Here is a 57,341-nt window from a genome sequence, read left to right as displayed (position 1 = left end):
CAATACAGATAAGTATCCTCAAAATCTTCACCCCCGCCCTGTTGGTCAAACGTTACCTTTACTTTGTAATATTCTTTGTTTTTGATAGTCTCCTTGCCCAAAAGTTCTTTGTTGACGGCTGCATCGTTCAATCCATAGGGCAACCGCACAAAATAATGCACCGAGTTGATGGAATTGGCATATTTCACCGCCATGGTATCGTGGACCATCACCAAAGAATCGTTCATATAACGTTCAAAATCGTCTCCTCGTTTCACATCAATAATGGTAGTGGAGTCCAAATCTGAGATACGTTTATATACACGTTGCCCATCCATATTTTCAGAAACATAACCTTTGTCCCTAAAATCAAAAGTCACTCTGTACTCGTCAAAACGTTTTCCTCCGCTATCGGCAATGGAATTATCCACGATTTGCTGCACTGTCAATTCTTTTTTGGATTCTTGCTTGCATGCGATGACAAAAACAAGTATCAGAGGAATTAAAATTCTTTTCATGAGTTGGTTTTGGTAGTTATTCGTAAAATCTAGTGTAACATTACAATTTTCTTGGCAAAGAGTTTATATTTTTGTCCACGATGCAGAAAAATATCAACATAAAAAATAGAAGGGCCCGATTCGATTACGAAATTCTGGACACCTACATGGCAGGTATTGTTTTAGGTGGTACCGAAATAAAATCACTTCGAGAGGGCAAGGCTTCCATTTCACAAAGTTTTTGTGAGTTTAATGACAAAGGGGAACTGTTCGTAGTCAACATGCAGATTGATGAATACAGCCACGCAAGTCATTTCAACCACGCTCCAAAGGCTGTACGTAAATTGTTGCTGAACAAGCGGGAACTAAAAAAGCTCCATAAAGAAGTGGCCACCACAGGGCTCACCATTGTCCCGCTGAAGGTTTTTATAAATGATAGAGGTCTCGCCAAGATGAACATTGGCCTGGCCAAGGGTAAAAAGTTGTATGATAAACGGGAAACCATCAAAAGCCGTGATAGCAAACGGAACTTGGACCGAATCAAAAAAAGTTTCAACAACTAGTTCTTGTCTTCCAGCAAGGGCACAAAACGGAACGAACCGAATTCCTTCTTTTCAAATTCCTTTTCAGATTTTCGTACGAACAAAGTCATGATTTGTTCATCTGTCCCCACGGGAATCACCAACCTGCCCCCTACTTTCAATTGAGCCATTAGAGGCCTTGGTACTTCAGGAGCCCCAGCGGTTACGATAATACCATCAAAAGGAGCTTCTTCAGGCAATCCTTTGTAACCATCACCAAAAATCATTTTCTTGGGACGGTAATGCATTTTATTAAAAAATAAGCTGGTGGTCTTGAACAGTTCCAACTGACGTTCAATAGTATAAACCTTAGCGCGTAAATGCATTAAAACAGCCGTTTGATACCCGCTCCCCGTACCAATTTCCAAAATTTTGGCATTGGGCTTCACTTCCAATAATTCTGTTTGAAAAGCCACAGTATAAGGTTGTGAAATGGTCTGGTCAGCCCCAATGGGAAACGCCTTATCCTGATACGCATGGTCCTCAAAGCTACTATCCAAAAACAAGTGTCTCGGTATCGTTTTTATAGCATCAAGTACCTTATTGTCGGTAACTCCTTTGGCAGCAACTATATCGGCCAAGTTCTTGCGCATTCCCCTATGTTTGAGTGTATCCTTCATGGTCTGTGGTCTGGTGGCACGAATTTATAAAGTTCCTAAAAATATCCCCTTAGTTCCGTTCAAAAATTTATGGAAACTGACATCATATCCGTATTTTTGACCAAAACAGGTATTATGCTAAAAGTTGGTGTCCTGGGAGCGGGACATTTAGGAAAAATACACCTAAGGCTCTTAAACCAATCAGATAAATACGAACTCGTCGGGTTTTATGATCCAGATGAAATCAATGCAAAAAAAGTAGCGGCAGAATTTGGGTATACCCACTACGATAACATCAATAATTTGATGGATGCCGTGGATGTTGTTGATATTGTAACACCTACCTTGTCGCATTTTGATTGTGCCAAAAAAGCCACCCAAAAAGGCAAGCATATCTTCATAGAAAAACCAATTACCAATACGCTTGAGGAAGCTGAAGAATTATTGGAGCTTTCCAAAAAACACAATGTAAAAGGGCAAGTTGGACATGTGGAGCGCTTTAACCCCGCATTTTTGGCGGTAAAGAACAAAATTGAGAACCCCATGTTCATCGAAACGCATCGTCTGGCGGAATTTAATCCCCGCGGAACCGATGTGCCTGTAGTGTTGGACTTGATGATACACGACATCGATGCCATTTTGAGCGTTGTTCCTTCCGAAGTGGAAAAAATTAACGCAAGCGGGGTCTCCGTGATAAGTCAGTCTCCCGATATCGCCAATGCACGCATACAGTTCAAAAATGGCTGCGTGGCCAACCTTACTGCCAGCAGAATCTCTTTGAAAAATATGCGAAAATCCCGCTTCTTTCAACGTGATGCCTACATCTCGGTGGATTTCTTGGAGAAAAAAGTTGAAGTGGTAAAAATGAAGGACGCTCCAGAAAAGCCTGGGGATTTTGATATGATCCTTCAAAATGCGGAAGGCGAGAAAAAGCAGATCTATTTTGAAAATCCTGAAATAGACGTAAACAACGCCATTTTGGATGAGCTGGAAACCTTTGCAGATGCCATCAACAACGATACCACGCCAATCGTAAGTTTGGAACAAGGCACCAACGCCCTACGCGTAGCCCTTCAGATAATAGAATCTTTTGATCAATAATCGTTGTCATTCTCTGTTTTTTTTTGAACTGACAACAGTTTTAAATACTATACTATGGAACAAATAGCAGTTATCGGTGCTGGAACCATGGGTAACGGAATCGCCCATGTTTTTGCCCAAAACGGATATAAAGTCAACCTTGTGGATATTTCTCAGGCATCCTTGGACAAAGGAATGGCGACCATTACAAAGAATTTAGACCGAATGATTTCCAAAGAAGTCATTGATGGGACTAAAAAGGAAGCTACGTTGTCCAATATTACCACCTATACCAACTTTAAAGAAGGGGTTTCTGATTCAGATTTAGTAGTTGAAGCCGCAACGGAGAACTTGGACATCAAACTGAAGATTTTCAGGGACTTGGATGAAGTCTGCAAAGCAGAAGCCATTTTGGCCACCAATACCTCCTCTATTTCCATCACGCAGATTGGAGCTGCCACCAATCGTCCCGAAAAAGTGATCGGAATGCACTTTATGAATCCTGTACCCATTATGAAGTTGGTGGAAATCATTCGTGGGTACAGTACTTCGGACGAAGTCACGGAGACCATCATGGAGCTGTCCAAAAAATTGGGCAAAACCCCGACCGAGGTAAACGATTACCCAGGATTTGTGGCCAATCGTATTTTGATGCCCATGATCAACGAATCCATAGAAACCTTGTACAATGGCGTGGCTGGCGTTGAAGAAATCGATACCGTAATGAAATTGGGTATGGCACACCCCATGGGGCCGCTCCAATTGGCCGATTTTATTGGGTTGGATGTATGCCTTTCCATTTTAAATGTGATGTACGATGGATTCAAAAACCCTAAATACGCTCCGTGCCCCCTACTCGTCAATATGGTTATGGCAGGTAAATTGGGCGTGAAATCGGGCGAAGGCTTTTACGATTATTCCGAATCCAGAAAAGCGGAAAACGTTTCCGCACAATTCAAATAGGATTCAAGGAAGGTGGTCGTCATTCCGACAAAGCAATGCGACGAGGAATCTCTTAACTTTAAACCTATAAAGAGATTTCTCATCCCGATAGCTATCGGGACTTTCGAAATGACAAAAAACACTAAGTGTTCTAAATTTAAGTAGCAATAATTAATTACAAGGGCAAGCATGCCTTCTAACTAGATAACGAATTTCATGGCCATTATAAAACCTTTTAAGGCCATTCGCCCCACAAAGGACAAAGCTTTTTTTGTAGCATCGCGTTCCTACGAAGAATATTCCAAAGAGGAGCTGAAAGCGATATTACAGTATAACCCGTTCTCGTTTTTGCACATCATCAACCCAGGTTTCAAGTTTGAAAAGACTATCAAAGGAAAAGAACGGTTTGGTTTGGTTCACAATCGATATTTGGAGTTTTTGGAGGAAAACATCTTTCAGAAAGATGAGGAGCCCAGCTTTTATTTATATCAAATTGAAAAGGATGATTTTAAGAGCCTGGGATTCTTTTGCGCCTGCAGTGTCGATGATTACCGAAATAATGTCATCAAAAAACACGAGGACACCATTCAGGACCGTGAAGAACTTTTTGCGGACTATCTGCATACGGTAGGCTTTAATGCGGAGCCTGTTTTAATGACCTATGAGGATAATAAAACGGTGGATGAAATCTTTCAGCGTAAAATCGAACGTAAGCCCGAATACGATTTCACCACTACGGACAGGGTGAACCATAAACTTTGGAAAATCTCGTATCCCGAAGGGATTGAAAAACTGGAAAGGGCCTTTGGCGAACTCAACGCGCTTTATATTGCGGATGGACACCACCGTAGTGCATCTTCCAGCTTGTTGGCAGACCTAAAAATGTCCGAAAATGAGAATCACACAGGAGAAGAGGCATACAACTATTTTATGGCCTACCTGATTCCTGAATCTCAAATGCGAATCTCTGAGTTCAACCGAATGGTCAAAGATTTGAACGGCTATTCAAAAAAGGAGTTTCTGATCCAGTTGGACGAGCATTTCAGAATAGAAAAAAGGGAGGACGGACTGTGCAAACCATCCAAAAAGCACGAATTCAGTATGTATTTGGCTGGCGAGTTCTATACGCTACATCTCAGGCAAACGAACCACGAATTTACCGATGCGTTGAGCAAATTGGACACCCAGATTCTGTACAAAACCATTTTAGAGCCTATTTTGGGCATCACAGACCTAAGGAACGATAAACGGATTTGCTACGGTTATGGCAAAAACAACCTGATTCAAATGAAGGATTTAGTGGATTCGGGCAGCTATGCGGTGGGTTTCAGTCTGGTTCCTACAACAGTTGAAGAAATCAAGGCAATTGCCGACGCAGGTTTGGTAATGCCCCCAAAAAGCACGTATATTGAACCTAAGCTCCGTAGCGGGCTGACTATTTATGAATTATAGAAAACTATGTCCATAAAAGATAATCTCAATCAAATAAAATCAGAACTCCCCGAGAGAGTTACTCTGGTCGCCGTTTCCAAAACCAAGCCCAACGAGGATATTTTGGAGGCCTACGAAGCGGGGCAACGCGTGTTTGGAGAGAACAAAGTGCAGGAGATGGTCCAGAAATGGGAAGATTTGCCCAAGGACATCGATTGGCATATGATCGGCCACGTACAACGGAACAAGGTCAAATACATGGCCGAATTTGTTTCTTTGATTCATGGGGTCGACAGCCCTCGATTATTAAAAGAAATCAACAAGCAAGCGAAAAAGCACAATCGTGTGATTCCATGTTTGCTACAAATCCATATTGCCGAGGAGGATACCAAATTTGGTCTGGATAAAGCAGAACTGGAGGAGCTTATCGAGTCTGATGCATTTAAGGCGATGGAAAACATCAAAATTGTCGGGTTGATGGGCATGGCCACTTTTACGGATGACGAAAACCAGGTAAGCAAGGAGTTCGCCCAACTTAAATCCATGTTCAATGACCTCAAAACAAAATTGGACGATATCACCATACTTTCCATGGGAATGAGCGGAGATTACCAGATTGCCATTGAGGAAGGCAGCAACATGGTGCGGATTGGAAGCAGTATATTTGGAGCTAGAAACTATTCATAACCAGTAATTTTCCATGTACGCGATACTTGACATTGAAAGCACGGGAGGAAAATACAATGAGGAAGGCATCACCGAAATCGCCATCCACAGGTTTGATGGGCACCAGGTGGTAGACAAATTCATCTGTTTGATCAATCCCGAACGGGAAATACAGCCTTTTGTGGCCAAACTCACGGGTATCAACAATAAAATGTTGCGTTCGGCACCCAAGTTTCACGAAGTGGCCAAACGTATTGTGGAAATCACCGAAGATGCCGTTTTAGTGGCGCACAATGCCCAGTTCGATTATAGAATCCTGAGAACCGAGTTTCGGCGTTTGGGGTACGATTTTCAGCGCAAGACACTTTGTACGGTAGACCTTTCCAAGCAGCTTATCCCTGACGCGGAGTCGCACAGCTTGGGAAAATTGGCCCGTTCGCTCGGCATACCCATGAGCGATAGGCACCGTGCCAATGGTGATGCACTTGCCACCTTGAAGCTTTTCAAATTATTATTGGACAAGGATTCTGACAAAAAAATCATTACCGAAGTCATCCGCGAGGAGACCCACGGGGAACTTTCCCCCACCCAATTGGATATGGTCTTCGACCTGCCATCGGAAACTGGGGTTTACTACATGCACGACAAAGATGGACAGATTATCTTTATCGGGAAGACCAAGGATATTAAAAAGCGGGTGAATCAGCATTTTACCAATGTGGGGAAGGTCGCGCGCAAACTTCAAAAGGAAACCAAGAAAGTTACCTACGAAAAAACAGGAAGCGAACTCATTGCCATTTTAAAGGCGTATTTGGAACAGAAAAAGAACAGACCCAGATATAATCACGTTTCCAAAGGAAAACTCTTTACGCACACCATAGATTTTAGTCAAAACGGAACGGAGCATATCATGTTGGTGCCGGAAAAGAATCGGTCGCTCGAACATAAAAAGTTGGCCTTTAATGGTATCGAATCGGCACGAAGCTTTGTGAAAAAGGTTTCCGAAGAGTTTGATTTCTGCCCGGCCTCATTGGAAACGGACAATAAATGCCTGAGGGCAATTAATGCTCCAGATGCTTTGGAATGTAACAAAAAAGTACAGTCCGCGTTTGAAAAGTACAGCATCCAGGATAAAAACGTGGCCCTGACCGATCAGGGCAGACATGTTGGGGAGCGAAGTTTTATTTTAATTAAAAATGGTAGACTCCAAGGGTTTGGATTTGTGGAACTCAACCATCAAATCAATAATATTCATATCTTAGAATCCATAATGACCCCGATGCGGAGCGATGAAAATACGACCTTCATCATTGAAACTTTTTTAAGAAAAAACAACCGACTCAAAACCATACCACTAACTTCTTGATCATTGAAAGAATTCAAACCACAAGCCAAATGGAAAAAAAAGCTTCATGAAGTTATTTATGAGGCCGATACACCAGCAGGCAAGTCTTTTGATATTCTTCTGTTCATACTGATCATCATCAGTGTTATTTTGGTGATGTTGGAGAGCATTGATGAGTTTGATGAGCATTACCACAAAACATTACTTACCCTAGAGTGGATTGTGACCATCTTTTTCACCCTGGAGTACATTGCTCGCTTGATCAGCATTAAAAAACCTTTGAAATACGTTTTTAGTTTCTATGGCATTATAGACTTCCTGTCCACAATACCTCTCTACCTTTCCTATATTCTGGCAGGCTCACAAGTTTTGTTGGCCGTAAGGGCTTTCCGGTTACTTCGGATTTTCAGGATTTTGAAGTTGGTCAAGTTCATGGGCGAAGCTTCGCAGCTACAATCGGCGTTAAGGGCAAGTCGCGCCAAAATAGCCGTGTTCATTTATGTGGTTTTGATTCTGTCCGTTATCATGGGTACATTGATGTATATCGTGGAAGGGGATGATTCTGGGTTTACAAGTATTCCCAAAAGTATCTATTGGACCATTGTTACACTTACCACAGTGGGCTACGGCGATATTGCTCCGCAGACCAATTTGGGACAATTTTTAGCAACGGTGATCATGGTTTTGGGTTATGGAATAATTGCAGTGCCCACAGGCATTGTTACGGCTGAATTCACCAAAAACACGAAAGACAATACAAGTGATGATGATGGTTTTCTGGTGCATGTAAATACGCAAGCCTGTCCCAGCTGTTCGGTAGAAGGCCACAGGGATGACGCCACCCATTGTTATAATTGTGGACACCCGTTATGAGCGAAAAAGTATTACTTGCAGTGGTTGGCCCCACGGGCATTGGAAAAACCGCTCTGGGAATCCAACTGGCGAAACACTTCAACACCGAGATTGTTTCCGCAGATTCCAGACAGTTTTTCAAGGAGATGGAAATTGGGACCGCTGTTCCATCAAAAGAGGAGCTGGAACAGGCATCCCATCATTTTATTCAGCACAAAAGTATTTTTGAACCTTATTCTGTGGGTGACTTTGAGAAGGAAGCACTTTTCCTGCTGGAGGATTTGTTCCAAAAAAAAGATGTGGTGGTTATGGTCGGCGGTAGCGGTCTTTACGTGGATGCTGTTATATCTGGCCTTGATGAATTCCCAGAGGTTGATCCCGAGATACGGTCCAAGTTAAACCAGCGTTTGGAAGATGAAGGTTTACAAAGTCTTCAAAAAGAATTAAAACAAAAAGACCCTGAATATTACAAAAGCGTGGATTTAGAAAACCCACACAGGCTCATAAGGGCGTTGGAGGTATGCCAGGCATCGGGCAAACCTTTTTCCTCCTTTCTGGACAAACCAAGGGCAGCAAGGCCATTCAAGTCTTTCTATATAGGCATTGATGCCCCTAGGGAAACCATCTACGAGCGAATAAACACCCGTGTTGACCTCATGATGGAAGCAGGCCTGTTGAGGGAAGCTGAAAACCTTTATGCAAATAAGGATCTGAATGCATTGCAAACAGTTGGTTACAAGGAACTTTTTGAATATATTGAGGGGAATTGTACTTTGGAATTTGCCATTTCGGAAATCAAAAAGAATACAAGACGATTTGCAAAACGGCAACTGACTTGGCTGCGAAAGAATGAAACCATTTTGTGGGTACCTTATAATGCTGAACCAGAAGAGGTACTTAGAATGGTCACAGACCGACTTAAAACCAACCTTTATGCCTAACGGTAAAACTGTACTAATAGTTATGGGAGTGAGTGGTTCCGGTAAGACCGAAATTGGAAAACGACTTTCCAAAGAACTCTCAAGACCTTTTTTTGATGGTGATGACTTTCATCCTGAAGCGAACGTTAAAAAAATGAGCGCAGGCTCTCCATTGAATGATGAAGACCGAAAAGGATGGTTGGTTGCTCTAAATAAATTGGCCGTAGAACATAAAGACAAAGGTGCAATAATTGCTTGTTCGGCTTTAAAAAAGAACTATAGAAGCCTTTTGAGGGCCGGAATGGGAAATTGTATGGAATTTGTATATTTAGATGGTTCCTTTGAATTGATAAAGTCTCGATTGGAACAAAGGAAAGGACATTTTATGCCCTTGAACTTGTTGAAATCCCAATTTGACACGCTGGAACCACCTTCCAAGGCGATAACGGTTTCCATAGATGAAACTCCTGCCAAGGTTGTGAAAAGCATTATTAAAAGACTAAACGATTAAAAATCCCCCGAATTTTCGGCAGAAAAAAAGCCACCTTTAAAGGTGGCTTTTTTATACGATATGGGACATTGGTTTATTGCTCGTTTTCAGCTTTTACAACAAGCCTAAATCCTTCCCCGTGTATATTCAATATTTCAACTAGGTCATCTTTTTTCAGATATTTCCTCAGTTTGGCGATATAAACATCCATACTTCTGGAAGTAAAGTAATTGTCATCCCTCCAGATTTTGGTCAATGCCAGTTCTCTTGGCATTAAATCGTTTTCATGAAGCGCCAACAAACGTAATAGTTCATTTTCTTTTGGAGACAGTTTTATAGGTTCTTCTTCCTTATATTTCAAGAAGCGTAGTTTTGAGTTTAAATGGAAGTTTCCTATTTCAAATTCAAATTGTTTGCTATCCGCCAATGAGCCTGATGCTTTTCTTTGAAGAATCGCTTTTAGTTTCATTAGAAGCACTTCGGAATCAAAAGGTTTGTTCAAATAATCATCTGCACCTGCTTTGTACCCCTTTAAGACATCTTCCTTCATGGTCTTGGCCGTCAAAAAGATAATAGGCACGTTCTCATTTTTTTCTCGAATTTCCTTTGCCAAGGTAAATCCATCTTTATAAGGCATCATTACGTCCAAAATACAAACATCATAATTGTCCTTTTTGAACTTTTCAAAACCTTCCATTCCGTTTTTGGCCAAAACAACATCAAAGTCGTTCATGGTTAAATAGTCCTTAAGGACAATTCCAAAATTGGGATCGTCCTCTACCAATAGTATCTTTTTTTTCTCTGTTTCCATAGTTCGTTTTTAAATTAAAGGGAGTTTTATAAAAAAGGTACTTCCTTTTCCCTTTTCGCTTTCTGCATAAACCTCGCCCTGATGATCATCTATAATTCGTTTTACGTAGGCCAATCCTAATCCATGGCCTTTAACGTTATGTATGTCGCCGGTATGTTCCCGGTAAAATTTTTCAAATACTTTTTTCAGGACCGCTTTGCTCATTCCAGCACCATGGTCCTGTACTTTAATAATGATGCTATTTTTTACCACTTCGGTATACACATCTATTTTAGGTGTTTCCGGGGAATACTTTACGGCATTGTCCAAAATATTTACCACCACATTGGTCATGTGCATATCATTGGCCAATACTTCAGAACGTTCGGCATCAAGATGGGCATTTACATAGCCGCCCCTATCCTGGACAATAAGCTCTATATGTGCAATGGCATCTGTAATAATATCGTGCATATTTACACGGTCTTTACTAATGTCCAATTGATTTTTCTCCAATTTGGATATCCTCAGTACGTTTTCCACCTGCGCGTGCATACGTTTATTCTCATCACGAATCATGCCTAGATAACGCAACACCTTTTCCTTATCCTCTATGGATTTCGGATTTCGGATAGCTTCCACTGCCAAATTAATGGTCGCTATGGGCGTTTTGAACTCGTGTGTCATATTATTGATGAAATCTGACTTGATTTCTGAAATACGTTTTTGCTTTATTAGCTGGTAAATTGCACTGGAATAGGCCAACATTATTACTAAAGTGAACACCAAGGATAACAGGGCCATTCCCATCACTGAGCTGAAAATGTATTTTTTCATGCTTGGAAACGTGAGCAACAGGGAGAAATTTGACCTCCCTTCACTATCCTTAAAAATAGGTGCCTTGTACATTTTGGTGCCAGAAAACTTGAACTTTCTGGAGCGCACCTTGGTAGGGTAACCTTGACTGTACACCCCATATTCATAATCGGTGTCAATATTCCGGTTACTCAACTCTTGACTGAGCAACAATTCCAGTTCTTGTTTGGACACCCTTTTATGAATCGGCTTTGCTTTGGCCGCCTCCATAAAAACATCTTCCCAAGCCGCTTTGTCAATACTGCTCAATCCACCAATTTTCTCCGCGCGTTGTATGGGAGTCAAGCTATAACTCTTTCCATCCAGTCCATATTCTTCTTTGAACACGGCCTTAGTACGCTTGCTGGTGAAATTTTTAATTGTGGTCGTATCCTCATTACCACCTGTATTAATATCAAAGAACGCAGAGGTTATATTGTAATCTTCTTCAAGAATTCCGTGTGAATAAAATAGAATTTCATCGGAATTCAAATCCCGATCCACGAACAAAAAATTCTTGTACTGCGTGCTCTTGGGCTCGCCAATACTGTCTGCAAGAGATGCTAAACGATCGGAGTATTCCTTCATCTCGCGCTTCTCCACCCTACTCGCCACTTTATCCAGAATGTCCGTAACTGTCCTCGAGAATTGTTCTTCTTTGTCGTTTACGGATGTTCTGATCCAGTAAACCTGCACAAAAATTATCCCCAAAAGAGATAAGCTCATAAGAACAACCAGAAGAACGAATAGCTTCTTGTTCATTAGTGTAAAATTAAAAATTTAACATTTAGTAATTTTAGCGTTTAACCAAAACTTAACATAAATGTTAAAATTTGGGTGCTGTCGCTAATAGTTTGAGGTGTAGTTCCTTAACCTTTTCTTTGGTTTTGTCCAAGTTCAGGTTTTCTATAACGTAATGGGCCAATTTCTTTTTTTGCCCGTCTTCCAATTGGTTATGTATGCGGTCTTTTATTGCTTGTTCGTTCGTGCCATCCCTGCGAACAACCCTGTTTATCCTGATGTCCTCTGGCGCAGTTACAAGTATGGTGCAATCATATTTATCTTGTACTTGGTTCTCAAAAATCAATGCGGTTTCTTGGATAATGTAAGGTGATTCTTGGCTTTTGGCCCACTCTAAAAAGTGCTCCCTGACCGCTGGATGAACAATTCCGTTAAGTTTTTCGAGCAAATCGGAATCCTTAAAGACTTTATCCGCTATGTATACCCTGTTAAGACCTTTGCTATTATAAGCCCCATCTCCCAACAATTTTATAATTGCCTTTTTAATTTCCTTGGAAGTTATCATCAAGTCCTTGGCCTCCTTGTCAGAATCATACACCGGAATCCCTAAGTCCAAGAACATTTTTGCTACGGTACTCTTTCCACTTCCAATTCCCCCTGTAAGCCCTACTATCATCATTGCTGTTCCAAAACAAAATTTACGGTCCTTTTTTCCAACTTTACGTCGTATACTTTTTGAGGGCTCTCTGTAATTTCCAAAAACAATTTGCTGCTCTCAGAGCCATCCAACTGACCATAATCCGCCACAACCTCAAAGTCCGACGCAGATATCTCTTTCAAACGTTCTATCGTGGCCTTGCAAAGAATGGTAACCGTGTTGGGAAATGTTTTTACTTGGTAACCTTCAGGAATATTGCGCACCTGAACCGAAACTTCAAAAACTTTTTCCGAGAATTTGGACACCTTGCCAAAAACCGTTGCACGCCCCACAGAGAATATACTATTGTCCAGCCCTTTCGGGAAAAGCAATGAGACATCGCTAGAAAAATCTTCACTGACATGGCTGAGTTGTACAGGTGAGGTTTTAATAACCTTTATGGTATCTATTTCACTTTTTGGTCCTTTCACCACAACTGAATCAGGAGATATGTTAACCTTTCCGTCCAATATATAATTTTGTTGGAGTTGAAGGTTCAGGTTCGCCTGAATAGGTATCTTCCTGGAGTCTACTTTGTATAGATCCACACCCAACACGTTCGGGTCCAAATCCAACAAGGATATGTTTTGAGACAGCTGTTGGTCCATCTGTCGAATCAAGACCTGCTCGTCAAGAACATATTTCCCATCTTGGTACGTTACTTGGGATACATCAATATCTACTCGACTTCTAAAAATCTTATAGTACAAAAATTGAAACCCACTTGTTCTGAGTTTTGCTTCAATCTGATTGTTTGAGTTCTCCCCCAACAGCAAAGAATCGGGAAGATTACGGTAATTTAAGGTAAAATAAGCCCTGGATTCATAAGTTTCAGACAAATTACTGATAAACCATGCGAAAAAAGAGCATATCAGAAATAGCAAAAATACTTTCGCTTTCTTCTGATTAAGACCGTGCAATACCTTTTTAAACACTTTACTTCTTCTTGAAAAATAGTTTTGGAAACAACTCCTCTGGCTTCTTATTACTAAAGTTAAGCAACATTGTGGACTTGAAAAAACCTATTCCATATCCCGTAAACTGAATCATAAGGGCAAAAATGGACAACAAGGCGACAATGAGGCTTTTACTCTTTATTAAGGCGTCCAAAAATAGTACCAAAAAATAGAACGCATAGAGCATCAAGGGCAGTCCTAGCCCTACAAAAAACAAGGCAAGGGCTACTATGAGACCCAACATGAATAAAGTCGGAAACCAGTATGTCGGCTTCGCCGTTCCAGGGTGCCACTTGTTGAGTATGGGGCGGACCATCCCAAATTTATTGACTTGAATATAAAACTTGTTCCAATCGATACGTCTTTTATGGTACACAAATGCCTCGGGGAACAATCTAGTTTCAAAACCCGCTTTCCATATGCGAAAAGTCAGGTCCGGATCTTCCCCAGGATGTATTCGGCCGAAACCTCCCGCCTTTTCAAATGCTTCTTTGGATATCCCCATATTAAAACTACGGGGCTGAAATTTACCTACGCCCTTTTTTCCTCCGCGGATACCTCCGGTGGTCAAAAAAGATGTCATTACATAATTGATGGCTTTCTGAATGGTGGTGAAAGAATCGTCCGCAGCATCCGGCCCTCCAAAACAGTGTACAAACTCCCTTGTTAGCTCCTTGTCCACTTCGGACAAATATTGCTTAGGGAGGATGCAGTCCGAATCCAGAATGATGAAATAATTTCCTTTGGCGTGTTGCATTCCAAAATTTCTGGAATCCCCCGGGCCTGAGTTTTCCTTGAAGTAGTAGGAAATGTTCAACTTGCCCTGAAACCTGTTTACCACTTCTTCCGAACTTTGTGAAGACCCGTCCTCAACAATAACCACCTCAAAATCTTTCTGGAAGTCTTGTTCTTGAAGACTTTCCAGAAGTTCCCTAATTTCTTCGGGCCGGTTGTACACCGGTACCACTATGGAAAAAAATGTATTCATCTCAAACAGAAAAGCCACCCTAAAAAGAGTGGCTTCCCATATATTTTTTTAAGGTTTATTTCGAAAACTCATCGATTACTTCTTGACTTACCCCGGTATTGGAGAAACCACCATCGTGGAACAAGTTCTGCATGGTCACTTTTTTGGTCAAATCGGAGAAAAGTGATACCGTATAGTTGGCGCAATCATCTGCGGTGGCGTTGCCCAATGGCGACATTTTTTCCGCGTAGTTGATGAATCCATCAAACCCTTTAACACCTTGCCCGGCAGTGGTCGGGGTCGGAGATTGGGAAATTGTGTTCACTCTTACCTTGTGTTCTTTTCCAAAGAAATAACCAAAGCTTCTTGCCACGGACTCCAAATAGGCCTTGTTGTCCGCCATATCATTATAATCCGGAAATGTTCTTTGTGCTGCCATATAGGTCAAGGCGACTATACTTCCCCATTGGTTCATCGCTTCTGCTTTGTATAGGGACTGCATAACTTTATGGAAAGATAATGCCGATACGTCCCAGCCTTTTTCCGTAAAGCTATAGTTTTCATCCGTGTAATGTCTTCCTTTTCTAACGTTTACGGACATTCCGATGGAATGGAGCACAAAATCCAGTTTTCCTCCCAAAATCTCCATGGATTTCTCCACCAAGTTTTTCAAGTCCTCCTCGTTAGTGGCATCTGCGGGAATAATTTCTGAATTGGTCTTTTCCGCCAGTTCATTGATTTGACCCATTCGCATGGCGATGGGTGCGTTCGTCAGAACAAACTCGCCACCTTCTTGGTGAACGCGTTCAGCAGTTTTCCAAGCAATGGAGTTTGGGTCCAATGCACCAAAAATGATTCCTTTTTTACCTTTTAAAAGATTGTATGCCATAGTTTATTGCTATTGTTGATTGTGTCACAAAGATATTTAAACTATTTGAAGTTTGGGAAGCAGCTTTGTGGTTTTATTGTAACAGCTCCCTGGCATGCGCCAAAGCGGATTCTGACAATGACTTGCCGCCCAACATTTCCGCTAACTCCCTCACACGTTCGTCAGTAGTCAATTGTTTAATGTGCGTACTCGTGCCTTCCGCTCCCTCTTCCTTATAAACTTTGAACTGATACTTTCCTTTTGAGGCCACCTGCGGCAAATGCGTAATGGAAAACACCTGCATGGTACTGCTCATCTGTTGCATGATTTCGCCCATGCGGTTGGATATTTCACCGGAAACCCCGGTGTCTATTTCATCGAACATCATGGTCGGCAGGTTTTCATATTCCGCCAAAATGGATTTAATTGTGAGCATAATTCGGGAAAGTTCACCTCCAGATGCCACTTTTTTAAGTTCTCCGTAATTGGAGCCCTTGTTTGCCGAAAACAAGAACACCAAATCATCTTTACCGTTGGTCTTGAATGATTTAGATGGACTTACCTCTATATTAAATGTCGCTGCCGACATTCCCAAAGATGATAGGTTGGCTTGAAGTCTTTCATTCAATTTGGGGATGACAGCCTTTCTGCCCTCACTTATTTTTTTGGCCCAAGAGTCTACCTTTTTGGTGATAGTGTCAACCTCCTGTTGTTTTTCTTTGATTTTGGATTCAATATTGGCAACCGCATCTACCTTTTGCGCCAATTCCTCTCGAATGGCGATTAAATCCGTAACGGAATCCGTATGGTGTTTTTTTTGAAGGTCGTAGAGTTGCTGTAATTTCCCATTGACCACTTCCAAACGTTCAGGATCAGCCTCCACACCTTCCTGCATTTGCTCCAGTTCGGATGCAATATCATCGGTTTCAATCAAAACTGATTGGATTCTATCGTACAAAGATTTATAGTCAGCCCCGAAATCAGTCAAGCCCTGGAATGCGCGTTTTAAATCAGTAAGTCGGCCTACAATACCCAATTGCTCGTCATTCAACAACTGATGCCCGGCGGACAACTGTTCCATAATCTGCTCGACGTTGCTCAATTGCTCATACTCTTCTTCGAGTTCTTCCTGCATGCCTTCCTTGAGCTTGGCATCTTCCAGTTCCTTCAACAAAAAACTATTGTAATCGTGTTCTTTATCTGCATCAGCCTGGAAATCTTCCAACTTTTGAAGCTCTTTGGACGCTGTCCGCAGCTTTTCAAGCTCCTCCGTATATTCCGTAAGATTCTCCGAGTTATCGGCCAATGCATCCAACACTTTCATCTGAAAATCGTTGTCGGTGAGCTGCATGGTCTGATGTTGCGAGTGCACATCCACCAATTGGTCGCCCAAGGCACGCATTACATCCAAAGTAACAGGGGAATCGTTTACAAATGCCCTCGATTTACCACTTGGCAAAATTTCCCTCCGCAAAATAGTAGTGTCCTCGTAATCCAGTTCGTTTTCTTCAAAAAAGGGCTGGAGCTGATATTTGGAAACATCGAACTCGGCCTCTATCACACATTTTTGTGCTGTGTTTTTTAACGACGATAAATCGGCTCGTTTTCCCAAAACCATGGAAAGTCCGCCCAATAGTATGGATTTTCCAGCGCCGGTTTCACCCGTTATGGTAGTGAATCCGTTGGAAAAAGACACACTTACGTCATCAATGAGTGCATAATTTTGGATGGATAGATTTGCTAGCAATATTGAAGAATTTACCCGTAAAGATAAATTTCTTTGGAGAACTGCACTAGTAATTTATTTCATTCCATGTGCTGGAATAAAATGGAGCCACTTTGTTTAAGGTTTCCTTGAGTTTTACAATGTCCACCTTGGGGCCGTCAGAGAAGATATTCTGGATTTCTTCAGACTTGGCATCGAAAAAGGTCTGAATCAGGAAAGCATTGGGCCTGCGACTAATGAGTGTTTCGAACAAACGAAGGCTTCCCGCAATAATTTGCTTGCCCGTGCTATTGTTGTCTGCCAATATATCGAGCCCTTTTCTATGGTAGTTGTACATGGCAATCCTGTATTCCCTGAACGAGTTGCTCAATAAGTTATCAACCAATTCAAAACGGCTTCGGTCTCCCGTTTCTTGGCTCCAGCCGGCGTAACCGGAACTTTGGGCCTGGGTGACAATATTCTGGGCCTGACGGTAAAAATCGTTGCCTCCTTCCAATGAAAATGTATCGGCATCCAATCCCAACATAATGTAGACGTAGTAGGAAATCACCCCTACCAAATTGGAATCAAAATTGTTTGGGTTGTAGACCAAAGGCTGGAACTCCTGATATTGAAAGTTAAACGAATTGTCCTTATAGTTGAATACCGGACTTTCGTACGTAGTATTAAAAACCGGTCGCGTGGATTGTATCTGAATATTGGCTTCAAAACGGTCCGATTCGTACTGGGTTACCGTAATGAACATCCGTGCATTGACTCGCTCATTTTCACGATAAGTCCTGTTGGTCCATTTCGTCTTGTTCACGAAATCGTTCAGCGAACGCTCCAAAGTCCTAAAAATCTGTTGATTGGTCTGCCCCACTTGGTCCGAGTTAACGGTTACGGAGCAACTCAGCTCTTGTGCAGAAGTTCCGATGGTCACCAACAATAAGAAAACAGAAAAAACTATGTTACGCATGGATTCTGGAGATGATTTCTTTCCAAATATCGGAAGCCACCTCGGGCTTCGTCTTCAAGTCAAACGTTTTTATCTCCGAATTCTTATCTATGAAAGTAATTTTATTTGTGCTTCCGCCAAACCCAGCGCCGTCATCTTTAAGAGAATTAAGAACAATGCCGTCCAAGTGTTTTCGTTTGAGCTTGCCTTTGGCGTTCTCCAGTTCATTTTGGGTCTCCAAGGCAAATCCCACCAAGAACTGACTCTTTTTGGCCTCGCCAAGTGACATTAAAATATCAGGGGTTCGTTCCAATTCGATTTCCATATCCCCCTCTTGCTTCTTCACTTTTTCAGAAGCTATTATTTTAGGACGATAATCTGCTACCGCAGCAGCACATATTGCGATATCGGTATCCGGGTAATGTTCATGGCAGGCTTCGTACATTTCCTGTGCGGACGTCACTCGAATGAGTTGAATATTATAATGTTCGATGTTCAAATGTGTAGGGCCTGAGACCAAAATTACATTTGCACCAAGGTTTGCAGCCTTTTTGGCCAGCTCAAACCCCATGGTACCCGTGGAACGGTTTCCCAAAAAACGAACGGGGTCGATGGCCTCTTGTGTGGGCCCTGCGGTAATGAGCACTTTTTTTTCTGATAATGGCAGTCCTTTGGCCAAATCTTCTTGCATGAAGGCTACGATGTTCTCAGGCTCTGCCATACGTCCCTCGCCATGCAATCCGCTTGCCAGCTCTCCCGATTCAGCAGGAATTAGGGTATTGCCAAAAGACTCCAACTTATCCAAAGAATTTTTGGTGGATGGGTGCTTGTACATATCCAAATCCATGGCGGGTGCAAAATAAACTGGGCACTTTGCCGATAAATAGGTGGCCAAAAGCAGATTGTCGCAGGTTCCATTGGCCATCTTTGACAAGGTATTCGCAGTGGCTGGCGCAATCAGCATTACATCGGCCCAAAGTCCGAGCTCAACATGGTTGTTCCAAGACAGGCTTCCATCTTCCTCGTTGATAAAATCCATCAACACTGGATTTTTGGAAAGTGTGGAAAGTGTAAGTGGAGAAACAAAAGAGCTGGCGCTCTGGGTCATCACAACTTTGACCTGGGCGCCAGCTTTAATCAGTAAACGAACAAGAAATGTAGTCTTGTAGGCGGCAATTCCCCCGGAAACTCCCAAAAGAATATTTTTACCGCTGAGCATTTCTTATGCGTCTTTCTCTGTATTCCTGTAGTAGATTTTATCTTCCAACCACTCTTGTACCGCCAAAGCATGTGGTTTTGGCAATTTTTCGTAGAATTTGGAAACCTCTATCTGTTCTTTGTTTTCAAAAACTTCCTCCAAACTATCGCTATAGGTAGCAAATTCTTCTAGCTTTTCCAACAATTCCTTTTTGATCTCAGAATTGATTTGGATAGCTCTTTTGGAAGCTATGGAGATAGCTTCGTAAATATTTTCGGTTTTTTCGTCAAACTCGTTTCTATTAAGAGTTTTTGTGGAAACCGGGGCCTTGGTGTTTTTCAAATCTTGCATGTGCAATGGTTTAAAAGCTAATTTTTTATTTTGATAAAGAAGCAGTGTCGTATGCACTCAACTCCTCACGGATTGTTTCGGCATAGTCGTCAGCCTTTTTCTTGAATTCCGTTTCGGGGAAATAACGCATCAACGTATTGTACGATTCAAGGGCATCTTCCAATCGCTCTTGTTTTTTGTCCAATGTACTGTTCAGGGCTAATCTCGTGGCCGATTCTATTCTATAAAACATGGCTTCTTCACGATAGATCGAACCTGGATTGTCTGTAATGAAATTATCAAAAGCAGTGATTGCAGAAATCAAAACCGGCAAATTGAATTCTCCCAACTTGTTGAATTGCTTTGCTATCTCTATTTCCTTCTTCTCCTTTTTGGCGGTCAACTCCCTGGCCATTGTATTGGCTTCCTCAAAAAACTCAGACTCAGAATAATTATTGATAAAGGTCTGTAATTTCAAAAGCGCCTTGTCTGTTTCTGTTTGATCTAAAGAGTACCTCGGGGAAAGCATATAATAACTTTTTGCTCCCAAAAAACTGGCTTCTTGAATCTTGTCGCTACGTGGGTAGGACTTGATAAATCGCTCAAACTGATAACCGGCCAAGTAATATTCCTCATTTTTGAAGTAGCTATCGGCAAAGAAGAACATCACGCGTTCCCCCTGTGGCTTTCCAACATATTGGGGCGCAATCTGCTCGAACAAACGAACCGCTCTTTTATAATCGCCTTCCTCATACAGCTTTTCGGCCATATCATATTTGGCCTTCACATCGGTTTCCTTAAGTACCTTTTGATACTCACTACAGGATACGAGAAGTACTGCTGCACAACAAAAAAGGAGTATTGACCTCATTTTCAAAAACATTTTGCAAAATTAGTGATATTGAATGGATATAAAAAAGATTTTTTACCACTCAAATGTAAAAGGTAGCATGGGCAATCCCCAATCATTTGGGCAACATTTAACGAATTTTAAACATGGGCCTTGTCCAACTGACCCAAAGAGGCTACGATTTTATCCTTTAAAACCGATGTCGCTTCCACTAATGGCAATCGCACGGTAGCACGTGTAATCCCTTTTTTTTCAAAAATACTTTTTATACCAGCCGGGTTCCCTTCTTCAAAAATTTGGGACATTAAGGGGGATAATTTGTGGTGGATAGCGTATGCTTCCTTTACGTTGCCTTCCAAACCAAGTTTTATCATATCGGAAAAAAGAGATGGTAATCCTTGGCCCAAAACCGAGATAACCCCTGCCCCACCTGACAACACCGTGGCCAAAGCCGTTGAATCGTCACCAGAGATGACCAAAAAACCTTCCGGTTTATCTTTAATGATTTTATCAATTTGAACGGCATCGCCGCAAGCTTCTTTGATTGCAACAATATTGGTAAAGTCGTGCGCCAACCTCAACGTGGTCGCCGCCAACATATTGCTGCCCGTTCTTGAAGGCACATTGTAAAGTACGATTGGAATGGGCGACGCTTCTGAAATAAGTTTAAAATGTTGGTATATGCCCTCCTGTGTTGGCTTATTATAATAAGGAGATACGGAAAGTATCGCATCGAAATCCGATAAATCCAATGTTTTTAGCTCATGTACCACCGCCATGGTATTGTTGCCCCCCACACCAAGGACCAACGGGAGTCTCCCTGCATTGGCACGCACCACTACATCTACCACCAACTGTTTCTCAGCTTGCGAAAGGGTTGCGGATTCGGCCGTTGTTCCCAACACCACCAAATAATCCACACCTCCTTGAATGTTATGCTCCACCACTCTTTCCAAGGCTTCTACATCCACCGATAAATCTTCTCTGAACGGGGTTATCAAAGCCACTCCTGTTCCGATTAATTGTTCCATCACTTCAAATTTCTTTTAAGACCTTTAAATATTTTTTCAGTTCGCTTTTGAACAACTTAAAGTCGCTCAAGGGTGTATTTAAGATCAAATCGTTGATATTGGGGTCTTGGGCGGCCAAGCCAACTTTGAGACGGGCAGGAGTTTTTACCGATAACAACTTCATCATTAAGTTATCATCTTCATAATAATTGATCAACATATCGTACTCCCTGCTCAAAAATTCCAGAACGTAACTGTTTTCTATCTGTCCCTTCCATCCAAGGTCCTTATCCGAGAACATTTGGATGGCGTAAGGGGAATTTTTATCGAACTCTCGCTTATATCCGATGATTTTTATGGCATTCGGTCTCAGCGAAAATTCTTCAATAAGTTCGTAAAAGGCCTCTGCTTTCTGAAAATTATCAACATCGACAATACAGCCCACACTGGTAATCCCCTTATCCCTGGCAACAGTCTTGGGAGACCTTTCCAGTTCTTCCCTTAAATATTTCTGCCCCGATTTAACCTTAAATTTGTCCTGGAGTCCTTTCAAAAACATATTTTTGATGATTTTTACAAAGGTAAATAATCTACCAAGACGACTTAACAAAGATACGCCTGTGAACAATCTAAAATTTAAACAATTTGTTGTATTTACAACTTTTTGTTTTTTGATGTCCTGTAAAAATGATACCGAAAAACTAACGGAAATACAGGGCAAGCAAATTCCCATCGACTCTACCTACGCACAGACCGATTCCATTGAAACCTTTGTGGAGCCGTACCGAAAGAGAATCAACGAGGTGCTGGACAGTACCTTGGCCTATGCCCCAAAACCATTGTTGTTGAACGATGGGGAACGTACCTCATCCATGGGGAACTTAATGGCGGACATTGTTTTTGAACAGGCCTCCCCTATCTTCAATTCCAGGTCCGGGAACACATTGGATTTTGTGGTATTGAACGCCGGTGGTGTACGCTCCATTATCTCCGAGGGCAATGTGAGCGCTAGAAATGCCTACGAGGTAATGCCTTTTGAAAATTATATTGAAGTGGTGGAACTCAGTGGCTCCGCTACCCGGGAACTCATCAATTTTGTGGCAAAGTCCTCTCGAAGACACCCTGTTGCAGGAATCGAGATTGTTACGGACAAAAACGGCGCCCTGGAATCTGTGAACATTCAAGGTCGACCTTTTGATGAAAGCCGCAATTACTACGTGGCCTCTTCCGATTATTTGATCAACGGAGGTCCCAGCGTTGGCTTTTTTGACCAAATAGTATCGAGAACACCAACGGATTACCTATTGCGCAATGCCATGATAGATTACTTTAAAAAAGTGGACACCTTACAGGTGGTTGCAGACGACCGTATAAAACAAATGGATTAATGAAACGAAGGGACTTTATCACCAATACAACCGCTGCATCCACTTTAATTGGATTGGGCGGGCTCAGTTTAAGCTCATGTTCCAATTTGGGCAAAAAACAGATTACCATTTTGCACACCAACGATGTGCACAGCCATATCGACGCCTTTCCCCCTACCCACTCCAGACACCCAAATTTGGGCGGGGTGGCGAGGCGCGCCACTTTAGTGGAACAAATCCGTAACGAAAATCCGAACACCTTACTTTTTGATGCCGGCGATATTTTCCAAGGAACCCCCTACTTTAATTTTTATGGCGGTGAACTGGAATTTAAGCTGATGAGCAAACTCAAATATGATGCGGCAACCATAGGCAACCACGATTTTGATAATGGTATCGAGGGGCTGCTCGCACAGATGCCCAATGCCACTTTTGAAATGATCAACGCCAACTACGATTTTACCAACACGGTGATGGACGGCTACGTGAAACCTTATAAAATCTATACGGTTGATGGCATTAAAATCGGTGTATATGGCCTTGGTATTGAACTGGACGGATTGGTGACCAAAAAACTATACAAAGAAACCCAGTATTTGAACCCCTACGAGATTGCCCTGGACATAGAAAAGCAACTCAAAGAGAAAGAGCAATGCGATTTGATTGTTTGCCTATCGCATTTGGGCTATGATTACGAATATCCAGAAAAACCCAGCGATACTCAGCTAGCACAAAAGACCTTCCATACGGATTTGATCATTGGCGGACATACCCATACGTTTTTGGATAAGCCAGATGTACGCACCAACCAAAACTGGAACTCGGTATTAGTGAACCAAGTAGGCTGCTACGGGATTAATGTAGGCAGGATTGATTTTTACTTTGATACCGATAAAAATGCCCAAGCAAAAGGGGTTAGCATTACGGTTTAGTTGATTTATTGGTTATTGGTTATTGGTTAATGGTTATTGGTTAAAACGTTCTCGACCTGACAATTGGTGATTGAGTAATTTTTTATTGTTGACTGCTTACTGCATACTGATTATTGTCTTGCTGAGCAGAGCGAAGAACCTCTGGTCTTAAACTTCAACTGTGTTAACTGCCCACTGCCCACTGCCGACTGTAATCTGACCTCTGACCTCTGACCTCTGAAATAGAAAAACCGAGAAAGCACTTGGCTCTCCCGGTCTTTTCTAAAAACAAATAGTATGAAAAATTGCTATTTCAATGATCAATTACATTCCTCAAGAAACTCTGCAGTTCCAGTGAACTCCCAATCGTGATTCAACATCAAGTTATTACCGGCAGCCAATGCCTCATCACCACAAATGGTTAAGTTATGTATTCCAATCGTAATATTTTCCGGACCATTATTGGTATCCACATAACTGTTCCAGCCAACTAAAGTGGCACTCATGTTCTCTTTGGACATGCCACTATCATCGAACATATTGGACATGTTTTCTACATTGCCGATATCCCAACCACCTAGATCTTGGTCAAAGTTGGGAGCCTCCAAAAACATTAAGCTCATATCGGTTACGTTACTCACATCCCAACCACTAATGTCTCCATTAAAATTAGAACCTCTAAACATAAATGCCATATCCGTAACATTGGTAAGATCGGGCTTGTCCGAAGCGTTGAACTCTAATTTTGTACAACCGTCAAATGCAGATCTAAAAGTTTCCCACTCAATATTTCCCCACTGTTCCACACTTAACAACTTGTCCTCTCCCGAAGCATTTATTTTAAATGAAGGAAACTCCCCCTGGACAGCAACGGTGTAGGTACCGGCTGTTGGATAGAAGTGTTCTGAAGAAATATCAATACCATTACCCGCATACTCTTCTACTGTGCCATCTCCCCAGTCTATAGTAAAATCATAACTGTAATTATTGTTTATAGGCATCAGCAAATACTTGTCTACCCCTATCTCCCAAGTGGTTATAAAAGAGGCAGGATCATCGAACATACTTTCAACTACATTTTCCACGGTTACGGTAACTGTAGCTTCTACCGTTTCTTCTCCATCGGTTACGGTTACCGTTATGCTATGTGAGGTCGCGGTCTCGTAATCCAACGTTTTGCCTTCGGCAAGGGTCAATATGCCGCTTTCAGAGAGCATAAACAGGTCATTGTCGTTCTCTTTTAGTTCAAAGGTAAGGATATCATCGTCCGCATCGGTGGCCTCAAGTATGCCGATCTCATAAGCATTGTCAATATCCTCGTTCGCTTTAAATTCTTGGTCGGCCATCTCAGGTGCCTCGTTGGTCGGGGTCACATCTTCGGAAGTTACCTTAATGGTAATGTTTGCACTTGCGGTGTCCTCGCCATCGTCCACTTTTACTTTTATAATGTGCTGTTCCTTGGTTGCCGCGTCCAGCGTTTTGCCGCTTGCCAAACTAAGGTCGCCCGTTGTGGTAATCTCGAACAGGGCGTCACTGTTTGTTTCAATGGTAAAGGTGAGCGTGTCGTCTTCATCGGCATCGTTCGCCTCTACCGTACCGATCACCTCGGTATCGGAAATGGTCTCCGCTACGGTAAAACTCTGTGCGGCTATAACCGGAACTTTGTTCTCGCCCTCCGAAGGGGTCACCGGGCCGTCATCTTTGCCACAGGACCAAAACAAGGCCACGGCCAATACTGAAAAAAGAATCTTTTTCATAAACTTAAAGTTTTTAATTATTAAAAATCAAGGCAAATTCGGGAGTTCTGCTGAAGTTTTAAGCCACCAATTGATGTATGCCCTATTTGAGTTGACGGATGAGGGGTTTGGGTTGATGGGGGTTTGGGTGAAGGGTGAAAGGATTATTGGATGGTTAGAAGCAGGGACCCTGAACGAAGTCGAAGGGACGATGAAGAATCTTTGGAATATAGTTAAAGAACATAGCGTTCTCGACTGCGCTCGAACTGACAATCGCGGTCTGTTCATTGTTCACTATAAACTGACCACTGCTTACCGCCTCCTGAATCCGATCTACTGAATTCCTACTTCCTACTTCTATGTCTTATGTCTTGGCTCTTGAGTCTCGTCTCTACTTTTGGATTGTTGCGTTATTCGGTTATTTGGTTAATGGTTTTTCGTTAATTGTTGATTGCTAATTGTCAACTGTATACTGCTTCCTGCAAACTGACTATTGTATACTGCTCACTGCTCACCGCCTACTACCTCCTAACATCTCACTACTCAAATCCCACATCTCATTATTACAAAATACAAAAACCGGAAAAGCACTTGGCTCTCCCGGTCTTAAAAAACAACTAAAGAGTATGAAAAAATTACTTTTCCAATAATTAATTACATTGTTCCTGTATTGACGCTTCTCCTGTAAATACCCAAGTGTAAATTGTACTCAGTTCCACAACGGCACTATATGCTTCTACCCCACAAATGGTCAATCCTTCGAGTCCTAATTCGATTCCTATTGGACCGGTGTTTTGCTGAACGAAACCATTCCACCCAATGAGTGTGGCATTGATATTATTTTTGGACAAACCACTGTTATTCAACATATTTTCCATAGTTATAACATTACCGATGTCCCAGTTGCCCAAGTCTTGATCAAAAGAGGTTGCGCCGGAGAACATTCCCGACATATCAACTACATTTGACGTATCCCATCCTCCTATATCAGCATTGAACAAAACCGTTCCAAAGAACATACCGCTTGTGTTTACTGCATTGGATATATCCCAATTACTAAGGTCGCCGTTAAAAGACGTCGCACCATCGAACATACTTAACATTGTTGTGACCTTAGATGTATTCCATGTGCTGATATCCCCATTAAATGCGATCGCCCCCAAAAACATACCTTCCATGCTGGTTACCTTTGATGTATTCCATTTGTTCAAGTCTTGGTTAAATTTGGAATTATTGTAAAACATCAGGCGCATATCTGTTATATTACTCGTGTCCCAATCATTGATATCGGCATTAAAACTTGTCTGTAAAAACATTCCCGCCAAACTATTGGCCAACTCAAGGTTCGGAACATCGGTTGCATTGTATTTCATCTTATAACAATTGGCGAATGCTCCCTCGAGATTTTTCCATTGTGTCTTTCCCCATTGCTCAAGAGCAACCATTCTGGAAAGTGGTTCGTCACCATACATTTGATAAACTTTATTCATATTGATACTTGGAAAATCTCCTATTATAGCAACGGTGTAATTCCCTGCCGTTGAAAAAGTATGTTCAAACAGTTGTGGGGAGTTCTTCGAAATATTTTCTACGGTTCCATCACCCCAATCTATGGTGAAATCGTAGTCATAAACTTCGTTGGCCCCAATGTAAATTGTTTGGTTGGCCGCATCGGTTTTCCAAGTGGTTACAAAAGCTGCGGGGTCGTCCGCGATTATCTCATCCACATCCTCTACTTTGACACTTACTCCCCTGAATCTATCAATAATACCATCGGAGACCATTACAACCAATGAATGTTCCTTCACAGTCTCATAATCCAGATATTTCCCTTCTGCTAAAGAAATTTCGCCATCCGAATTAATCTCAAAAAGAGCGTTTCCACCGCTTCTAATATCAAATGTAAGTACATCTCCATTCGGGTCAGTGGCCTCTATTGTTCCGATTATGGTCTGATCATCCACATCTTCCTTTACAGAAAAAGTATCCCCGTGGGCGACAGGAGCTCCATTTACATCGCCGAGCGAGTCCTTATCACAGGATTGCAGGAAACATAACAACAAAATCATGCCCCACAATCTTTCAAATTTGATAGTCATAACACTATATTTTTCGGAAAGATGGTTCTTTTACACAAGATTTTCTCCGCCCGATTTACCAATGCCCTGTTTGAGTTGACGGATGAGGGGTTTGGGTTGATGGGGGTTGGGTAAAAGGATAAAAGGTGAAGGGTTGAGGGTTGAGGGTTGAGGGTTGAGGGTTGAAGGGTGAAAGGCTAATGGATTATTCGATGATTCGTTTGTTTGGTTATTTGTTCATTGTTAACTGCCCACTGCCGACTGACTTCCGACTAAAAAAAACAAAAACCGGAAAAGCACTTGGCCCACCCGGTTTGATCTAAAAAACAAATAGTATGAAAAATTGCTATTTCAATGATCAATTACATTGCACCAAATTCAAATTGCCCGTGTAATTCCATTGGTAATTGTCCAATAAGTTTTGAAGTGCATTAATCCCATTTCCCAAACAAACACTCAAATTATCCAATCCCACTGTAATATTGGAAGGGCCGCCATTCTGGTCAACGTATGCGCTCCATCCAATAAAGGTATTGTTCAAATTAACCGAAGAAATACCGCTACCAACAAACATATCTCCAACTATCGTTATATTGCCAATGTCCCAACTGCCCAAATCTCGGTCAAAAGAGATGGCCCCATTGAACATATTGGCCATTGATTCTACATTACCTGTATCCCAATCAGCAATGTTACCGTTAAAAGATTCTGCATTGCGGAACATTCCGATCATGAAGGTTACATTTCCCGTATCCCACGCTTCAATATTTCTATTGAAGTCGGTGGCGTTCTCAAACATCGTTGTCATAATGTCCACATTGGTCGTGTTCCAATTGTCAATATTTCCATTAAAAGCGGTTGCCCCCCTGAACATATTTGCCATATTGACCACCTTTGAGGTAACCCAATCATCAAGATCTTTGTTGAACAGAATTGCTCCATCGAACATATATTGCATTTGCGATACATTCGAGGTATCCCAATCACCAATATCTCCATTAAAGGAAGTTGCACCCCTAAATACATGTGACATATTGGTAACGCTTGATGTATCCCAATCATTTAGATCGGCCGTAAAAGAAACCGCATCCATAAACATTCCCTCAAAGCTTGTTACCTCAGAAAGTTTTGGGGAATCAGAAGCATGGTAAACCATATTTGTACAATCGGCAAACGCATAAGAAAAGTCCTTCCAATTGATATTTCCCCATTGTTCAATGCTCATCAATTTGTCTGCCGTGGAGCTATTGATCATTTGAATGGCAGGAAAACCTCCTTCTAAGGCCATAGTATATTCACCTGCAACATCATAGGTATGCTCAAAGGTCTCGGGATTCATTTGTATAACATCCTCCACAGTTCCATCTCCCCAATCCACGGTAAAATCGTAACCATAATTACTATTGGCACCAATCACTATTTTTTCCCCATCGCTCTGTGTTTGCCATTTAGTTACAAAAGATGCGGGATCATCGGCCAAGCCCTCTATAACGTTCAAGACCAAAATTTTTACTGTGACCTCCATAGTTTCTGTCCCATCCGTAACACTTACGATAATATTATGCTCGGTAGCCGTTTCATAATCAAGGTTCTTAGCTGTCGACAGGGTAAGTTCTCCGCCGCTGCTTATTTCAAATAATCCGGAGTCATTGGTAGGGATTGTAAACACAAGGTCCTTAAAATCGGTGTCTGCATCAGCAATCTCAAAGTTATGGATCAATTCATCGTCGGATATATCCTCACTTACCTCGAACACAAAAGATTCATTGGAGAAGTTGGGTGTACAATCGCAAATGGTTATCTGGGCCGAATCTTCTTTTTCCCCATCCGTAACTGCTACCGTAATATACTGTATGGGAATTTCTCCCAAATCAAGGGTTTTGCCCGTTTTAATCCTCAATAGCCCTGTTGCTGCCTCAATCTCGAACATATCATCGCTATTGGTGATGATACTAAAAGTGAGTTTGGTGCCGATATTGGAATCATAAGCTTTTACTATGCCGACCTCTTCGTTATTAATTACAACCTTCTCCTGCACATTAAGGGTCTGGTCGTATATAACAGGGGCTTGGTTCGCAAAGGAGCTTGGTCCATCATCCTTGCTGCAAGACCAAAATACGGCCACGGCCATTATCGCTAGAAGAAGTTTATTAATATCCATAATCTCAATTGTAAATACCAACAAGTTTCGGGAAAACATATGTGTTTTTTTATGCTTGATTGATATATGGGGGCTATGGATTGACGAATGGTGGGTTTGAGTTGATGGGGGTTTGGGGGAAAGGTAAAGGTTATGGGAAAAGAATGGTTGGATTGTTGGCATCCTAAACCGGTCCCTGAGCGGAGTCGAAGGGACAAGAATGGTTGGATTATTGGTTTTGGTCTATTGTAAATTGATCAAAGGTTGGCCCCTACCAATACCTTCAGTTCCTCTTCCAAGCTATATTCGGGAAAAGGCTTGCCCGCTCTACCGTACCAATATTGCGAATTCCACTTATCCCCTTCTTTTCGGTGCAAGTAAGCATGTATCCAACTGCCCATTGGAGAGCCTATTTCTTGGGCAATATCATGGGAGGACTCCCAATCGCCCTTCGCATCGTGCCAAAGGGATTTTAAAGGCTCCGACCAATTGGATGGTGGTGTGTATTGGTCTAAAGTAGCTTCAAATTCTTCGTACGTTTTTGGTATCATGATTCCAACTTTTCCAAAAATTCCTGTTCTGATATGATGGGTACTCCCAAAGACTCCGCCTTGGTACGTTTACTTGGGCCCATATTGTCGCCTGCCACCAAGAAGCTGGTTTTTGATGAAATGGAGGAAGACACTTTACCCCCATTATCCTCTATCAATTTTTTTAGATCATTTCTGCTGATGGTCTCGAACACACCGGAAATCACAAACGTATTTCCCTTCAAAAGTTCCGTTTGATTTTCCAACTGTTCCTCGGACAACGAAAATTGCAATCCGTAGGATTTTAATCGGTCAATGATTTCGACATTCGCGGGCTCCGAGAAAAAATTGACCACGCTTTCCGCAATCCGCTCCCCAATTTCATCCACGGCGACCAATTCGTCTTGGGAAGCTACCATCAACGCATCAATATTTTTAAAGGCCTTTGCCAACTTTTTGGCAACCGTTTCCCCCACATACCTGATTCCCAACGCAAAAAGCACCCGTTCAAACGGTATGGCTTTGGATGCCTGTACCCCATTGACCAAATTCTCAGCCGATTTGTCCGCCATACGTTCCAAGGGCAATATTTGCTCTTTGGTCAAGGTGTACAGATCGGCATAGTTGCCAATAAGGCCTTCCTTGAAAAGTAATTCAACTGTCTCGCCTCCCAAACCTTCAATATCCATGGCCTTTCTGGAGATAAAATGTTGGATTCGACCCGTAATCTGAGGTGGACACCCGATGTCATTCGGGCAAAAATGCTGTGCTTCCCCTTCCTTTCTGATGAGTTCAGTACCACATTCAGGACAACTCTCTATGTATTTTGTAGGTTCGGAATCCATGGAGCGTTTGGTGAAATCGACTCCTACAATTTTTGGGATGATTTCCCCTCCTTTTTCCACAAAAACAGTATCACCTTCGCGTACATCTATTTTTGCAATCTGGTCGGCGTTGTGCAAAGAGGCTCGTTTTACCGTAGTTCCCGCCAACAATACCGGTTCCAGATTGGCCACAGGGGTAATTGCACCAGTTCTCCCAACTTGATACGTAATTTTGTTCAGGGTTGTAGTTGCCTGTTCCGCTTTAAATTTATAGGCCATGGCCCAGCGAGGCGATTTTGCCGTATAGCCCAATTCTTCCTGTTGCTGAATACTGTTCACCTTTACTACCACACCATCGGTTTCGTAAGGCAGATCGTGACGATGTACCTCCCAATAGTCCGCAAACTGCATAACCTCCGCAGTGGATTTACACAATTTGGCGACGGTAGGTACCTTGAATCCCCAAGAGCGTGCTTTTTCCAATACTTCAAACTGGGATGAAACGCCTAAATTTTCACCAGCTATGCTGTACAACAAACACTCCAAGGGTCTTTGGGCCACCAAGGCACTATCTTGAAGTTTTAAACTGCCTGATGCGGTGTTTCTTGGATTCATATAGGCGTCTTCCCCTGCTTCAACACGCTCGGCGTTCATTTTTGCGAAGCCTTCCAGTGTTAGGATAATCTCCCCACGAATATCAAATTTTGATGGATAATCCCCTTTCAATTGCAAGGGAACCGATTTTATGGTCTTGATGTTATTGGTCACATCGTCCCCCTGAAAACCATCGCCACGGGTTACCGCTTTGACCAAAAATCCATTCTCATAGGTAAGGCTGATGGAAGCTCCGTCATATTTCAACTCACAGGTAAACTCCACCTCTGCATCACCCAAAATACGTTGTATACGTTTCTCCCAATCTTCCAAATCCTCTTTGGAATACGAATTGTCCAAGGAATACATCCGATGCTCATGGGGAACGGTCTCAAAATTCTTTGTGACCATCCCTCCCACACGCAACGAAGGTGACGTTGGGTCGTGAAATTCGGGATGTTCTGCCTCCAATTTCTGAAGTTCTTTGAGTTTCATATCAAACTCGTAATCGGAAATAGACGGCTCATCGAGCACGTAATATTTATAATTGTGCTCCCTTAGCTCGTTACGCAGGGAGGTTATTTTTTGTTCTATACTCATTGGTTTTCTTTATCAGGATTAAAAAACACCCCTAAATTCCCCTCGAGGGGACATTTGCCTTTAGCATTCTATAGTTGCCAAACATATCTTTTCGCAGTTCAATTTCTGAAAAATTAAGATGATTGAAAAGTGCTTTGGTTTCCTCTCCCAGATATTGATTGATTTCAAAATACAACTTTCCTTTTTCGGATAGATGCTTTTCTGCGAAACTGATGATTGCCCTGTAAAAAACCAAGGGGTCCTCGTCCGGCACAAACAGGGCAGTTCCAGGCTCGTAATTCTTTACATTTTTTTGGATTTCATCTTTCTCCAATTCCCTGACATAAGGCGGGTTGGACACAATGATATCAAAATTCAGTTCAATATTGGAATTAAGGATGTCATCATGTAGAAATGTAACATCCACTCCGTTTGATGCTGCATTTTTTTGGGCAACTTTCAATGCACCTTCGGAAACATCCAAAGCATATATTTTCGCATCGGGAAGTTGTTTTGCCAGGACAATGGCAATGCATCCGCTCCCTGTTCCGATGTCAAGAACTCTCAAAGAATGGTCATTGAGCGGAGTCGAAATGACGCTTCGACTTCGCTCAGCGTCCAATTTAAACTCTTCCCTCTTCTGATTTCTGATTTCTGACTTCTGAAATCTGAAATCATCCAAAATCCATTGCACCAATTCTTCGGTCTCCGGACGCGGAATCAACACGTTTTCATCGACGTGAAGCTCCAAATCCATAAAATGGGCCGTTCCCAAAATATATTGGAGCGGTTTTTCAAGCTTCAATTCGGACAGTGCTTCAAAAAGGGGCTGTTCTTCGTCTTTATTCAAGGTAATTCCAGGCTGTATGGCGAGAATGAACCGTTCCAGATTCAGGTAATGTTCAATACAGGAGTAGAAAAAAGAATCAATTTCCTCTTTGGGATAGATTGCGCCCAATTCCGTATGGAAAATATCTTTGATTTCTTTGAGGAGCATTACAGTTTTTTAAGCATCCAAACGGGACAGGAATAGTGCCCCGTGTTTCCCATGGGGGCATCGATGTACACAAATCCATTTTTTTTGTAGAGTTTTTGGGCGGCTTCCATATAGGGCATGGTTTCCAGATAGCAGGCCTCAAAACCGAATTCCTTCGCCTTGTCCAAACAGGCCTCGATCATTTTGGCGCCAAGGCCTTTGCCCCTTGCCTCCTCCAAAAAATACATTTTTTGAAGCTCGCACACATTGCCATCGTAGTTGTCCAATTTTGCCACGCCTGCACATCCTATTACCTTTCCTTTGTGCTCCACCACAAAATATGCGGCTTTTGGCACGTTGTAATTGGAATACATATCGTCCAAAGACTTGTCGGCATAAGCGGTGCCCACCTTGGGGACGCCCATATCCTCAAAAACCTTTCGTATTACTTGGGCCACCTGTGCGTTGTCTTCGGGGGTTATTTCACGAATCACCGTATCTCCCATTTTTGTGTTTTTATTGTTCTATTTTTGCGGGGTGAATATACATCAAAAATACATCCTTCGCTGCATTGAACTGGCCAAAAAAGGACTTGGAACCACGGCCCCAAACCCTATGGTGGGATGTGTGATCGTTCACAACGACAAAATTATTGGTGAAGGTTTTACAAGTCCCTACGGAGGGCCTCATGCTGAGGTAAATGCCATTAATTCCGTAAAGGATAAGGGTTTGCTCAAAGAAGCATCCCTTTATGTGACCTTAGAACCTTGTTCCCATTTTGGAAAAACACCTCCTTGTGCTGATTTGATTGCAAAACACCGAATCAAAGAGGTTTTTATTGGCTTGAAGGATCCACACGATAAGGTAGCTGGCGAGGGCATCAAAAAATTGGAGGATGCGGGCTGCAAGGTCACGGTGGGAATCCTGGAGGATGAATGTAGGGAACACCACAAACGTTTTTTGACGTTTCAGGAGAAAAATCGTCCTTACATTATATTAAAATGGGCGGAGTCCGATGACGGTTTTTTGGCACCGGACGCCGCTGTACGAAGTAATAATCCAGAACCTTTTTGGATTACGAATTCCCATTCCAAACAGTTAGTGCACCAATGGCGAAGCCAAGAACAGGCCATTTTGGTCGGAACCAATACCGTTTTGGAGGACAATCCCAAGTTAACAACACGGAATTGGACAGGTAAAGACCCTATTCGGGTGGTTTTGGACAAGGATTTGAAGATTGATTCGAGCTACCATATTTTGGATACTTCTGTCAGGACCATTGTTCTGACGGAGGTAGAAGATGCATCAAAATATATAAGAGGTATTGATTATGGTGTGATCGATTTTTCTCAGAATACAGCACAAAAAATCTGTGATGTACTGCATCAACAAAACATTACCAGCGTGATTATTGAAGGTGGTGCAAAAACGCTTCAAACTTTTATCGATGAAAACTTATGGGACGAAGCTCGGATATTTAAGGGCGCTATTTCTTTCAAAAATGGATTGCGAGTGCCCACATTACAGGGTACTTTACAACATCAAACCCAAATACTGACCGATACTTTATCTTTTTATAGGAATGATTAAAAATATTATCCTCGATTTTGGCGATGTACTCATCAACCTGGACAAACCTGCTACGGCAAAGGCTATGGTGCAGCACGGCTTTTCCGAAGTGACCCCGAACTTGGAAAGTCTGTTTCAGGATTACGAGAAAGGATTGATCGCTTCTTCGGATTTTTTGGATGAAGTGTCCGCACATTTCCCCAAGGCCTCTAGGGAGTATTTATTACAGGCTTGGAATTCCATCCTATTGGATTTTCCCGAGCACCGATTGGAGTTTATTGAACAGCTTGCAGCGGAAAATCAATATAAGATGCTATTGTTGAGCAACACCAACGAACTGCACATGGATCGTGTTAAGGAACAAATGGGCACGGAAGGGTTCAACAGGTTCAAAAATGCTTTTGATGTATTTTATCTGAGCTACGAAATGGGGATGCGCAAACCTGACTCGGAGATTTTCAACTTTGTTTTGGAAGAGAACCAGCTAACCCCCGAAGAGACCTTTTTTGTAGACGATGTTAAGGAGAATACAGATTCCGCAGCCTCTTTGGGAATACATATCTGGAATCTACAGGTGGGCAAAGAGGATGTAACCCAACTAAAATCAAGACTGTAAATGGTATACCTTCTTCTTAGTGTTCTGAGCTCGACTTTGATTTTTGTGGCCTTTAAATTGTTCGATGTCTTTAAAATCCAGACACTTTATGCCATCATTACCAATTATGTGGTTGCGTGCGCAGTTGGTTTCTTTTTATATGATGGTCCCGTTAGCGTGAGCGATCTCGCCCATAAACCTTGGTTGATCGGCCCTATATTATTAGGAGTACTTTTTATTGTGATATTTAATCTGATGGCCCGTACGGCACAAGTCTCTGGGGTTTCGGTAGCCTCGGTGGCCACCAAGATGTCGTTGGCCATTCCTGTGATCATGGGTGTTTTGCTGTACGGCGAACGTTTAAGTGCTATACAGATAATCGGGATTGTTTTGGCCCTGGTCGCCGTGTATTTGGCCTCCATAAAAGAGAAAAGCATCAAGATTGCCCGAAAGGCACTTATGCTACCTTTACTGGTGTTTTTGGGATCGGGCGTAATCGATACCAGCATTCAGTATTTTGAGGAAGTTCATTTGACCGATGAGGAAATTCCCGTGTTCTCTTCCATGGTCTTTGGATTTGCAGCCTTAACTGGATTTATATTTATTGGAGTGAAAGCGGTAAAAACTCCATTGAAAGTCAACCTAAAAAATATTTTGGGAGGCATCGCTCTTGGTGTGCCCAATTATTTTTCTATTTATTTTTTGCTTCGTGCCCTGCGTGAGGGCATTTTGAGCAGCGCCGCCATCTTTACATTAAACAACGTTGCGATTGTAATGGTCTCCACGCTCGTCGGAATATTATTGTTTAAAGAGAAGCTCAGTCTTAAAAATTGGAGCGGTGTCCTGTTGGCCGTTTTGAGCATAATATTGGTAGCTTTGTTCTGATGGAGAAAAAAGAAGATGTTTACAGGACCGTCACCAAACCTTCACCAGAGATTTTATATAAGGACCGAAAGAGCAAATTTTATGCCGAGGTCCATCCCATTGCTTCGGAAGATGACGTAAAACCGATTGTAGAGGAACTCCGAAAAAAATACCATACGGCCAATCACGTTTGCTACGCTTGGCAATTGGGAACCGAAAACCCAACATACAGGGCCAATGATGATGGCGAGCCCAACAATTCCGCTGGGATGCCCATTTATGGACAAATACAATCTTTTAATGTGACCAATGTATTAATTACCGTCACTAGAATCTTCGGGGGCACCAAACTTGGGGTCGGCGGATTGATTCAAGCCTACAAAGCTGCTGCGCAAATGGCTTTGGAAAACGCCAAGATTGTAAAGAAAATCATTAAAGCACAAATGCGTTTGCAATTTGAGTACCCGGTTATGGATATAGTTATGCGAACCATCAAGCAGAAAGATTTGGAGATTGCTTCCCAGAAAATGGAATTGGATTGCGAGCTGATTATTTCGGTCCGATTAAGTGAATCCGAAGAAGTTTTTCAACTTTTCGATGAAATGCACGGTGTTGATGTGATTATGCTCGATTGATTGGGTCAAGACCGCTTTGGTGTTGGATAAAAGACCGCTGCGCTGCTAGACATAAGAACAAACACTCCCGTCTCCTGACTCCTGACTCCTGACTCCTGACTCCTGACTCCTGACTCCTGACTCCTGACTCCTGACTCCTGACTCCTGACTCCTGACTCCTGACTCCTGACTCATAAAAAATCAATCTTCCAATTTCTCCAAGATATAATCAGGACATTTTATGGGGCGTCCCGCTTTTTTGTCCATAAAGGCTAAAACCGTGTTTGCGGTTGCCAATAACTCCCCTTCTTCGTTCAAAAGATCATAATCAAATTCAATTTTAACCAAGGGTTTTGACTTTAATTTGGTACGCACGGTCAACAAATCATCATAAACCGCAGACTTTTTGTAGTCAATATGTAAAGAAATTACGGGCAACATTATCCCGTTATCTTCCATGCTTTTGTAAGTGATTCCCATGGCCCTTAACCACTCCACTCGACCCATTTCAAAATACTGTGCGTAGTTTCCATGATAAACAACCCCCATTTGGTCGGTTTCTGCATACCGAACCCGAAAAGAATATGAATTTAGACCCATTTTTAACTGAAAAATTATATATTTAGTGGCTTGCTTATTTTGAGGGTAACATGCGAAAAAAAAACAAAACTTTCAATGACAAATTGATTTTTTTTTTAAAAGAATTGTTCACATATTTGTCGCATCCAATGAGCATCTTGTAACCCTTTAGATGCTTGCTCTTAAGTATTAAAGCTAACCATTAAAACAAGGAAAAACTTCTATGAGTGCTACTGCTAATTCCGTATGGAACAACTGTTTGGCTTTTATCCAAGATAACATCCAACCGCAGGCATTCAAAACATGGTTTGAACCCATTAAGCCTATAAAATTGACAGATAAGGCACTGAGCATTCAAGTGCCCAGCAAGTTTTTCTACGAATGGCTCGAAGAACATTATGTAAAGCTCCTTAAAGTTGCCATGACCCGTGAATTGGGCAGCAATGCCAAGTTGATCTACGTTATAAAAATGGAGAACAAATACGGTAACAAGGAACCTTTTACGGAACAGATTCCAAGTTCTAACCGTACCGCTGTGGGACCGCAAGAATTGGATGTGCCGATTACCTCCAAAAGTCCAGAGCTTAAAAATCCATTTGTGATTCCCGGTATTCGAAACATCAAAATTGAATCCCAGTTAAATCCCAATTATAATTTCGATAATTTTCTGGAAGGCGACTCCAACCGTTTGGCAAGGTCGGCCGGTATGGCCGTGGCCAACAAACCGGGAGGAACATCCTTTAACCCATTATTGGTTTTCGGTGGAGTTGGTTTGGGAAAGACCCACTTGGCCCACGCCATTGGTGTTGAAATAAAAGACAAGTATCCGGAAAAGACCGTACTCTATATTTCTGCGGAGAAATTCACCCAACAATATATAGAGTCGGTAAAAAAGAATACTCGAAACGATTTCATCCACTTTTACCAGTTGATAGACGTACTTATCATTGATGATGTACAATTTCTATCCGGAAAATCTGGTACACAGGACGTTTTCTTCCATATTTTCAACCACTTGCACCAAAATGGCAAGCAGGTAATTTTAACATCGGACAAAGCTCCTGTGGATATGCAGGACATTGAGCAGCGTTTGCTTTCCCGTTTTAAATGGGGACTGTCCGCAGAACTGCAAAGCCCCGATTACGAAACCCGCGTATCCATCTTAAAGAACAAATTGTACCGTGATGGGGTTGAAATGCCCGATGACATCATTGATCACGTGGCCAAGAACATCAAGACCAATATCCGTGAACTGGAAGGTGCCATCATTTCATTGATAGCGCAATCCTCTTTCAATAAACGCGAAGTTACTTTGGAACTGGCCCAACAAGTAGTGGAAAAGTTCGTGAAAAACACCAAGCGCGAAGTATCCATCGACTACATCCAAAAAGTAGTATCGGATTACTTCGAGATGGATGTGGCCACGCTTCAATCCAAAACAAGAAAACGCCACATTGTACAGGCAAGACAATTGGCCATGTTCTTTGCAAAGAAATTCACCAAGGCTTCTTTGGCGAGCATCGGTTCACAAATTGGAAAGCGTGATCACGCGACCGTACTGCATGCATGCAAAACGGTGGACAATCTTGCGGAGACCGATAAACAATTCAGAAAGTACATCGAGGATTTGAGCAAGAAATTCTCTTAATTTTCACAACTCATTTATGAAAACCAAAGTTTTGATGGTCTGCTTGGGAAACATTTGCAGGTCACCTTTGGGCGAAGGCATCTTAAAATCCAAAGTTGATTCCGAAGATGTTTTTGTGGATTCCGCAGGCACCGCAGGCTATCATGTGGGCAATCCGCCCGATAAACGCTCCATTGCCGTGGCCCATAAACATGGTCTGGATATTAGCACTCAAAAGTGTAGAAAATTTTCCAAGCAAGATTTCTCCGAGTTCGATTATATTTATGTGATGGACCGCAGTAATTTTTCAGATGTCGCCGCTCTTGCTTCAAACCAAGAGGAAGCCAACAAAGTAAAATTGTTGCTGAGCGAGGTCGAACTGGGAATCAAAGAGGTTCCAGACCCCTACTACGGTGGCGAGGATGGCTTTGAAAATGTTTACCAAATGATTGACAGGGCTTGTGAGGAAATTGCGAAAAAGCTAAATTAAACCCATGGAAGAGGTAAAACCTGGTTTAGTAGTGGGTAAAATCTATTTGATTCCCACAACTTTAGGAGACAATGCTCCTTTGGAAGTCCTGCCCATTTCGGTAAAAGGGACCATAGAGCGCATTGACCACTATATCGTGGAAAATGAGAAAACGGCCAGACGTTTTATAAAACGGGTAAGCCCGAGCAAATCGCAACCTGATTTACATTTACAATCCCTGAATAAATACACCAATCCTGAGGAAATTCCCGGTTTTTTAGACCCCTGTATTCATGGACATGATATTGGCATTTTGTCCGAAGCTGGGTGTCCGGGCATTGCCGACCCAGGAGCCGATGTAGTTCGTGTTGCGCATCAAAAAAGAATACAAGTGGTACCGCTGGTGGGCCCCTCCTCTATTTTAATGGCCATGATGAGCAGTGGCATGAACGGCCAGAACTTTGCTTTCAATGGTTATTTGCCCATCGATAATGCAGAGCGCAAAAAAATGGTGAAGAGCTTGGAACGATTATCCCGTGAAAAAGGGCAGTCCCAAATTTTTATGGAAACCCCTTACCGCAACAATAAATTGGTAAAGGAACTTATAAAAACATTACAGAAATCAACCCGACTGTGTATTGCATGCGATATTACGTTACCCACAGAGTTTATCTCCACAAAAAGCGCCCATGAATGGAGCGAAATAGAGATAGATCTGGACAAAAGACCAACAATATATATTATTCAAGCATAAAAAAGCCCCGAATTTCGGGGCTTTCTTGTTTTACATCATGCCGTAGTTATACTTTGGCATTTTTCTGTTGCTTGATATTGGAAATATCATAGCCCGCAAATTTTTTCATATAGTACGAGATATTACTTCCGTAAGCATCAGTTACATCGTTTTGTCCATAAGATCGTAGATACTTTTTGACGTTACCTGCTCCAGCCAAATGGGCCGCAGCCAAAATACCGGATTCAGTTACTTTGATTCCTCCGATAGTTTTTCCGTTGAAGCGCTTGATATCCCTTCTCAAAATCCATTTGTTACGGGCAATATTGGCCATAAAGGCCTTTTCCTGAAGTTCTGGATTGTCCAAAAATTCATCCATATCGTAAACTCCCATCAAATTTAATGTGCTGCTACCAAACTGGTATTTGCCCAAATAACCCAATGTATTTACTCTTTGATACTTGCCTTGGGATTCTTTAAAAGCAAGCGCTTCTTTAAAGCCATTGAAAGCTTTACCCAGAAAAGGAGGTGTTACCTCGTCCTCGTCAAGAAGTGGTATGGAATCCAATGGTGCAAAGAATTCCAAATTGGTCGTAACCTTCAATGAATCGGGAATTTCAACATTCCCTCTTTTCATTATGGTATATGAACCAAAACTTGTCAAAACTACGATCATGGCAAGATGTAGTATAAAACCTATCCATCTTTTCATAATGTTCATATTTGTGATCTCGATACTATATACGTATCAAAAATCAATTTGGCCGGCAAATATAGATGGAGATAAGTTAAAGGGCACCCTAAAGCTCATAAAGATTTCTTAAATCAGGCTTAAAATACGTTAAATGGATGAAAATCAACGATAAAGAACCTTATCTCAGAACTTTTTGTTGATTCAACCATCGGGTGTATTGTACCTTATTTCGGTTGTGTTGCGCCAAAGATTTGGCAAACATATGGTATCCGAAGTTGGAAACGTCGGCCACAAAATAAAGATAATCGTGTTTTTCAGGGTTCAAAACCGCATCGATTGAAGTAATGTCCGGCATGGTTATCGGACCTGGTGGAACACCTGCATATTTATAGGTATTGTAAGGTGAATCCATTTCCAAATCACGAAAAAGGACTCTTTTAATAATGGTGTCGTAATTGCCCGTTTCCTTTTTGATGGCGTAGATCACGGTGGGGTCGGCCTGAAGCAACATTCCTTTTCGGATTCGATTCAGGTACACGCCCGCCACTCGCGGACGCTCATCTACCTTGGCGGTTTCTTTCTGTACTATGGCTGCCAAAGCGGTAACCTCATTGGGAGTCAACCCAAGGTTTTTTGCCTTTTGCAAACGGTCACTGTTCCAGAAGCGTTCGTATTCCGTCCGCATTCTATCCCTAAAACTTTTAGCGTCGGTATTCCAGAAAAATTCATAGGTATTTGGAATGTACATCGCCAGTTTGGTATCCTCATCAAACTTTGTTTCCTTCAAAAACTCAGGATCATTGAATGTTTGAAGCAATTCTAAACTATCTGCTTCTATCTGCTCTGAGACTCTTCCCGCCAGCAATGCCAGCGATTCTTGATTATTAAATGATACTTGAACAGGTAAGTTGGCGCTCCGAAGGGTATTGATAATCTCATTATTGTTCATCCCTTTTTTGAGAGCGTATTTGCCTGCTTTTATATTGGTGATATACCCTTTACGCTTGGCGACGGCCTCAAAAGTCGACAAATCTTGCAACAAAGGTTCCAATGAAGTTTTTACATCACTGAACGATGCATCCGTTTCAATGTAAACAAAGGCTTCATCATTATTGAACTGGGTATTGGGACTAAAAATGGCACTGTAAATTTGATAGGCAATAAAACCGCAGATCAACAATCCGAGGACGGCCGTTGCCCAAAGTACTTTCTTAAGATTCATTTGTATTGATCTTTTGATACATTATTTCGTTCTTGAACCCTTGGTTGGTTCTTATCCATTCCTTTTTAACGCCGATTTCTTCGAATCCCATTTTTTGAAACAAATGGATACTCGCCTCATTATCCTCCAAAATATTGGCGTAGAGTTGATGCATGTCCAAAGCTGAAAATGCATAATCGCACAAAAGCGACAAGGCTTCTGCACCAGCACCTTTATTGCGGTCGCCGGGCTCTACGATTATAATTCCAATGCCGGCACGGCGGTTTTTGGGGTCAAAATCGAACAAATCGATTAACCCAATGCACTCATCTTGATTGTTACTGATACACAATCGTAATTGCTTCACATCATAAATATCCCTGTGGGCATTGTCCAAATACAATTGCAGCACCTTTTTGGAGTAAGGTTTTAGCGTACCGCTCAGTTCCCATACCGATGTATCGTTTTCCAATCTATACAGAAAATCTAGGTCAGTGGGCTCCAATGCCCGCAAATAAATGTGTTGTCCCTTTAGATTGAGCATTCGATGGTTCCTTTAAACACTTGTATGGCTGGGCCTTTTAAAAAGACATTGCTGTATTTCCCCTCCTTTTTCTCAAAAGAAATGGTCAAATCCCCCCCGATGGTATGGATATGTACCTCGTTCGCGGCGGTTTTACCTGATTCGTGCATGGCCAGGGCCACAGCGGTCACCCCTGTGCCACAGGAAAAGGTCTCCCCCTCCACTCCTCTTTCGTAGGTACGTACATCAAAGGCATTGTCGCTGGTCTGTTCCACAAAATTGATATTGCTTCCAGATGCCCCATAAATTCCGTAGCGGAGTTTTTTGCCTTCCTTTTGTACATCAAACTGCTTTAGCTCCTTTACTAGTTGCACATGATGTGGGGAGCCAGTATCCAAAAAACTATGGTTTTGTTTCTCGTGTATCTTATCCACATCAATCATCTTTAAATTTACGATGTCGCCTTCTACGGTAGCTTTATGAAGACCATCTACTGCATTAAAGGTGGTCTTTTCTTCTATCACTCCCAAATAATGGGCAAACGCTACCAAGCAGCGACCTCCATTGCCACACATAGTGCTTTCGGCTCCATCTGCATTATAGTAAACCATCTTAAAATCAGACACATTGTCATTTTCGAGCAGAATCAAACCGTCCGCTCCAATGCCAAATCTTCGGTCACAAAGCTCCGCTACAAGCTTGGTATTGTTTTTGGGAAATATATCCTGACGATTGTCGATAATTACAAAATCGTTTCCCGTTCCTTGATATTTAAAAAACTGTAGTTCCATGATTATCTACAAAGGAACAAATATACGGGGTTTTTTAAGGTTTTTTTTGGAGTTAAAACAGCGTTAAACCGACTTAGCCAAAAATTGAAAACTTTTAATTTTGATAAAGCTTAATGTTAAATTGTTAATGAATTATGAAGAAAATAGCTAGTTTATTCCTTGTATCCGTATTTGCAGGTGCAATTACGCTTGGAGCTTACAAATTATTTTTTGAGAAAGAAAGCTATAAATGGGTCACTACGCAAGAGGAAACACCTTTTGTAACCACGAGTAATCTGGAAACTTCCGCCAGTGGGGCAGGTATCAACGAGGTTGATTTTACCTCTGCGGCCGAAAAAACGGTGAATTCCGTGGTACACGTAAAAAATATGACCATGAGCAGTAGGGGGCCGTCCAGTATTGCCGAGTTCTTCTATGGGTATGAACGTAAATCGACCCCACAGGTAGGAACTGGTTCCGGAGTGATTATTTCTCCAGATGGTTACATAGTGACCAATAATCACGTAATCGCCAACTCGAGCCAACTGGAAGTGGTATTGAACAACAACAAATCATATGAGGCCGAAGTAATCGGAACCGACGCCGACTCGGACATCGCCCTTTTAAAGATAGATGCCGAAGATGCTCTTCCCTATTTGGCTTTTGGGGATTCCGACAATGCGAAAATTGGCGAGTGGGTACTTGCCGTTGGCAACCCCTTTAACCTTACCTCTACCGTAACTGCTGGAATAGTGAGTGCCAAAGCACGGTCACTTTCCCCAACCGGCGCACAATCCTTTATACAGACCGATGCCGCGGTCAACCCGGGAAACAGTGGTGGCGCTTTGGTGAACACCAATGGTGATCTTATAGGCATAAACACCGCCATCACCTCGCAAACAGGCTCCTACGTAGGCTATGCCTTTGCGGTTCCCAGTAATATTGCCAAAAAGGTAGTGGAGGATATTATGGAGTTCGGTAATGTCCAAAAAGGACTGTTGGGTATTTCCGCTGCAAATACCAGGTCTCCACAAGCTATTGAAATGGGGCTCGATGAACTTGAAGGTGTTTATGTGGCAGGCGTGGAAGAAGAGTCCGGCGCCGATGAGGCCGGTTTAATGCAAGGTGACGTCATTAAAAAAGTGGATAATGTCAATATTGGCAAGTTCTCTGAACTTACAGGGTATTTAAATTCCAAAAGGCCCGGAGATGTGGTACAAGTAACATTGGACCGAGATGGCGAAAATTTGGTAAAAAATGTAACCTTGAAAAAACAGAACAGCATTATTCTACCAGCTACTTCTTTTAAGGTGAAAAACTTGACCAAAGAAGACAAAAAGAAATTTGGCGTATCCAAAGGCGTTAAGATTATTGATGTTCCCCAAGGTTACTCCCGATATGGTTTGACCAACAAGGTCATCATTGAATTGGATGGTGAACCCATCAATAATATTGATGATGCCAAGCAACTTTTTGGCCAATTGTCCCGATATGGACGAACCAGTTTCACCATGATCAATGAAGATGGTGAAAAAGAACACATGATACTTCAGTAAAAAGTGCTGAAAAAACACTTAAAAGCGTCTTTAAAAAGGCGCTTTTTTTATACCCTTTATGTTTTACGAAAACGTTTGAAATATATAATTTAGCCACGAAATTAATCATCACAACCGCAACCATCATCCATGAACAACAATTTATCTTACGAAAAAGAACTTGCCTTTCAGGCAGATAGACGTAAAGCCACTACCGAATTCATAAAGATCATAAGCGACCTTTGGTACGACAAGGCTATCGAAGTGGTTCTCTTCAAAAATCAAATCATCGACAAGAATGTAAGCGACATCATCAACCTACACGAATATGCGGTTGAGTTTGTTCAAAAGCCTATGTCTATTTTTGATTCCGTGGAGATTCTACGGGCCATCAACGACCTTAACCTCCCTCCTGCCAAACTCGATATCGGCAAATTGACCTACGAGTACAATTCCAGCCAGAACGCCCATTTAAATGTAAAGGCCTTTGTTATCGATAAACTAAAGGGCGCCCAAACCTCCAAAGCCATAAATCCAAAAGATGTGGTGCTGTATGGTTTTGGACGCATTGGACGTTTGGTAGCGCGCGAACTTATGGCCAAAACAGGCCGAGGAAGTCAGTTACGATTGCGTGCCATTGTAGTCCGCGGCGAAATGAACAGGGAAGTTTTGGAAAAAAGAGCCGCACTCCTTAAGACCGATTCGGTTCACGGACCTTTTACCGGAACTGTTGATGTTGATATGGAAAAGCAAGCACTTATCATTAATGGTACAACCGTAAAAATCATCAATGCCAATCAACCCGAAGATATCGATTACACCCAATACGGCATCCAAAACGCCTTGATTATCGATAACACCGGTGCCTTTAGGGACAACAAGGAACTATCTCGACATCTGAAATCAAAAGGGGCCAGCAAGGTGTTGTTGACCGCCCCGGGAAAAGAGGTTCCTAATATTGTACACGGGGTAAACCACAAGGATTTTGACCCGGACAAGACAAAAATATACTCTGCTGCGTCATGCACTACGAACGCCATTACCCCTATCCTAAAGGTCATCGAGGATTCCCTGGGCATTAAAAAAGGGCATTTGGAGACCATCCACGCCTATACCAATGACCAGAATTTGGTGGACAATATGCACAATAAGTACCGTCGTGGCCGTGCGGCCGCACTTAATATGGTGATTACGGAAACAGGTGCAGGGTCGGCAGTTGCCAAAGCATTGCCATCGCTAAAGGGAAAACTGACCTCGAACGCCATAAGGGTTCCCGTACCCAATGGGTCACTTGCCATCCTAAACTTAGAGGTCAAAAACAAAACCTCAAAAGAGGGCATTGATACCATCATTAAAAAATATGCATTGGAAGGTGATTTGGTGGAGCAGATAAAGTATGCGCTGAGCAACGAATTGGTATCTTCGGACATTGTAGGCACCACGGCGCCATCAATTTATGACAGCAAGGCCACAATTGTTGCTCCCGGCGGAAAAAATGTGGTATTGTATATTTGGTACGATAACGAGTATGGTTATTCGCATCAAGTTGTGCGATTGGCAAAATATATCGCAAAAGTTAGGCGTTATACGTATTATTAGTGGGGCACGAATTGTTCTTTGAACTGATTTTCTTTTTTTAAATTAGGTATATTGATGTAATTTCGCTCCACCCTTAATCTAAATTTAATACGAGAACATTATTGAACATGAAGCATTTACGCATTTTATTTGCCTTAGCCTTACTAATTCCTGTCCTATCCGTCCATGCCCAGGAAGATGAATCAACCGAAGAAACTGATAACACCCTTAGGGGGCAGTTTGAAGAATTGGAACGTAAGTCGGGCAATTATCGGGCCAATGGTATCCAATATGAGGTGGTCAAGATAACCGACCTATACAAAACGAAAGATAACGTTTTTGATTCCATCGATACAGCGAATAAGACCATCAAGGACTTGTCGGCTACCATTACCGCAAATGATGCCGAAATAGAGGACCTGAACGGAAAACTGCAAGAAACGACCAATAAATTGAACAGTGTTACCGAAGAAAAAGACAGTATTTCCTTCTTTGGCCTGTTGATAAGCAAAGGAACCTACAACTTTATATTGTGGTCCATTATTTTTGGACTGTTGTTGCTTCTTTTGTTCTTTATATATCGATTTAGAAATAGCAACTTTTTGACGCAGCAGGCCAAATCTGCGCTTGCCGAGTTGGAAGATGAGTATCAAAATCATAGGAGAAGAGCTCTTGAACGCGAGCAGAAAATAAGTCGACAGTTACAGGACGAACTGAACAAGCAGAAAAAATAAGAATTAAGGCTTCCATTTCGGAAGCCTTTCTTTTATATAGCAGTTATTGCCTGCATTCACTATTTTTGCGGCAAATCAATACACAACACCAATGTCCATGCGGATAGACATTATCACCGTACTTCCCGAACTTCTAAAAAGCCCTTTCGAAGCATCAATACTAAAACGGGCCATAGAAAAGGGTTTGGTAGAGGTGCACCTTCATAATTTGAGAGATTACACCACCGGAAATTATAAGCAGGTGGACGACTACCAATTTGGCGGTGGAGCCGGGATGGTGATGATGATAGAACCCATCGATAAATGCATTTCCCAATTAAAAGCGGAAAGGGAGTATGACGAAGTCATTTATATGACACCCGATGGCAATACCTTAAACCAGGGAATGGCCAATGAAATTTCCATGAAAAAAAACATTATTGTGCTTTGCGGACATTATAAAGGTGTCGACCAACGGGTGAGGGACATGTTCGTGACCCGTGAAATTTCCATTGGCGACTATGTGCTTTCTGGTGGTGAACTCGCCGCTGCTATTTTGTGCGATGCGGTAATTCGATTGCTTCCAGGAGTATTGAACGATGAAACCTCTGCCCTGACCGATACGTTTCAGGACAATCTATTGGCTCCGCCCGTATATACTCGACCTGCGGAATATAAAGGAATGGAAGTTCCAAAAATCCTGTTGAGCGGTAACTTTCCAAAAATTGAGAAATGGCGGGAGCAACAAGCCTTGGAACGTACTCAAGAAAGAAGACCCGACCTTTTGGAAAAATAAATCAAAAAGGTAAAAAACAGCTTGTAATTTCTAAATAATAGATTACTTTTGCAATCTCAAAATCAACCTCTGACGAAATCCGTGTAAGTTGATCTTGCAAAAAACATTAAAAAACATACAAATGGAATCCTTAATAAAATTTGTTGAAGACGAATTTGTTCCAAAAAAAGAATTTCCAAAATTCTCAGCTGGTGACACCATCACTGTGTATTACGAAATCAAGGAAGGTGAAAAAACTCGTACCCAGTTCTTTAAAGGTGTAGTAATACAACGTAGAGGAAGCGGTGCAACAGAAACTTTTACTATCCGCAAAATGTCCGGTACTGTAGGTGTGGAAAGAATTTTCCCAGTAAACATGCCCGCTTTGCAAAGAGTAGAAGTAAACAAAAAAGGTAAAGTACGTAGATCCAGAATCTTCTACTTTAGAGGTCTTACCGGTAAAAAGGCCCGTATTAAAGAAGTTAAAGGATAATCCAAATCCTGAACAAACTGAAAAAGCACCCGAAATCGGGTGCTTTTTTTTATGAACAATTGTTAATAACCATGGTTCATATCGTGTTGATTTTTAATCCTTTATAAACTTGCAAAATCTGGTTTTCTGTTCTATTTTAGACGAAGATATGATTGCGATACCATCACAATGATATTGATTTAAAGTTGACGTTCTTTAAAACTGTGGATTCCCTTTTAATTGGTAACACTACTGATCACAAAAGGAATTTTGACTTGGGAGGTGCTTTGGCAAAACCCAATGAAAAATAATAGATTTTATGTGCGAATGGAAGAGCAATTTTCCATTTTGATAAAATTTAGGAATGTAACAGTATACTTTGCTAAATGTAGATTAGTTGAAAAATTAAGAGCATGGCAGAGCAAACGTCGAAAGGGCAAAAGATGTAATCAAATAGGTTACAGTTTTGGTACCACCAAACAAATCTTGAGTCCATTCTGAAAGCCATCTCCTTGGTAAAAACGAGGAAATGGCTTTTGTTTTTTAACAAATTATCACCAAAAACCCACACTTTTAGTCACTTCCGTTCGTACTTCACCGTCCATATATCGTATATTTGCAACCGCTCAAACAAATACATATAAATGGCTAAACTTTATTATACCAAAACAGACGAGGCACCCGCCTTAGCAACATTATCCTTCTTACCCATTGTAAAATCATTCACCGAAACCGCCAATATTACCGTAGAGACCAAGGACATTTCTTTGGCCGGTAGAATTGCTGCCGTGTTTCCCGAATTGTTGACCAAGGAACAGCAAATACCAGACGATTTGTCCATTTTGGGCGAACTTGCCAAGACCCCAGAGGCCAACATCATAAAACTTCCGAATATCAGTGCTTCCATACCACAGTTAAAAGAAGCCATTGAGGAATTACAAAAAAAGGGGTATAACCTTCCCAATTACCCCGACGAACCTAAAACCGACGAGGAAAAAGCCATCAAGGCCAAATATGATAAGATAAAAGGTAGCGCCGTAAACCCAGTACTCCGTGAAGGGAACTCGGACAGACGTGCTCCAAAAGCAGTAAAAAATTACGCAAAGGCGCATCCGCATACGATGGGCGAATGGTCTTCGGATTCGAAGACCCATGTGGCCACCATGTCCCACGGAGACTTTAAATCCAACGAAAAATCGCTGACACTGTCCAATGCGGACGAAATACGTATCGAATTGGTAGGTTCAGACGGCAGCACAACCGTGCTAAAAGACAAGCTGGCTCTTCTGAAAGGTGAGGTTGTCGATGCAACTGTAATGAGTAAAAAAGCATTGGTGGAATTCTTGACCAAAGAAATTGCAGATGCAAGGGAAAAGGGCATCTTGCTTTCCTTGCACTTTAAAGCCACCATGATGAAGGTTTCCGACCCCATCATTTTTGGACATGCTTTGGAAGTCTACTTTTCCGAACTGTTCAAAAATTATAGTGACACTTTCGAAAAATTGGGAATCAATCCTAACGATGGATTGGAGACCCTTTTTGATAAGATCGGCAAATTGCCCGAAGACCAGCATAAAGAAATCGAGGCGGCCATCAAGGCAAGTATCGAAAACGGACCAGATTTGGCCATGGTGAATTCCGATAAAGGCATTACAAACCTTCACGTACCAAGTGATGTGATCATCGATGCATCCATGCCCGCCATGATCAGAAACTCTGGTAAAATGTGGGACAAGAACGGTGAGCTTCAAGACACCAAGGCCATTATTCCGGACAGTAGTTACGCTGGCGTATATCAGGCCACTATAGATTTTTGTAAAGAACACGGTGCTTTCGACCCTACGACCATGGGAACCGTTCCCAACGTAGGTTTGATGGCCCAGAAGGCCGAAGAATATGGCTCCCACGATAAAACCTTCGAAATAGAAAAAGCCGGAACGGTAAAAGTGGTAAATGCCGCTGGCGAAACACTCATAGAGCACGCCGTGGAAGAAGGCGACATTTGGAGAATGTGCCAAGTGAAGGATGCCCCGGTTCAAGATTGGGTAAAATTGGCCGTTTCAAGAGCGAGGGCAACAGGCACCCCGGCCGTTTTCTGGTTAGATGAAAACAGGGCGCATGATGCCGAATTAATCAAAAAAGTAGAAGTTTACCTAAAAGACCACGATACATCTGGATTGGACATCAGGATTCTTTCCCCTATCGAAGCTACCAAGTTCACCTTGAAGCGCATGAAGGAAGGAAAAGATACCATCTCCGTGTCCGGTAACGTATTGCGGGATTATTTGACCGACCTCTTCCCTATTTTGGAAGTTGGAACCAGTGCAAAAATGTTGTCCATTGTTCCTTTGATGAACGGTGGAGGATTGTTCGAGACCGGTGCAGGTGGCTCAGCTCCCAAGCACGTAGAGCAATTTTTGGAAGAAGGTCACTTGAGATGGGATTCCCTTGGTGAATTCCTGGCATTGGCCGTGTCATTGGAATTCTTTGGAGAAAAGAACAATAACCAAAAAGCACAGGTGCTTGCCGATGCGTTGGACAAGGCAACCGAAGAATTCTTGAACCAGGACAGGTCACCATCCAGAAAGGTAAACGAAATAGATACCCGTGGAAGCCACTTCTACCTTGCCTTGTACTGGGCAGAGCAATTGGCCAAACAAGACAAGGATAGGGAACTAAAAACCATATTCGGCAAAGTTTATGAGGCAATGTCAGCTAACGAAGCGAAAATTACCCAAGAATTTATAGATGCGCAAGGTTCGCCAGTGGATATTGGAGGATACTATCTCCCAGATCCAGAAATGGCTTCAAAGGCTATGCGCCCCAGTTCAACCTTGAACAGTATTTTGGATTCCATTGGATAATCAAAATAAACATAAATGTAGAGTAAAAGGCGGCCCTGAATTGGCTGCCTTTTGTTTTATCCTATAATAATGTTAAAATAATCTTAGGTAGCTACATTCGTTTTTTCACTGCCCGATAAATGTGTACTTTTAAAAAAATCAATCGAATGCCCAGACATTATCTTGCATTTTTGCTAGCCCTGTTTTGGCATTTTTTTGTAATTCAGGCCCAAGAGAGGTACACCCTGAGCGGCACAATCTTCGAAGCATCCAGTAACGAATCGTTGATAGGTGTTACAGTGGCCGTTTCGGAGTTAAAAACCGGGACAACCACCAACGAGTACGGTTTTTATTCCATAACGCTTCCAGAGGGAGAATATCAAATCATAGTGAGCTATCTGGGTTTTCAGGAAATTGTACAGACCATTACTCTGAACAAAAATGTGAAGCTAGATTTCAATTTGACCGAAAAAACGGAAGAACTTCAAGAGGTCGTGGTAACGGACAATGTGGAAAAACTGGATATCCGCAAACCCCAAATGAGCGTTACTTCGTTGACTTCCAGTACTATAAAGGAGATTCCCGTAGTGCTGGGTGAATCCGATGTTATAAAATCGTTATTACTTTTACCTGGTGTTACGAGTGCAGGAGAGGCATCTTCTGGATTTAATGTTCGCGGTGGCGCTGCAGACCAAAACCTTATCCTACTGGATGAGGCCACCGTCTTCAATTCATCGCACTTGTTCGGCTTCTTTTCCGTATTCAATCCGGACGCAATAAAGGATGTAAAACTCTTTAAGGGCGGAATCCCGGCAAGATACGGTGGAAGGGTCTCCTCCGTGCTCGATATCTTTCAAAAAGAAGGGAACAGCAAAGAATTTAAAGTAAACGGAGGTATTGGGGCAGTCGCGAGCAGATTATTGATAGAGGGTCCCATTCAAAAGGACAAAACTTCTTTTCTAGCCGGCGGTAGGGCGTCCTATGCACATCTCTTTCTTCCTCTGTTTGATATAGACAATAAGGCCTATTTCTATGATCTTAACACCAAAATTACGCACAGAATCAATGAAAATAACAGTGTTTTCCTATCCGGATACTTTGGCAGGGATCTTTTTAATGTAAGCGACCGTTTTGTAAACGAATATGGAAATGCAGTGGGTAATTTGAGATGGAACCACCTTTTTTCCGATAAGCTTTTCTCCAACCTTTCACTTATTTATTCTGATTACTATTATGGCCTAGAGCTTGATTTTGTGGGTTTTGAGTGGAACTCTGGCATCCAAAACTTTAACCTTAAGTACGATCTAAAACACTACTTGAACAACAAACTCCAGTTGAATTACGGAATCAACAGCATCTATTATGTATTCAATCCAGGGAAAATAGTGCCCAACAGTCCCGATTCCGGTATCGTTGAAGATCAGCTCACCAAAAAATACGCTAACGAAAATGCTGCTTACATTGATGTTGAACACGAAATCACAGAAAACCTGAGTATAGAATATGGATTAAGGGCTAGTCAGTTCAGCAGGTTTGGGCAGGACGAGTTCTTTGTTTATGCCGATGACAATCCTGTGGATTTTGACCCTTTTACCCAAACCTATGGAGAAGCGAACCCCATAGACACCATTAATCCTGGCCGGAGCGAAACCATGAAATCATTTTTTAATCTGGAGCCAAGGATTTCCATGTCCTATACGTTTAAAGAAAATAACTCCATAAAGGCCAGTTACACCCGATTGGCGCAATACTTACACCTGATTTCCAATACAAACTCCCCCACCCCTTTGGATGTATGGACACCGAGCGGCCCATTTGTGGAGCCACAGCTTCTGGACCAATATGCCGTCGGATATTTCAGAAATATAAAAGAAGGGGTATACAGTTTGGAGGCAGAAACATTCTATAAGACCATCCAAAATAGAATAGATTATATTGACGGTGCCAACCTTATTGCCAATGATGCCATAGAGCAAGTTATATTGAACGGAGAAGCAAGGGCCTACGGTTTGGAGCTTTTGCTTCGCAAAAATGAAGGTCGATTTACAGGTTGGTTGGCCTACACCCTATCGAAATCTGAGCAAAGGGCTCCTGGAAGAACCACTTTAGAAACCGGAATCAATATGGGAGAATGGTACAATACCCCGTATGACAAAAGCCACGATCTTTCTGTTTATGGAAGTTTTGAGCTTAATGAAAAGTGGAGCTTCAATGCGAATTTTATCTATCAAACCGGACAACCCACCAACTATCCAGTAGGTCAATTTGAATTTGAAGATATGACAGTTCCATACTATGGGCTACGGAACGAAGAACGCCTACCAGATTATCACAGATTGGATATTTCTGCCATTTTGACCCCAAAACGAAATAAGCGGAAGAAAATTCAATCCGAATGGGTATTCAGTATTTACAATGCGTACAGTCGCAAAAATGCCGCATCCATAAACTTTAGGGAAAATGAGGACACGGGCAGGAACGAAGCCATTCGGACATCTATTTTTGGAATCATCCCTTCCGTAACCTATAATTTTAAATTTTAACGGCATGAAAAAGTTATTGGCATATCTATTTATTGCGCTAATATTCGGTTCCTGTGAAGATGTTGTTGATGTAGATTTGTCGGAAACGGAATCTAAATTAGTGGTAGATGGACTTTTGCGTGTGGATAAGGAACAGGAATTCATAAATGTGCGCATAGGCCTTAAGGCCAGCAGTATTTTTTTCGAAGAAAATCAACCCGTGCAGGCAGAGAGCGTCATGATATCTTATGGCCAGTTGAACAGTGAAGGCACCTTCGATAATGTATCTACATCATCTTTGGTGGAAGAAATACCTGACTCCGGAATTTATATCCCGGACCCGAATTTGCCTACGGACCAACGAATACCCTCTTCGGCCGCTGAACTGGGAACCGTTTTTATATTAGAAATCAATTATCAGGATAGATACTACTTTGCCCAAACAGAATACGTACCGACCGTACCTTTGGATAATCTGGAACAAGGAGACGAAGTCTTTTTCGATGAAGATCAAACTGAAATCATCGTAACCTTCACGGACGATGGCGAAGCGGACAATTTTTATGTGTTCGATTTTATGTTCGGTGAATTTCAAACGGTTGAGGACGAATTTTTTCAAGGACAACAATTCCAGTTTTCCTTTTTCTATGATGACAAGACCGAACCTGGTGACCACGTAACGGTCAGCATTTTAGGGGCAACACAAGGTTTTTACAATTATATGGACCTGGTGCTGGAGCAAACAGGAAATGGCGGAGGGCCTTTTCAAACACCCGTCGCAACGGTACGCGGCAATGTTTTTGATATTACAGGGGCGGAGAACGTTACCGTAATCGATGATGTGGAGAATCCCAATGATTTTGCCCTAGGTTACTTTGCCGTAGTGCAAGAATATAAAAGGAGTCTTATTATTGAATAGCGGCTTCTAGACAAAAGCGTAGATCATCAAAATCATCAAAATACCAACAACACCCTGGACCAAGGTTCCCAACGTATGTCCACGCAACGCTGTTTTAACCTTCATATTGGAAAACTGTGAAACTACCCAAAAATAACTATCGTTGATATGTGACACCGTCATGGCCCCTGCTCCTATTGCAAGAACAGCCAAGGCCTTATCTGTAATGGAAACCAAACCAAAGGTTTCCAACAGAGGTGCAACGATGGCAGATGTGGTAATAATGGCAACGGTTGACGACCCCTGGGCCGTTTTGAGCACTGCTGAAACCGCAAAAGCTATCAAAAGACCACCAACTCCTGTGCTGGACTCCAAATTAATGATGGATGCAATATCCATAGTTCTCAGAATAGCACCAAATGCCCCTCCTGCTCCAGTAATCAGTACAATTGCTCCTGCTTGCTTGAAGGCTTCGGGCACCCAATCCTTTTTCTCTTCCGAAGGAACTTTTCTACCCAACGCAAAAGCAAAGAAAACCCCGATCAACAAGGCAATTACGGGACTGCCCAAAAAACCTAAAACAGAGAAGGCCCAACCATCTCCCAACGGATGGGTCGGGTAATCTGCAACGGACTTCAATGCTATCAAAATTATCGGTACCAATAAGGGCAAAAAGGCTTGAAAAGGTTTTACCGTAGATGGAACTTCCTCTTTGGTTTCCGCAGTTTCCAAAGTCTCATCTTCCTGCAATGATTTTCCGATGAACCTTGCCCAAAAATATCCAGAAATGGAAACGGGTATGGCGACCAAAAGCCCGAATATCAGCACCATTCCCAAATCTGCATCCAAAATGGCGGCAGCGGCCAAAGGCCCGGGTGTCGGTGGCACAAACACGTGAGCGGAATATAACCCTGTGGCCAATGCAATGGCAAAAACAAGCACGGGAATACCCGTTTTTTTACTGATGGCTTTATTTAATGAGGAAAGTATGATGTAGCCCGAATCGCAATACACGGGGATTGAAATAACAAAACCCGCCAAGTTCATTGCCAAAGGTGAACGCTTTAGGCCTATTATCCCCAAGATACTATTGGCCAACACCTGTGTACTTCCCGTTCTTTCCAAATAAATACCGATTACCGTACCAAAGGCTATGACAAGTCCTATTCCGGAAAGCGTATTTCCAAAGCCCTCCACCATGGTGGACATGATGCTTTTTGGCGCCATGCCCAAGAAAAAACCAGAAGCTATTGCTGCTATGGTCAGCGAAAAGATGGGATGCATTTTAAACTTTACGGTAGCAATGACAATGAACAGGACGACCACCCCAAGAACTAGTAATTCCATAGTTGATTTTTAGTGCAATATCCTTTAAATATAAGCTAATATTCCTACTTTGGTCCCATGAAGCGAACCAACAAGGAACTTTTGGTAAAAGGAGTAAAGTCGTTTGGCTATACCGTGCTTGCCATGTTTATGGGACCATTTTTGATCTATGAAGCATTCAAAAATGAAGGACATCCCTTTTACTGGCCCGTTTTGATTTTGGGCATTATCTGTGCCATATTGGCCATTTATTTAGGTTTTAGATCCGTTAGTATTGTGATGGATGCTGTTTTCGGTAAAAAACAGAAAGATTAATTGCCCGTCCTGGGAGGTTGGTTTTTCCATTTATTGGAAAGTTGGGCATAATCATAATCCAAAACAGATTTTTGCCGCTCCAACCTATTGGCCGCAAAGGCTCGTTGCAATATATCCTCTATCAAATAATCCTCATGCACTTCTACAGGACGAAACTCTTCCTTTAAACTGATCTTGAACAAACTCGCGGTGGTATTGTACCAAAAGGCGCGCCATCCGCTGCGGAGTTCTTTTACCAAGTCGAAAGCGGTCTCCCCTGTTTGTCTATGGATCAATTTCACCAAAATCTGTCCTTCGGTACGGGTAAGTTTCTTTAACTCTTCGGAAAACTCACCCTCGATATATTTTTGGACCTTACGGGTATATTTTCTCTGATGCCTGGGTTTTTTGATGAGCTTTAAGCTGTCGTTCAGTTCCACCAGTCGTTCAGCCGCCAGCTTGGCGTAGGGATATACTTTTAAGGTTTTTCTGCGAAGAATATAGTAGCGTAGCTTGTCTTCCCGGCTGGCAAAGTCCAATTCACCAAATATATACACCTCTTCAAGCTCAATGGAACTCATCAAAATGGAATCCCCTTCGAACCTAATATAGTAGTCCTCTATGGAATCATTGGCAATCGAATCCATTGGTGTTTTAATAGAGTCCCCTTTCGATTCTTGGGCCCATCCGAAGCCATAAATCGTTAAGAAAATAACTAAAAAACAGATACGTAGCATCATATTTCTTTGTCAAAAGTCTTGCCAAAAGTAAGTATAAAGGTGTGATTTGGCTATTAAATAAAAGTGAATATTCTTAAGTTTGTGTTCTAAATCAGATACATGTCAAAAGAGAAAATCATCAACGAAAAATCCCTTGAGTTTTTAGAAAAATACCTGAACAATCCATCACCGACGGGTTATGAATGGGAAGGTCAAAAAATTTGGATGGACTACGTAAAACCTTATGTGGACGAGTTTATCACGGACACTTATGGTACGGCCGTAGGTGTAATTAATCCAGATGCAAAATATAGGGTGGTCATCGAAGGGCATTCCGATGAAATTTCTTGGTATGTCAACTATATTACCGATGAAGGATTGCTTTA

The 57,341-nt window shown here is 42.1% G+C and carries 57 protein-coding genes (2 of these 57 cut by a window edge); 28 read left to right on the top strand and 29 right to left on the bottom strand.

All coding sequences use genetic code 11. The features are described from left to right. Positions 1-497, bottom strand: partial view of a DUF6503 family protein gene (locus K1F36_RS06095; protein ID WP_220113006.1) — the 5' portion only. 241 nt of this gene lie to the left of the window's left edge; the window shows 497 of its 738 coding nt (coding positions 1-497); it begins with the start codon at positions 495-497; its stop codon lies beyond the left edge, outside the window. An 80-nt stretch (positions 498-577) separates the two neighbouring features. Here K1F36_RS06095 and smpB point away from each other — a divergent pair, with 80 nt between their 5' ends. After that, entirely contained in the window at positions 578-1,039 is a 462-nt protein-coding gene (gene smpB / locus K1F36_RS06090) for an SsrA-binding protein SmpB (protein ID WP_207033336.1), read from the top strand. Here smpB and K1F36_RS06085 read toward each other — a convergent pair. Further along, complete coding sequence (locus K1F36_RS06085) at positions 1,036-1,677, bottom strand: protein-L-isoaspartate(D-aspartate) O-methyltransferase (RefSeq protein ID WP_220113005.1); 642 nt, start codon at positions 1,675-1,677, stop codon at positions 1,036-1,038. The two genes, smpB and K1F36_RS06085, sit on opposite strands and share 4 nt — an antisense overlap. 114 nt (positions 1,678-1,791) lie before the next feature. On the opposite strand from K1F36_RS06085, the gene K1F36_RS06080 reads away from it, so the two are divergent. From K1F36_RS06080 to K1F36_RS06045, 8 genes are all read left to right on the top strand, one after another. Next, positions 1,792-2,757, top strand: coding sequence for a Gfo/Idh/MocA family protein (locus tag K1F36_RS06080; RefSeq protein ID WP_220113083.1), 966 nt, complete (start codon positions 1,792-1,794; stop codon positions 2,755-2,757). Positions 2,758-2,811: 54 nt separating this feature from the next. Beyond that, positions 2,812-3,699, top strand: coding sequence for a 3-hydroxyacyl-CoA dehydrogenase family protein (locus K1F36_RS06075; protein WP_220113004.1), 888 nt, complete (start codon positions 2,812-2,814; stop codon positions 3,697-3,699). Positions 3,700-3,894: 195 nt separating this feature from the next. Beyond that, positions 3,895-5,130 (top strand): DUF1015 domain-containing protein, encoded by a 1,236-nt coding sequence (locus K1F36_RS06070; protein WP_220113003.1) that lies wholly within the window; start codon positions 3,895-3,897, stop codon positions 5,128-5,130. A gap of 6 nt (positions 5,131-5,136) precedes the next feature. After that, positions 5,137-5,796 carry a YggS family pyridoxal phosphate-dependent enzyme gene (locus tag K1F36_RS06065; protein WP_220113002.1) on the top strand — a complete coding sequence of 220 codons (660 nt, stop codon included), beginning with the start codon at positions 5,137-5,139 and terminating at the stop codon, positions 5,794-5,796. A gap of 13 nt (positions 5,797-5,809) precedes the next feature. Continuing rightward, on the top strand, positions 5,810-7,141 hold the full coding sequence (locus K1F36_RS06060; protein ID WP_220113001.1) for an exonuclease domain-containing protein: 1,332 nt from the start codon (positions 5,810-5,812) through the stop codon (positions 7,139-7,141). Positions 7,142-7,144: 3 nt separating this feature from the next. Continuing rightward, entirely contained in the window at positions 7,145-7,993 is an 849-nt protein-coding gene (locus tag K1F36_RS06055; RefSeq protein WP_220113000.1) for an ion transporter, read from the top strand. Beyond that, complete coding sequence (gene miaA, locus K1F36_RS06050; protein ID WP_220112999.1) at positions 7,990-8,913, top strand: tRNA (adenosine(37)-N6)-dimethylallyltransferase MiaA; 924 nt, start codon at positions 7,990-7,992, stop codon at positions 8,911-8,913. The genes K1F36_RS06055 and miaA overlap by 4 nt, the downstream gene beginning before the upstream one ends. After that, positions 8,906-9,403 (top strand): gluconokinase, encoded by a 498-nt coding sequence (locus K1F36_RS06045; RefSeq protein WP_220112998.1) that lies wholly within the window; start codon positions 8,906-8,908, stop codon positions 9,401-9,403. Before miaA ends, K1F36_RS06045 begins: the two co-directional genes overlap by 8 nt. A 73-nt stretch (positions 9,404-9,476) precedes the next feature. On the opposite strand, the gene K1F36_RS06040 is transcribed toward K1F36_RS06045, so the two are convergent. The 13 genes from K1F36_RS06040 to K1F36_RS05980 all read right to left on the bottom strand — a co-directional run bounded on the left by K1F36_RS06040 (position 9,477) and on the right by K1F36_RS05980 (position 21,866). Continuing rightward, positions 9,477-10,193 carry a response regulator transcription factor gene (locus K1F36_RS06040; protein WP_166248288.1) on the bottom strand — a complete coding sequence of 239 codons (717 nt, stop codon included), beginning with the start codon at positions 10,191-10,193 and terminating at the stop codon, positions 9,477-9,479. A gap of 9 nt (positions 10,194-10,202) precedes the next feature. Continuing rightward, entirely contained in the window at positions 10,203-11,789 is a 1,587-nt protein-coding gene (locus K1F36_RS06035; protein ID WP_220112997.1) for a sensor histidine kinase, read from the bottom strand. A 64-nt stretch (positions 11,790-11,853) separates the two neighbouring features. Further along, positions 11,854-12,447 carry a dephospho-CoA kinase gene (gene coaE, locus K1F36_RS06030; RefSeq protein ID WP_220112996.1) on the bottom strand — a complete coding sequence of 198 codons (594 nt, stop codon included), beginning with the start codon at positions 12,445-12,447 and terminating at the stop codon, positions 11,854-11,856. Then, a complete protein-coding gene (locus K1F36_RS06025) occupies positions 12,444-13,304 on the bottom strand; it encodes a CdaR family protein (protein ID WP_220112995.1) in 861 nt (286 codons plus the stop codon). The genes coaE and K1F36_RS06025 overlap by 4 nt, the downstream gene beginning before the upstream one ends. A 97-nt stretch (positions 13,305-13,401) precedes the next feature. After that, entirely contained in the window at positions 13,402-14,409 is a 1,008-nt protein-coding gene (locus K1F36_RS06020; RefSeq protein ID WP_220112994.1) for a glycosyltransferase family 2 protein, read from the bottom strand. A 55-nt stretch (positions 14,410-14,464) separates the two neighbouring features. After that, on the bottom strand, positions 14,465-15,277 hold the full coding sequence (locus K1F36_RS06015; protein ID WP_220112993.1) for an enoyl-ACP reductase FabI: 813 nt from the start codon (positions 15,275-15,277) through the stop codon (positions 14,465-14,467). 73 nt (positions 15,278-15,350) lie between these two features. Continuing rightward, positions 15,351-17,003 carry a DNA repair protein RecN gene (gene recN, locus K1F36_RS06010; RefSeq protein WP_220112992.1) on the bottom strand — a complete coding sequence of 551 codons (1,653 nt, stop codon included), beginning with the start codon at positions 17,001-17,003 and terminating at the stop codon, positions 15,351-15,353. A gap of 46 nt (positions 17,004-17,049) precedes the next feature. Next, the gene (gene porD / locus K1F36_RS06005; protein ID WP_207033163.1) at positions 17,050-17,940 is read right to left on the bottom strand and encodes a type IX secretion system protein PorD; all 891 of its coding nucleotides are present in this window, start codon (positions 17,938-17,940) and stop codon (positions 17,050-17,052) included. After that, positions 17,933-19,138, bottom strand: coding sequence for a bifunctional phosphopantothenoylcysteine decarboxylase/phosphopantothenate--cysteine ligase CoaBC (gene coaBC / locus K1F36_RS06000; protein WP_220112991.1), 1,206 nt, complete (start codon positions 19,136-19,138; stop codon positions 17,933-17,935). Before coaBC ends, porD begins: the two co-directional genes overlap by 8 nt. Before the next feature lie 3 nt (positions 19,139-19,141). Further along, positions 19,142-19,468 (bottom strand): DNA-directed RNA polymerase subunit omega, encoded by a 327-nt coding sequence (locus K1F36_RS05995; RefSeq protein WP_108246241.1) that lies wholly within the window; start codon positions 19,466-19,468, stop codon positions 19,142-19,144. Between the two features lie 25 nt (positions 19,469-19,493). After that, positions 19,494-20,330 carry an outer membrane protein assembly factor BamD gene (locus K1F36_RS05990; protein WP_220112990.1) on the bottom strand — a complete coding sequence of 279 codons (837 nt, stop codon included), beginning with the start codon at positions 20,328-20,330 and terminating at the stop codon, positions 19,494-19,496. A 107-nt stretch (positions 20,331-20,437) separates the two neighbouring features. Beyond that, positions 20,438-21,328, bottom strand: coding sequence for a 4-hydroxy-tetrahydrodipicolinate synthase (gene dapA / locus K1F36_RS05985; protein ID WP_220112989.1), 891 nt, complete (start codon positions 21,326-21,328; stop codon positions 20,438-20,440). 4 nt (positions 21,329-21,332) lie between these two features. Then, positions 21,333-21,866, bottom strand: a complete 534-nt coding sequence (locus tag K1F36_RS05980; RefSeq protein WP_220112988.1) for a DUF6913 domain-containing protein — start codon at positions 21,864-21,866, stop codon at positions 21,333-21,335. 115 nt (positions 21,867-21,981) lie between these two features. On the opposite strand from K1F36_RS05980, the gene K1F36_RS05975 reads away from it, so the two are divergent. Together K1F36_RS05975 and K1F36_RS05970 are read left to right on the top strand one after the other, a co-directional pair. Continuing rightward, positions 21,982-22,695 carry a 5'-nucleotidase C-terminal domain-containing protein gene (locus K1F36_RS05975; RefSeq protein WP_258538951.1) on the top strand — a complete coding sequence of 238 codons (714 nt, stop codon included), beginning with the start codon at positions 21,982-21,984 and terminating at the stop codon, positions 22,693-22,695. Continuing rightward, positions 22,695-23,606 (top strand): metallophosphatase, encoded by a 912-nt coding sequence (locus K1F36_RS05970; protein WP_220112986.1) that lies wholly within the window; start codon positions 22,695-22,697, stop codon positions 23,604-23,606. Before K1F36_RS05975 ends, K1F36_RS05970 begins: the two co-directional genes overlap by 1 nt. A 299-nt stretch (positions 23,607-23,905) precedes the next feature. Here K1F36_RS05970 and K1F36_RS05965 read toward each other — a convergent pair whose 3' ends face one another. The 7 genes from K1F36_RS05965 to K1F36_RS05935 all read right to left on the bottom strand — a co-directional run bounded on the left by K1F36_RS05965 (position 23,906) and on the right by K1F36_RS05935 (position 33,548). After that, positions 23,906-25,342 (bottom strand): BspA family leucine-rich repeat surface protein, encoded by a 1,437-nt coding sequence (locus K1F36_RS05965; protein ID WP_220112985.1) that lies wholly within the window; start codon positions 25,340-25,342, stop codon positions 23,906-23,908. A gap of 629 nt (positions 25,343-25,971) precedes the next feature. Then, a complete protein-coding gene (locus K1F36_RS05960; protein ID WP_220112984.1) occupies positions 25,972-27,420 on the bottom strand; it encodes a BspA family leucine-rich repeat surface protein in 1,449 nt (482 codons plus the stop codon). Between the two features lie 337 nt (positions 27,421-27,757). Next, positions 27,758-29,560 (bottom strand): BspA family leucine-rich repeat surface protein, encoded by a 1,803-nt coding sequence (locus K1F36_RS05955; protein WP_220112983.1) that lies wholly within the window; start codon positions 29,558-29,560, stop codon positions 27,758-27,760. Positions 29,561-29,796: 236 nt separating this feature from the next. Beyond that, positions 29,797-30,090 (bottom strand): hypothetical protein, encoded by a 294-nt coding sequence (locus tag K1F36_RS05950; RefSeq protein ID WP_220112982.1) that lies wholly within the window; start codon positions 30,088-30,090, stop codon positions 29,797-29,799. Next, positions 30,087-32,087: an NAD-dependent DNA ligase LigA gene (gene ligA, locus K1F36_RS05945; RefSeq protein WP_220112981.1), complete on the bottom strand. Its 2,001-nt coding sequence runs from the start codon at positions 32,085-32,087 to the stop codon at positions 30,087-30,089. Before ligA ends, K1F36_RS05950 begins: the two co-directional genes overlap by 4 nt. 31 nt (positions 32,088-32,118) lie before the next feature. Continuing rightward, entirely contained in the window at positions 32,119-33,063 is a 945-nt protein-coding gene (prmC, locus tag K1F36_RS05940; protein WP_220112980.1) for a peptide chain release factor N(5)-glutamine methyltransferase, read from the bottom strand. Continuing rightward, complete coding sequence (locus tag K1F36_RS05935; RefSeq protein WP_220112979.1) at positions 33,063-33,548, bottom strand: GNAT family N-acetyltransferase; 486 nt, start codon at positions 33,546-33,548, stop codon at positions 33,063-33,065. Before K1F36_RS05935 ends, prmC begins: the two co-directional genes overlap by 1 nt. A 31-nt stretch (positions 33,549-33,579) precedes the next feature. On the opposite strand from K1F36_RS05935, the gene ribD reads away from it, so the two are divergent. The 4 genes from ribD to K1F36_RS05915 are packed head-to-tail and all read left to right on the top strand — an operon-like array spanning position 33,580 to position 36,705. Continuing rightward, positions 33,580-34,632 carry a bifunctional diaminohydroxyphosphoribosylaminopyrimidine deaminase/5-amino-6-(5-phosphoribosylamino)uracil reductase RibD gene (gene ribD, locus K1F36_RS05930; protein ID WP_220112978.1) on the top strand — a complete coding sequence of 351 codons (1,053 nt, stop codon included), beginning with the start codon at positions 33,580-33,582 and terminating at the stop codon, positions 34,630-34,632. Further along, positions 34,625-35,227, top strand: coding sequence for an HAD family hydrolase (locus K1F36_RS05925; protein ID WP_220112977.1), 603 nt, complete (start codon positions 34,625-34,627; stop codon positions 35,225-35,227). Before ribD ends, K1F36_RS05925 begins: the two co-directional genes overlap by 8 nt. Then, complete coding sequence (locus K1F36_RS05920) at positions 35,228-36,091, top strand: EamA family transporter (protein ID WP_220112976.1); 864 nt, start codon at positions 35,228-35,230, stop codon at positions 36,089-36,091. Further along, on the top strand, positions 36,091-36,705 hold the full coding sequence (locus tag K1F36_RS05915; RefSeq protein ID WP_220112975.1) for an IMPACT family protein: 615 nt from the start codon (positions 36,091-36,093) through the stop codon (positions 36,703-36,705). The genes K1F36_RS05920 and K1F36_RS05915 overlap by 1 nt, the downstream gene beginning before the upstream one ends. A 180-nt stretch (positions 36,706-36,885) precedes the next feature. Here K1F36_RS05915 and K1F36_RS05910 read toward each other — a convergent pair whose 3' ends face one another. Then, the gene (locus tag K1F36_RS05910; protein WP_220112974.1) at positions 36,886-37,284 is read right to left on the bottom strand and encodes an acyl-CoA thioesterase; all 399 of its coding nucleotides are present in this window, start codon (positions 37,282-37,284) and stop codon (positions 36,886-36,888) included. Positions 37,285-37,486: 202 nt separating this feature from the next. On the opposite strand from K1F36_RS05910, the gene dnaA reads away from it, so the two are divergent. The 3 genes from dnaA to K1F36_RS05895 are packed head-to-tail and all read left to right on the top strand — an operon-like array spanning position 37,487 to position 40,113. Continuing rightward, on the top strand, positions 37,487-38,911 hold the full coding sequence (gene dnaA, locus K1F36_RS05905; RefSeq protein WP_166248312.1) for a chromosomal replication initiator protein DnaA: 1,425 nt from the start codon (positions 37,487-37,489) through the stop codon (positions 38,909-38,911). Between the two features lie 16 nt (positions 38,912-38,927). Then, positions 38,928-39,380, top strand: coding sequence for a low molecular weight protein-tyrosine-phosphatase (locus K1F36_RS05900; RefSeq protein ID WP_220112973.1), 453 nt, complete (start codon positions 38,928-38,930; stop codon positions 39,378-39,380). Between the two features lie 4 nt (positions 39,381-39,384). Beyond that, complete coding sequence (locus K1F36_RS05895) at positions 39,385-40,113, top strand: SAM-dependent methyltransferase (protein ID WP_220112972.1); 729 nt, start codon at positions 39,385-39,387, stop codon at positions 40,111-40,113. A gap of 46 nt (positions 40,114-40,159) precedes the next feature. On the opposite strand, the gene K1F36_RS05890 is transcribed toward K1F36_RS05895, so the two are convergent. The 4 genes from K1F36_RS05890 to dapF form a co-directional block, all read right to left on the bottom strand. After that, positions 40,160-40,804 (bottom strand): hypothetical protein, encoded by a 645-nt coding sequence (locus tag K1F36_RS05890; protein ID WP_220112971.1) that lies wholly within the window; start codon positions 40,802-40,804, stop codon positions 40,160-40,162. Between the two features lie 160 nt (positions 40,805-40,964). Beyond that, positions 40,965-42,008, bottom strand: a complete 1,044-nt coding sequence (gene mltG, locus K1F36_RS05885) for an endolytic transglycosylase MltG (RefSeq protein WP_220112970.1) — start codon at positions 42,006-42,008, stop codon at positions 40,965-40,967. Further along, a complete protein-coding gene (locus K1F36_RS05880; protein ID WP_220112969.1) occupies positions 41,998-42,531 on the bottom strand; it encodes a GNAT family N-acetyltransferase in 534 nt (177 codons plus the stop codon). Before K1F36_RS05880 ends, mltG begins: the two co-directional genes overlap by 11 nt. After that, positions 42,519-43,301: a diaminopimelate epimerase gene (dapF, locus tag K1F36_RS05875; RefSeq protein ID WP_220112968.1), complete on the bottom strand. Its 783-nt coding sequence runs from the start codon at positions 43,299-43,301 to the stop codon at positions 42,519-42,521. Before dapF ends, K1F36_RS05880 begins: the two co-directional genes overlap by 13 nt. A gap of 134 nt (positions 43,302-43,435) precedes the next feature. On the opposite strand from dapF, the gene K1F36_RS05870 reads away from it, so the two are divergent. The 8 genes from K1F36_RS05870 to K1F36_RS05835 all read left to right on the top strand — a co-directional run bounded on the left by K1F36_RS05870 (position 43,436) and on the right by K1F36_RS05835 (position 54,637). Continuing rightward, a complete protein-coding gene (locus tag K1F36_RS05870; RefSeq protein ID WP_220112967.1) occupies positions 43,436-44,836 on the top strand; it encodes a S1C family serine protease in 1,401 nt (466 codons plus the stop codon). Between the two features lie 129 nt (positions 44,837-44,965). Further along, entirely contained in the window at positions 44,966-46,414 is a 1,449-nt protein-coding gene (locus tag K1F36_RS05865) for a glyceraldehyde-3-phosphate dehydrogenase (protein WP_220112966.1), read from the top strand. 107 nt (positions 46,415-46,521) lie between these two features. Next, positions 46,522-47,127, top strand: a complete 606-nt coding sequence (locus K1F36_RS05860; RefSeq protein ID WP_220112965.1) for a tRNA (guanine-N1)-methyltransferase — start codon at positions 46,522-46,524, stop codon at positions 47,125-47,127. Between the two features lie 97 nt (positions 47,128-47,224). Further along, positions 47,225-47,902 carry a tRNA (guanosine(37)-N1)-methyltransferase TrmD gene (gene trmD / locus K1F36_RS05855; RefSeq protein ID WP_220112964.1) on the top strand — a complete coding sequence of 226 codons (678 nt, stop codon included), beginning with the start codon at positions 47,225-47,227 and terminating at the stop codon, positions 47,900-47,902. A 121-nt stretch (positions 47,903-48,023) separates the two neighbouring features. Next, positions 48,024-48,374 carry a 50S ribosomal protein L19 gene (gene rplS, locus K1F36_RS05850; RefSeq protein WP_014031354.1) on the top strand — a complete coding sequence of 117 codons (351 nt, stop codon included), beginning with the start codon at positions 48,024-48,026 and terminating at the stop codon, positions 48,372-48,374. Between the two features lie 623 nt (positions 48,375-48,997). Then, positions 48,998-51,217 (top strand): NADP-dependent isocitrate dehydrogenase, encoded by a 2,220-nt coding sequence (locus K1F36_RS05845; protein WP_220112963.1) that lies wholly within the window; start codon positions 48,998-49,000, stop codon positions 51,215-51,217. A gap of 146 nt (positions 51,218-51,363) precedes the next feature. Beyond that, entirely contained in the window at positions 51,364-53,739 is a 2,376-nt protein-coding gene (locus K1F36_RS05840; RefSeq protein ID WP_220112962.1) for a TonB-dependent receptor, read from the top strand. A 4-nt stretch (positions 53,740-53,743) separates the two neighbouring features. Beyond that, positions 53,744-54,637, top strand: a complete 894-nt coding sequence (locus K1F36_RS05835) for a DUF4249 family protein (RefSeq protein WP_220112961.1) — start codon at positions 53,744-53,746, stop codon at positions 54,635-54,637. Positions 54,638-54,643: 6 nt separating this feature from the next. Here the strand turns inward: K1F36_RS05835 and K1F36_RS05830 are convergent, their stop codons facing one another. Beyond that, complete coding sequence (locus K1F36_RS05830) at positions 54,644-55,963, bottom strand: GntP family permease (RefSeq protein ID WP_220112960.1); 1,320 nt, start codon at positions 55,961-55,963, stop codon at positions 54,644-54,646. Positions 55,964-56,020: 57 nt separating this feature from the next. On the opposite strand from K1F36_RS05830, the gene K1F36_RS05825 reads away from it, so the two are divergent. Beyond that, the gene (locus tag K1F36_RS05825) at positions 56,021-56,257 is read left to right on the top strand and encodes a DUF6095 family protein (RefSeq protein ID WP_220112959.1); all 237 of its coding nucleotides are present in this window, start codon (positions 56,021-56,023) and stop codon (positions 56,255-56,257) included. Here K1F36_RS05825 and K1F36_RS05820 read toward each other — a convergent pair. After that, positions 56,254-56,973 carry a DUF4294 domain-containing protein gene (locus tag K1F36_RS05820; RefSeq protein WP_220113082.1) on the bottom strand — a complete coding sequence of 240 codons (720 nt, stop codon included), beginning with the start codon at positions 56,971-56,973 and terminating at the stop codon, positions 56,254-56,256. The genes K1F36_RS05825 and K1F36_RS05820 overlap by 4 nt on opposite strands. Before the next feature lie 102 nt (positions 56,974-57,075). Between K1F36_RS05820 and K1F36_RS05815 the strand changes: the two genes are divergently transcribed. Next, on the top strand, positions 57,076-57,341 hold the beginning of the coding sequence (locus K1F36_RS05815; RefSeq protein WP_220112958.1) for a M42 family metallopeptidase. 823 nt of this gene lie beyond the right edge of the window; 266 of the gene's 1,089 nt are visible here — the first part of the coding sequence; it begins with the start codon at positions 57,076-57,078; its stop codon lies beyond the right edge, outside the window.

It is taken from the genome of Flagellimonas abyssi (genome assembly GCF_019457905.1).
Classification (GTDB): domain Bacteria; phylum Bacteroidota; class Bacteroidia; order Flavobacteriales; family Flavobacteriaceae; genus Flagellimonas; species Flagellimonas abyssi.
The sequence above is the reverse complement of the archived record's forward strand: the minus strand, read 5'-3'. Positions and strand labels throughout refer to the sequence as shown.

What these genes read in the sequence shown, in the direction of transcription:
- smpB (WP_207033336.1), top strand. Translation starts at nt 578, where the DNA reads ATGCAGAAAAATATCAACATAAAAAATAGAAGGGCCCGATTCGATTAC.
- K1F36_RS06085 (WP_220113005.1), bottom strand. Translation starts at nt 1,677, where the DNA reads ATGAAGGATACACTCAAACATAGGGGAATGCGCAAGAACTTGGCCGAT.
- K1F36_RS06080 (WP_220113083.1), top strand. Translation starts at nt 1,792, where the DNA reads ATGCTAAAAGTTGGTGTCCTGGGAGCGGGACATTTAGGAAAAATACAC.
- K1F36_RS06075 (WP_220113004.1), top strand. Translation starts at nt 2,812, where the DNA reads ATGGAACAAATAGCAGTTATCGGTGCTGGAACCATGGGTAACGGAATC.
- K1F36_RS06070 (WP_220113003.1), top strand. Translation starts at nt 3,895, where the DNA reads ATGGCCATTATAAAACCTTTTAAGGCCATTCGCCCCACAAAGGACAAA.
- K1F36_RS06065 (WP_220113002.1), top strand. Translation starts at nt 5,137, where the DNA reads ATGTCCATAAAAGATAATCTCAATCAAATAAAATCAGAACTCCCCGAG.
- K1F36_RS06060 (WP_220113001.1), top strand. Translation starts at nt 5,810, where the DNA reads ATGTACGCGATACTTGACATTGAAAGCACGGGAGGAAAATACAATGAG.
- miaA (WP_220112999.1), top strand. Translation starts at nt 7,990, where the DNA reads ATGAGCGAAAAAGTATTACTTGCAGTGGTTGGCCCCACGGGCATTGGA.
- K1F36_RS06045 (WP_220112998.1), top strand. Translation starts at nt 8,906, where the DNA reads ATGCCTAACGGTAAAACTGTACTAATAGTTATGGGAGTGAGTGGTTCC.
- K1F36_RS06040 (WP_166248288.1), bottom strand. Translation starts at nt 10,193, where the DNA reads ATGGAAACAGAGAAAAAAAAGATACTATTGGTAGAGGACGATCCCAAT.
- K1F36_RS06035 (WP_220112997.1), bottom strand. Translation starts at nt 11,789, where the DNA reads ATGAACAAGAAGCTATTCGTTCTTCTGGTTGTTCTTATGAGCTTATCT.
- coaE (WP_220112996.1), bottom strand. Translation starts at nt 12,447, where the DNA reads ATGATGATAGTAGGGCTTACAGGGGGAATTGGAAGTGGAAAGAGTACC.
- K1F36_RS06020 (WP_220112994.1), bottom strand. Translation starts at nt 14,409, where the DNA reads ATGAATACATTTTTTTCCATAGTGGTACCGGTGTACAACCGGCCCGAA.
- K1F36_RS06015 (WP_220112993.1), bottom strand. Translation starts at nt 15,277, where the DNA reads ATGGCATACAATCTTTTAAAAGGTAAAAAAGGAATCATTTTTGGTGCA.
- porD (WP_207033163.1), bottom strand. Translation starts at nt 17,940, where the DNA reads ATGCGTAACATAGTTTTTTCTGTTTTCTTATTGTTGGTGACCATCGGA.
- coaBC (WP_220112991.1), bottom strand. Translation starts at nt 19,138, where the DNA reads ATGCTCAGCGGTAAAAATATTCTTTTGGGAGTTTCCGGGGGAATTGCC.
- K1F36_RS05995 (WP_108246241.1), bottom strand. Translation starts at nt 19,468, where the DNA reads ATGCAAGATTTGAAAAACACCAAGGCCCCGGTTTCCACAAAAACTCTT.
- K1F36_RS05990 (WP_220112990.1), bottom strand. Translation starts at nt 20,330, where the DNA reads ATGTTTTTGAAAATGAGGTCAATACTCCTTTTTTGTTGTGCAGCAGTA.
- dapA (WP_220112989.1), bottom strand. Translation starts at nt 21,328, where the DNA reads ATGGAACAATTAATCGGAACAGGAGTGGCTTTGATAACCCCGTTCAGA.
- K1F36_RS05980 (WP_220112988.1), bottom strand. Translation starts at nt 21,866, where the DNA reads ATGTTTTTGAAAGGACTCCAGGACAAATTTAAGGTTAAATCGGGGCAG.
- K1F36_RS05975 (WP_258538951.1), top strand. Translation starts at nt 21,982, where the DNA reads ATGTCCTGTAAAAATGATACCGAAAAACTAACGGAAATACAGGGCAAG.
- K1F36_RS05970 (WP_220112986.1), top strand. Translation starts at nt 22,695, where the DNA reads ATGAAACGAAGGGACTTTATCACCAATACAACCGCTGCATCCACTTTA.
- K1F36_RS05965 (WP_220112985.1), bottom strand. Translation starts at nt 25,342, where the DNA reads ATGAAAAAGATTCTTTTTTCAGTATTGGCCGTGGCCTTGTTTTGGTCC.
- K1F36_RS05960 (WP_220112984.1), bottom strand. Translation starts at nt 27,420, where the DNA reads ATGACTATCAAATTTGAAAGATTGTGGGGCATGATTTTGTTGTTATGT.
- K1F36_RS05955 (WP_220112983.1), bottom strand. Translation starts at nt 29,560, where the DNA reads ATGGATATTAATAAACTTCTTCTAGCGATAATGGCCGTGGCCGTATTT.
- K1F36_RS05950 (WP_220112982.1), bottom strand. Translation starts at nt 30,090, where the DNA reads ATGATACCAAAAACGTACGAAGAATTTGAAGCTACTTTAGACCAATAC.
- ligA (WP_220112981.1), bottom strand. Translation starts at nt 32,087, where the DNA reads ATGAGTATAGAACAAAAAATAACCTCCCTGCGTAACGAGCTAAGGGAG.
- prmC (WP_220112980.1), bottom strand. Translation starts at nt 33,063, where the DNA reads ATGCTCCTCAAAGAAATCAAAGATATTTTCCATACGGAATTGGGCGCA.
- K1F36_RS05935 (WP_220112979.1), bottom strand. Translation starts at nt 33,548, where the DNA reads ATGGGAGATACGGTGATTCGTGAAATAACCCCCGAAGACAACGCACAG.
- K1F36_RS05925 (WP_220112977.1), top strand. Translation starts at nt 34,625, where the DNA reads ATGATTAAAAATATTATCCTCGATTTTGGCGATGTACTCATCAACCTG.
- K1F36_RS05920 (WP_220112976.1), top strand. Translation starts at nt 35,228, where the DNA reads ATGGTATACCTTCTTCTTAGTGTTCTGAGCTCGACTTTGATTTTTGTG.
- K1F36_RS05915 (WP_220112975.1), top strand. Translation starts at nt 36,091, where the DNA reads ATGGAGAAAAAAGAAGATGTTTACAGGACCGTCACCAAACCTTCACCA.
- K1F36_RS05910 (WP_220112974.1), bottom strand. Translation starts at nt 37,284, where the DNA reads ATGGGTCTAAATTCATATTCTTTTCGGGTTCGGTATGCAGAAACCGAC.
- dnaA (WP_166248312.1), top strand. Translation starts at nt 37,487, where the DNA reads ATGAGTGCTACTGCTAATTCCGTATGGAACAACTGTTTGGCTTTTATC.
- K1F36_RS05900 (WP_220112973.1), top strand. Translation starts at nt 38,928, where the DNA reads ATGAAAACCAAAGTTTTGATGGTCTGCTTGGGAAACATTTGCAGGTCA.
- K1F36_RS05895 (WP_220112972.1), top strand. Translation starts at nt 39,385, where the DNA reads ATGGAAGAGGTAAAACCTGGTTTAGTAGTGGGTAAAATCTATTTGATT.
- K1F36_RS05890 (WP_220112971.1), bottom strand. Translation starts at nt 40,804, where the DNA reads ATGAAAAGATGGATAGGTTTTATACTACATCTTGCCATGATCGTAGTT.
- mltG (WP_220112970.1), bottom strand. Translation starts at nt 42,008, where the DNA reads ATGAATCTTAAGAAAGTACTTTGGGCAACGGCCGTCCTCGGATTGTTG.
- K1F36_RS05880 (WP_220112969.1), bottom strand. Translation starts at nt 42,531, where the DNA reads ATGCTCAATCTAAAGGGACAACACATTTATTTGCGGGCATTGGAGCCC.
- dapF (WP_220112968.1), bottom strand. Translation starts at nt 43,301, where the DNA reads ATGGAACTACAGTTTTTTAAATATCAAGGAACGGGAAACGATTTTGTA.
- K1F36_RS05870 (WP_220112967.1), top strand. Translation starts at nt 43,436, where the DNA reads ATGAAGAAAATAGCTAGTTTATTCCTTGTATCCGTATTTGCAGGTGCA.
- K1F36_RS05865 (WP_220112966.1), top strand. Translation starts at nt 44,966, where the DNA reads ATGAACAACAATTTATCTTACGAAAAAGAACTTGCCTTTCAGGCAGAT.
- K1F36_RS05860 (WP_220112965.1), top strand. Translation starts at nt 46,522, where the DNA reads ATGAAGCATTTACGCATTTTATTTGCCTTAGCCTTACTAATTCCTGTC.
- trmD (WP_220112964.1), top strand. Translation starts at nt 47,225, where the DNA reads ATGCGGATAGACATTATCACCGTACTTCCCGAACTTCTAAAAAGCCCT.
- rplS (WP_014031354.1), top strand. Translation starts at nt 48,024, where the DNA reads ATGGAATCCTTAATAAAATTTGTTGAAGACGAATTTGTTCCAAAAAAA.
- K1F36_RS05845 (WP_220112963.1), top strand. Translation starts at nt 48,998, where the DNA reads ATGGCTAAACTTTATTATACCAAAACAGACGAGGCACCCGCCTTAGCA.
- K1F36_RS05840 (WP_220112962.1), top strand. Translation starts at nt 51,364, where the DNA reads ATGCCCAGACATTATCTTGCATTTTTGCTAGCCCTGTTTTGGCATTTT.
- K1F36_RS05835 (WP_220112961.1), top strand. Translation starts at nt 53,744, where the DNA reads ATGAAAAAGTTATTGGCATATCTATTTATTGCGCTAATATTCGGTTCC.
- K1F36_RS05830 (WP_220112960.1), bottom strand. Translation starts at nt 55,963, where the DNA reads ATGGAATTACTAGTTCTTGGGGTGGTCGTCCTGTTCATTGTCATTGCT.
- K1F36_RS05825 (WP_220112959.1), top strand. Translation starts at nt 56,021, where the DNA reads ATGAAGCGAACCAACAAGGAACTTTTGGTAAAAGGAGTAAAGTCGTTT.
- K1F36_RS05820 (WP_220113082.1), bottom strand. Translation starts at nt 56,973, where the DNA reads ATGCTACGTATCTGTTTTTTAGTTATTTTCTTAACGATTTATGGCTTC.